The organism is Agrobacterium sp. A3-95, assembly GCF_053521785.1.
Window position 1 is genome coordinate 1 of the sequence record NZ_JBNWDR010000001.1, and the last position, 55,598, is coordinate 55,598.

58 protein-coding genes and 2 tRNA genes (1 of these 60 running past the window's edge) are annotated in these 55,598 nt (G+C 58.4%); 17 read left to right on the top strand and 43 right to left on the bottom strand.

What is annotated here, in order from left to right; genetic code table 11:
* The 3 genes from ACQZ5Y_RS00005 to ACQZ5Y_RS00015 form a co-directional block, all read right to left on the bottom strand.
* Positions 1-1,106 (bottom strand): ABC transporter substrate-binding protein (locus ACQZ5Y_RS00005; protein ID WP_419462419.1); only part of this gene is annotated, 1,106 nt, incomplete at its 3' end.
* A 312-nt stretch (positions 1,107-1,418) separates the two neighbouring features.
* Complete coding sequence (locus tag ACQZ5Y_RS00010; protein WP_003512595.1) at positions 1,419-1,973, bottom strand: dual specificity protein phosphatase family protein; 555 nt, start codon at positions 1,971-1,973, stop codon at positions 1,419-1,421.
* 138 nt (positions 1,974-2,111) lie between these two features.
* Entirely contained in the window at positions 2,112-2,699 is a 588-nt protein-coding gene (locus ACQZ5Y_RS00015) for a YqaA family protein (protein ID WP_174049347.1), read from the bottom strand.
* Positions 2,700-3,214: 515 nt separating this feature from the next.
* Here ACQZ5Y_RS00015 and ACQZ5Y_RS00020 point away from each other — a divergent pair.
* On the top strand, positions 3,215-3,859 hold the full coding sequence (locus tag ACQZ5Y_RS00020) for an exopolysaccharide biosynthesis protein (protein ID WP_003512591.1): 645 nt from the start codon (positions 3,215-3,217) through the stop codon (positions 3,857-3,859).
* Between the two features lie 3 nt (positions 3,860-3,862).
* On the opposite strand, the gene ACQZ5Y_RS00025 is transcribed toward ACQZ5Y_RS00020, so the two are convergent.
* A complete protein-coding gene (locus tag ACQZ5Y_RS00025; protein WP_174049346.1) occupies positions 3,863-4,141 on the bottom strand; it encodes a hypothetical protein in 279 nt (92 codons plus the stop codon).
* A 176-nt stretch (positions 4,142-4,317) separates the two neighbouring features.
* On the opposite strand from ACQZ5Y_RS00025, the gene ACQZ5Y_RS00030 reads away from it, so the two are divergent.
* Positions 4,318-4,392, top strand: a tRNA-Asn gene (locus tag ACQZ5Y_RS00030).
* 91 nt (positions 4,393-4,483) lie between these two features.
* Here ACQZ5Y_RS00030 and ACQZ5Y_RS00035 read toward each other — a convergent pair.
* Positions 4,484-4,876, bottom strand: a complete 393-nt coding sequence (locus tag ACQZ5Y_RS00035; RefSeq protein WP_065688224.1) for a DUF2934 domain-containing protein — start codon at positions 4,874-4,876, stop codon at positions 4,484-4,486.
* Positions 4,877-5,045: 169 nt separating this feature from the next.
* On the opposite strand from ACQZ5Y_RS00035, the gene ACQZ5Y_RS00040 reads away from it, so the two are divergent.
* Entirely contained in the window at positions 5,046-5,285 is a 240-nt protein-coding gene (locus tag ACQZ5Y_RS00040; protein WP_013635919.1) for a hypothetical protein, read from the top strand.
* Between the two features lie 69 nt (positions 5,286-5,354).
* Here the strand turns inward: ACQZ5Y_RS00040 and ACQZ5Y_RS00045 are convergent, their stop codons facing one another.
* From ACQZ5Y_RS00045 to ACQZ5Y_RS00055, 3 genes are all read right to left on the bottom strand, one after another.
* Positions 5,355-5,798, bottom strand: a complete 444-nt coding sequence (locus tag ACQZ5Y_RS00045) for a TIGR02594 family protein (RefSeq protein ID WP_174049345.1) — start codon at positions 5,796-5,798, stop codon at positions 5,355-5,357.
* A 113-nt stretch (positions 5,799-5,911) separates the two neighbouring features.
* A complete protein-coding gene (locus tag ACQZ5Y_RS00050) occupies positions 5,912-6,469 on the bottom strand; it encodes a methylated-DNA--[protein]-cysteine S-methyltransferase (protein WP_111783320.1) in 558 nt (185 codons plus the stop codon).
* A gap of 131 nt (positions 6,470-6,600) precedes the next feature.
* Positions 6,601-6,888, bottom strand: a complete 288-nt coding sequence (locus tag ACQZ5Y_RS00055; protein ID WP_003512562.1) for a DUF982 domain-containing protein — start codon at positions 6,886-6,888, stop codon at positions 6,601-6,603.
* Positions 6,889-7,077: 189 nt separating this feature from the next.
* On the opposite strand from ACQZ5Y_RS00055, the gene ACQZ5Y_RS00060 reads away from it, so the two are divergent.
* From ACQZ5Y_RS00060 to sseA, 4 genes are all read left to right on the top strand, one after another.
* Positions 7,078-8,517 (top strand): cryptochrome/photolyase family protein, encoded by a 1,440-nt coding sequence (locus ACQZ5Y_RS00060; RefSeq protein ID WP_174049344.1) that lies wholly within the window; start codon positions 7,078-7,080, stop codon positions 8,515-8,517.
* 122 nt (positions 8,518-8,639) lie between these two features.
* Complete coding sequence (locus tag ACQZ5Y_RS00065) at positions 8,640-9,677, top strand: cysteine synthase A (protein ID WP_003512558.1); 1,038 nt, start codon at positions 8,640-8,642, stop codon at positions 9,675-9,677.
* Between the two features lie 12 nt (positions 9,678-9,689).
* On the top strand, positions 9,690-10,427 hold the full coding sequence (locus ACQZ5Y_RS00070) for an alanyl-tRNA editing protein (protein ID WP_065658041.1): 738 nt from the start codon (positions 9,690-9,692) through the stop codon (positions 10,425-10,427).
* A gap of 16 nt (positions 10,428-10,443) precedes the next feature.
* A complete protein-coding gene (gene sseA / locus ACQZ5Y_RS00075) occupies positions 10,444-11,865 on the top strand; it encodes a 3-mercaptopyruvate sulfurtransferase (RefSeq protein WP_025593211.1) in 1,422 nt (473 codons plus the stop codon).
* A gap of 138 nt (positions 11,866-12,003) precedes the next feature.
* Here sseA and ACQZ5Y_RS00080 read toward each other — a convergent pair whose 3' ends face one another.
* Both ACQZ5Y_RS00080 and ACQZ5Y_RS00085 read right to left on the bottom strand, forming a co-directional pair.
* Complete coding sequence (locus ACQZ5Y_RS00080) at positions 12,004-12,648, bottom strand: dihydrofolate reductase family protein (RefSeq protein ID WP_174049343.1); 645 nt, start codon at positions 12,646-12,648, stop codon at positions 12,004-12,006.
* 54 nt (positions 12,649-12,702) lie between these two features.
* Entirely contained in the window at positions 12,703-13,587 is an 885-nt protein-coding gene (locus tag ACQZ5Y_RS00085; protein WP_174049342.1) for a DUF4344 domain-containing metallopeptidase, read from the bottom strand.
* A 162-nt stretch (positions 13,588-13,749) separates the two neighbouring features.
* Here ACQZ5Y_RS00085 and ACQZ5Y_RS00090 point away from each other — a divergent pair, with 162 nt between their 5' ends.
* The 3 genes from ACQZ5Y_RS00090 (at position 13,750) to ACQZ5Y_RS00100 (ending at position 16,854) form a co-directional block, all read left to right on the top strand.
* On the top strand, positions 13,750-14,217 hold the full coding sequence (locus tag ACQZ5Y_RS00090) for a DUF1203 domain-containing protein (RefSeq protein ID WP_174049341.1): 468 nt from the start codon (positions 13,750-13,752) through the stop codon (positions 14,215-14,217).
* A gap of 98 nt (positions 14,218-14,315) precedes the next feature.
* On the top strand, positions 14,316-14,651 hold the full coding sequence (locus ACQZ5Y_RS00095; RefSeq protein WP_019565441.1) for a PilZ domain-containing protein: 336 nt from the start codon (positions 14,316-14,318) through the stop codon (positions 14,649-14,651).
* A gap of 214 nt (positions 14,652-14,865) precedes the next feature.
* A complete protein-coding gene (locus ACQZ5Y_RS00100) occupies positions 14,866-16,854 on the top strand; it encodes a bifunctional 2',3'-cyclic-nucleotide 2'-phosphodiesterase/3'-nucleotidase (RefSeq protein ID WP_003512549.1) in 1,989 nt (662 codons plus the stop codon).
* A gap of 45 nt (positions 16,855-16,899) precedes the next feature.
* Here ACQZ5Y_RS00100 and ACQZ5Y_RS00105 read toward each other — a convergent pair whose 3' ends face one another.
* On the bottom strand, positions 16,900-17,451 hold the full coding sequence (locus ACQZ5Y_RS00105; RefSeq protein ID WP_111783152.1) for a DUF2087 domain-containing protein: 552 nt from the start codon (positions 17,449-17,451) through the stop codon (positions 16,900-16,902).
* Between the two features lie 200 nt (positions 17,452-17,651).
* Positions 17,652-18,620: a LysR family transcriptional regulator gene (locus tag ACQZ5Y_RS00110; protein WP_080798799.1), complete on the bottom strand. Its 969-nt coding sequence runs from the start codon at positions 18,618-18,620 to the stop codon at positions 17,652-17,654.
* A 149-nt stretch (positions 18,621-18,769) separates the two neighbouring features.
* Between ACQZ5Y_RS00110 and ACQZ5Y_RS00115 the strand changes: the two genes are divergently transcribed.
* A complete protein-coding gene (locus ACQZ5Y_RS00115) occupies positions 18,770-19,387 on the top strand; it encodes an FMN-dependent NADH-azoreductase (protein WP_003512545.1) in 618 nt (205 codons plus the stop codon).
* Between the two features lie 42 nt (positions 19,388-19,429).
* Here the strand turns inward: ACQZ5Y_RS00115 and ACQZ5Y_RS00120 are convergent, their stop codons facing one another.
* From ACQZ5Y_RS00120 to ilvA, 3 genes are all read right to left on the bottom strand, one after another.
* On the bottom strand, positions 19,430-20,695 hold the full coding sequence (locus ACQZ5Y_RS00120) for a GGDEF domain-containing protein (RefSeq protein ID WP_035251754.1): 1,266 nt from the start codon (positions 20,693-20,695) through the stop codon (positions 19,430-19,432).
* A 117-nt stretch (positions 20,696-20,812) separates the two neighbouring features.
* The gene (locus ACQZ5Y_RS00125) at positions 20,813-21,121 is read right to left on the bottom strand and encodes an HlyU family transcriptional regulator (protein ID WP_013635901.1); all 309 of its coding nucleotides are present in this window, start codon (positions 21,119-21,121) and stop codon (positions 20,813-20,815) included.
* A gap of 76 nt (positions 21,122-21,197) precedes the next feature.
* Positions 21,198-22,472, bottom strand: a complete 1,275-nt coding sequence (ilvA, locus tag ACQZ5Y_RS00130) for a threonine ammonia-lyase (RefSeq protein ID WP_013635900.1) — start codon at positions 22,470-22,472, stop codon at positions 21,198-21,200.
* 79 nt (positions 22,473-22,551) lie between these two features.
* On the opposite strand from ilvA, the gene ACQZ5Y_RS00135 reads away from it, so the two are divergent.
* Together ACQZ5Y_RS00135 and ACQZ5Y_RS00140 are read left to right on the top strand one after the other, a co-directional pair.
* Positions 22,552-24,009, top strand: coding sequence for a TrkH family potassium uptake protein (locus ACQZ5Y_RS00135; protein WP_003512541.1), 1,458 nt, complete (start codon positions 22,552-22,554; stop codon positions 24,007-24,009).
* A 107-nt stretch (positions 24,010-24,116) separates the two neighbouring features.
* Positions 24,117-24,371 carry a heavy-metal-associated domain-containing protein gene (locus ACQZ5Y_RS00140; protein ID WP_003496638.1) on the top strand — a complete coding sequence of 85 codons (255 nt, stop codon included), beginning with the start codon at positions 24,117-24,119 and terminating at the stop codon, positions 24,369-24,371.
* A 281-nt stretch (positions 24,372-24,652) separates the two neighbouring features.
* Here the strand turns inward: ACQZ5Y_RS00140 and ACQZ5Y_RS00145 are convergent, their stop codons facing one another.
* From ACQZ5Y_RS00145 to ACQZ5Y_RS00220, 16 genes are all read right to left on the bottom strand, one after another.
* Complete coding sequence (locus ACQZ5Y_RS00145; protein ID WP_174049340.1) at positions 24,653-26,146, bottom strand: ABC transporter substrate-binding protein; 1,494 nt, start codon at positions 26,144-26,146, stop codon at positions 24,653-24,655.
* A gap of 239 nt (positions 26,147-26,385) precedes the next feature.
* Complete coding sequence (locus ACQZ5Y_RS00150; protein WP_025593203.1) at positions 26,386-27,396, bottom strand: ABC transporter ATP-binding protein; 1,011 nt, start codon at positions 27,394-27,396, stop codon at positions 26,386-26,388.
* 12 nt (positions 27,397-27,408) lie between these two features.
* Positions 27,409-28,473, bottom strand: coding sequence for an ABC transporter ATP-binding protein (locus ACQZ5Y_RS00155; RefSeq protein WP_174049339.1), 1,065 nt, complete (start codon positions 28,471-28,473; stop codon positions 27,409-27,411).
* 141 nt (positions 28,474-28,614) lie between these two features.
* The gene (locus tag ACQZ5Y_RS00160) at positions 28,615-29,520 is read right to left on the bottom strand and encodes an ABC transporter permease (RefSeq protein ID WP_046205511.1); all 906 of its coding nucleotides are present in this window, start codon (positions 29,518-29,520) and stop codon (positions 28,615-28,617) included.
* Complete coding sequence (locus ACQZ5Y_RS00165; RefSeq protein ID WP_003512536.1) at positions 29,510-30,454, bottom strand: ABC transporter permease; 945 nt, start codon at positions 30,452-30,454, stop codon at positions 29,510-29,512. Before ACQZ5Y_RS00165 ends, ACQZ5Y_RS00160 begins: the two co-directional genes overlap by 11 nt.
* Positions 30,455-30,526: 72 nt before the next feature.
* Positions 30,527-31,015, bottom strand: a complete 489-nt coding sequence (gene cueR / locus ACQZ5Y_RS00170) for a Cu(I)-responsive transcriptional regulator (RefSeq protein ID WP_013635893.1) — start codon at positions 31,013-31,015, stop codon at positions 30,527-30,529.
* 11 nt (positions 31,016-31,026) lie between these two features.
* Complete coding sequence (locus tag ACQZ5Y_RS00175; RefSeq protein WP_174049338.1) at positions 31,027-32,049, bottom strand: 2Fe-2S iron-sulfur cluster-binding protein; 1,023 nt, start codon at positions 32,047-32,049, stop codon at positions 31,027-31,029.
* Positions 32,050-32,061: 12 nt separating this feature from the next.
* The gene (locus ACQZ5Y_RS00180; protein WP_174049372.1) at positions 32,062-34,566 is read right to left on the bottom strand and encodes a heavy metal translocating P-type ATPase; all 2,505 of its coding nucleotides are present in this window, start codon (positions 34,564-34,566) and stop codon (positions 32,062-32,064) included.
* Between the two features lie 247 nt (positions 34,567-34,813).
* Positions 34,814-34,899, bottom strand: a tRNA-Leu gene (locus ACQZ5Y_RS00185).
* Between the two features lie 141 nt (positions 34,900-35,040).
* Positions 35,041-35,769: a nuclease gene (locus ACQZ5Y_RS00190; RefSeq protein ID WP_112289809.1), complete on the bottom strand. Its 729-nt coding sequence runs from the start codon at positions 35,767-35,769 to the stop codon at positions 35,041-35,043.
* Between the two features lie 116 nt (positions 35,770-35,885).
* Entirely contained in the window at positions 35,886-36,419 is a 534-nt protein-coding gene (locus tag ACQZ5Y_RS00195) for a MerR family transcriptional regulator (protein ID WP_003512531.1), read from the bottom strand.
* A 275-nt stretch (positions 36,420-36,694) separates the two neighbouring features.
* Entirely contained in the window at positions 36,695-37,033 is a 339-nt protein-coding gene (locus tag ACQZ5Y_RS00200) for an integration host factor subunit alpha (protein ID WP_003512530.1), read from the bottom strand.
* Between the two features lie 243 nt (positions 37,034-37,276).
* Positions 37,277-38,248, bottom strand: coding sequence for a beta-ketoacyl-ACP synthase III (locus ACQZ5Y_RS00205; protein ID WP_003512529.1), 972 nt, complete (start codon positions 38,246-38,248; stop codon positions 37,277-37,279).
* A 4-nt stretch (positions 38,249-38,252) separates the two neighbouring features.
* Positions 38,253-39,314, bottom strand: coding sequence for a phosphate acyltransferase PlsX (gene plsX, locus ACQZ5Y_RS00210; RefSeq protein ID WP_003512528.1), 1,062 nt, complete (start codon positions 39,312-39,314; stop codon positions 38,253-38,255).
* Between the two features lie 99 nt (positions 39,315-39,413).
* Positions 39,414-39,977 (bottom strand): YceD family protein, encoded by a 564-nt coding sequence (locus ACQZ5Y_RS00215; protein ID WP_003512527.1) that lies wholly within the window; start codon positions 39,975-39,977, stop codon positions 39,414-39,416.
* An 8-nt stretch (positions 39,978-39,985) separates the two neighbouring features.
* Positions 39,986-40,525, bottom strand: a complete 540-nt coding sequence (locus tag ACQZ5Y_RS00220; protein WP_174049337.1) for a ubiquinol-cytochrome C chaperone family protein — start codon at positions 40,523-40,525, stop codon at positions 39,986-39,988.
* Between the two features lie 270 nt (positions 40,526-40,795).
* On the opposite strand from ACQZ5Y_RS00220, the gene ACQZ5Y_RS00225 reads away from it, so the two are divergent.
* Complete coding sequence (locus ACQZ5Y_RS00225) at positions 40,796-41,326, top strand: outer membrane protein assembly factor BamE (RefSeq protein ID WP_003512524.1); 531 nt, start codon at positions 40,796-40,798, stop codon at positions 41,324-41,326.
* Positions 41,327-41,400: 74 nt separating this feature from the next.
* Here ACQZ5Y_RS00225 and ACQZ5Y_RS00230 read toward each other — a convergent pair whose 3' ends face one another.
* The 12 genes from ACQZ5Y_RS00230 to ACQZ5Y_RS00285 form a co-directional block, all read right to left on the bottom strand.
* Positions 41,401-43,539, bottom strand: a complete 2,139-nt coding sequence (locus ACQZ5Y_RS00230) for a sodium-translocating pyrophosphatase (protein ID WP_112289806.1) — start codon at positions 43,537-43,539, stop codon at positions 41,401-41,403.
* 219 nt (positions 43,540-43,758) lie between these two features.
* On the bottom strand, positions 43,759-44,982 hold the full coding sequence (locus ACQZ5Y_RS00235) for an MFS transporter (protein WP_174049336.1): 1,224 nt from the start codon (positions 44,980-44,982) through the stop codon (positions 43,759-43,761).
* A gap of 21 nt (positions 44,983-45,003) precedes the next feature.
* Positions 45,004-45,501, bottom strand: a complete 498-nt coding sequence (gene nusB, locus ACQZ5Y_RS00240; RefSeq protein ID WP_013635887.1) for a transcription antitermination factor NusB — start codon at positions 45,499-45,501, stop codon at positions 45,004-45,006.
* A gap of 4 nt (positions 45,502-45,505) precedes the next feature.
* The gene (gene ribH / locus ACQZ5Y_RS00245) at positions 45,506-45,952 is read right to left on the bottom strand and encodes a 6,7-dimethyl-8-ribityllumazine synthase (protein WP_013635886.1); all 447 of its coding nucleotides are present in this window, start codon (positions 45,950-45,952) and stop codon (positions 45,506-45,508) included.
* Between the two features lie 164 nt (positions 45,953-46,116).
* Entirely contained in the window at positions 46,117-46,749 is a 633-nt protein-coding gene (locus tag ACQZ5Y_RS00250) for a LysE family translocator (protein WP_174049335.1), read from the bottom strand.
* A gap of 262 nt (positions 46,750-47,011) precedes the next feature.
* The gene (locus ACQZ5Y_RS00255; protein WP_003512512.1) at positions 47,012-47,623 is read right to left on the bottom strand and encodes a riboflavin synthase; all 612 of its coding nucleotides are present in this window, start codon (positions 47,621-47,623) and stop codon (positions 47,012-47,014) included.
* A complete protein-coding gene (gene ribD, locus ACQZ5Y_RS00260) occupies positions 47,623-48,759 on the bottom strand; it encodes a bifunctional diaminohydroxyphosphoribosylaminopyrimidine deaminase/5-amino-6-(5-phosphoribosylamino)uracil reductase RibD (protein ID WP_174049334.1) in 1,137 nt (378 codons plus the stop codon). The genes ACQZ5Y_RS00255 and ribD overlap by 1 nt, the downstream gene beginning before the upstream one ends.
* 2 nt (positions 48,760-48,761) lie before the next feature.
* Positions 48,762-49,241, bottom strand: coding sequence for a transcriptional regulator NrdR (nrdR, locus tag ACQZ5Y_RS00265; RefSeq protein ID WP_003512508.1), 480 nt, complete (start codon positions 49,239-49,241; stop codon positions 48,762-48,764).
* 12 nt (positions 49,242-49,253) lie between these two features.
* On the bottom strand, positions 49,254-50,543 hold the full coding sequence (gene glyA, locus ACQZ5Y_RS00270) for a serine hydroxymethyltransferase (RefSeq protein ID WP_003512506.1): 1,290 nt from the start codon (positions 50,541-50,543) through the stop codon (positions 49,254-49,256).
* A 210-nt stretch (positions 50,544-50,753) separates the two neighbouring features.
* Positions 50,754-52,085, bottom strand: coding sequence for a L,D-transpeptidase family protein (locus tag ACQZ5Y_RS00275; RefSeq protein ID WP_003512501.1), 1,332 nt, complete (start codon positions 52,083-52,085; stop codon positions 50,754-50,756).
* A 375-nt stretch (positions 52,086-52,460) separates the two neighbouring features.
* A complete protein-coding gene (gene ldtR, locus ACQZ5Y_RS00280; protein ID WP_025593036.1) occupies positions 52,461-52,970 on the bottom strand; it encodes a transcriptional regulator LdtR in 510 nt (169 codons plus the stop codon).
* Between the two features lie 234 nt (positions 52,971-53,204).
* A complete protein-coding gene (locus ACQZ5Y_RS00285) occupies positions 53,205-53,642 on the bottom strand; it encodes a DUF6163 family protein (RefSeq protein ID WP_003512497.1) in 438 nt (145 codons plus the stop codon).
* 181 nt (positions 53,643-53,823) lie between these two features.
* On the opposite strand from ACQZ5Y_RS00285, the gene hemB reads away from it, so the two are divergent.
* From hemB to ACQZ5Y_RS00300, 3 genes are all read left to right on the top strand, one after another.
* Positions 53,824-54,837 (top strand): porphobilinogen synthase, encoded by a 1,014-nt coding sequence (hemB, locus tag ACQZ5Y_RS00290; RefSeq protein ID WP_003512495.1) that lies wholly within the window; start codon positions 53,824-53,826, stop codon positions 54,835-54,837.
* 115 nt (positions 54,838-54,952) lie between these two features.
* Positions 54,953-55,411, top strand: coding sequence for an RDD family protein (locus ACQZ5Y_RS00295; RefSeq protein ID WP_038490628.1), 459 nt, complete (start codon positions 54,953-54,955; stop codon positions 55,409-55,411).
* A gap of 176 nt (positions 55,412-55,587) precedes the next feature.
* A protein-coding gene (locus ACQZ5Y_RS00300) for an arginyltransferase (protein WP_025593035.1) crosses the window boundary here: on the top strand, positions 55,588-55,598 show its start. 751 nt of this gene lie beyond the right edge of the window; the window shows 11 of its 762 coding nt (coding positions 1-11); it begins with the start codon at positions 55,588-55,590; its stop codon lies off the right edge, out of view.

Genomic DNA, 55,598 nt, shown 5'->3' on the forward strand with positions numbered 1-55,598 from the left:
CTGCTGGCGAAGTCGAAGCCGTTAAGATCACGGTAGGCCGGGAAGCGTGCCGTCTTGAGCTGGTAGGCCGTCGATCGCACTTCACGTTCCGCCGTCTCGATGTCCTTGAACTGCTCGGGATATAGCTGCTTTGCGATGTACTGAACCATGGCGAAATCGGAGAGCGTGCGCGACGCACCCTGGTAGACACCGAACAGCTGGCCGTTCTTGATGGCGGGCAATTCGCTCCAGCCCTGACGGGCCTCAAATGCCTTGAGTTTCTCGCCTGCGTCTGCCGCCTTCACCGCCTGTCCCATGGGCAGCGCTGCCGGGTTCTTGTTGTTTTCGCGACCGGAAATGAAGATGGCGTCAGGCTTGGAAGCCAGAACCTGTTCTGGATTGATCGGTCCCCACCATTCGACGAAGGGAGCGGCAATGTTGTCGCCGCCAGCCGCCGTGGACATGGCGCCCCACATGTTCTTGCCGTAGGTGAAAGAATATTCGGCCGGGCCCTTGTTGCCGAACTCGACATAGACCTTCGGTTTCGGCTTTCCGGACTTGGCAACCCGGTCAGCGACCTCTTTCAACGAACCGGCATAGAAGTCGGCAATTTCCTTGCCACGCTTCTCCTGGCCGGTCAGGTCGCCAAAAAGCCGGGTCGAGGCGACGTGCCGCTCGACCGTCTGGGCGTTGTAGTCGACGACGACGACGGGAATGCCTTCTTCTTCCAGACGATCGGCATCGAGACCAAGCGCTTTGTATTGCCAGTCTGCCAGAATCACCAGATCGGGATTGAGGCTCAACACTTTTTCGACCGAGAAAGTCTGCGCTTCCACTTCACCGACATCGGCAATGTCGGCAAGCGAGGCGCGATGCGCGAGGTGCATCTTCCAGTTGGCGGGTACCCAGCCTTCCCAGGCTTCGCGAGAAATGCCGACGACGGAATCATAGGCTTTCTCGCCGCCGACCGCCATGTAGTCCTCGAAGTAGAAACCGAGAACAACGCGCTTTGCTGGAAGGTCAACCTTCACTTCGCGTCCGATGACATCTGTGATGGTCTTTTGTTCAGCCATAACATAAGGGGCGGTAAAGAGAATAGACAAGAGCGATGCGGCAAGGCCGCTCATAAATGATTTTGGGGTCATGATGCGATCCAGAAGTTGAAACAACGTCGCTCTATAAAAGATGATTAAAGGAGTCAACTTAATTGTTGGATCGCATAAGTTACTAATATATAGACAAAAAATGTGATTTCCGACGAACCTCGAGAGGGAGAAAGCGGGTCGCCTGATGAAAGACAGGCTGCGTCGTTGAGAACTCAACAGTTAAGAAACCAAGCGTTTGGGCCCCGTCCGGACCGTTGCGCGATCAGAACAGAACGCAAAATCCCGCTTCAGGAGATCGATCAGCAATTTTGCGGACGTTATGCCCGACCGTTTTCAAAACTCGTTTGAAGCAATTGTGAAGTCGTCGGCGATCGACATGTGTTCGACATTTTCCCAGGTCTGGTCCATGGCATAGGTCTCAGACAGATAGGGGATGCCGATATGGCCGTAGCGGACGGAAAGCTGGCTCTCAGCCGCCTTTTCACCGAGATACGCGACGCGGCCGAGATAAAGCGCGGTCGCAAGGCCTGTCCTGTCCGCACCGGACTTGCAATGGATGAGGATGGGCTTCGGCGCATCACGCATGATCGCGACCAACTGATTCACCTTGGTCATGTCAAGTTCGTGGCGGGCTGACATGCCAAAATCGATATGGGTCAACCCAAGCTCGCGCGAGGTTTTGATCTCATCCTTGTACCAGTCCTCGGATTCATTCTCTCCGCGCAGATTGATGACCGTCTTGATGCCATGGTCCCTGGTATAGCGGACCAGCTGCTCACTGCTTGGCTGGTTGGAGCGGTAAAGCTGCCCTGCCACCACCTCGTGAAAGTTGCCGAGAAGCTGGATGGCGAGGAGATAACCGCCTGCGGCAAGCACAGCAATACCCATGCCCCCCAAGGAGCACTTCCATAATCTTCGCATAATAAATCGGTTCTCTCATTGGACGAGACAACCGATACAGCTGGATTCTGACAGTAGGCTGAAAGTTATGCGACAGTATTGTAAGAGTAGAAAAACTGCGTTTCGTCAGCGCACGAAAACGTAGACCGCATAGATGGCGATGAGCGCTGCGGCCACAGCGGCGGCAATAACACCAAGGCGTTTTTCGATGAAGTGGCGCACCGGTTCACCGTATCTTTGCAGCAACCCGGCGAGGATGAAAAAGCGCGCGCCGCGCGTGACGACAGCCGAGAGAATGAAAAGGCCTAGGCTGATATTGGCCGCACCGGAGAGGATGGTGACAACCTTGATCGGCGGCAGATGCGCAAAGCCAGATGTCACCAGCAGGAGAATGATGGTCTCGTAATTTACCGAATTCTTGAGCTGCTCGAAGCTGTCCAGCTTGCCGTAAAATTCCAGAATTGGCCGCGCGATACTCTCGAAAGCATAGTGGCCGAGAAACCAGCCGGCAATGCCACCGAGAACGGAAGCGACCGTTGCGACGAGCGCATAAAACATCGCCTTTTTTGGCTTTGCCATCACCATGGGCAGGAAAAGCACATCCGCCGGCACAACGAAGACGGAGCTTTCGACGAAGGCCACGATCGCCAGCCACCACACGGCGCTTTTGCGCGCGGCAAGCGCCATCGTCCAGGCATAGATGTTTTTCAGCATTTAATGTCCTCGGGAAGATCGTTTTAGACCGAAGGTAAGGCGGGAGCCAAGGCATCTCAGTGGCGGTTTGTCAGCGGCGGACGGTCTGACTATCGACCGCCGCCAAATCAGGATTAGAGACAACGCAAGAGAATGGCAAATGTTGGAAGATTTATTTTTTGCGTTGCGGCAAACGAGAAAAACAAACAATTCCAGACCGCAGCGGCGGATGGTTGCTGCGATGCGAAATTTCATCCTCAGGTAGATAAACCGGCCTTTTTGCGGTAGAATAAGGTGTGGCGGAAAGAGGAGGAAGTTATCATGGACTATGTAAGCTTCATTACGTCGATCAATCCGGTCATACTGGTCATCCTGCTGATTGTTCTTCTCGCAGGCGCCTACAGCAGCTGGGTTTCCCACTGACAAAGGCGGGCAGCAGCACCGGTCCGAAAAGACGCTGATTTTCCATCGGCGGTAGGCATTCGGCCGGATGGATGTTATCAAACCCGGAGTTAAAGCAACTTCCGGGAAGCCTGATGTCGAACGAATTCGCATTCACTGATACGTCTGAAAAGCTCAGCACCACGCTCGAAAAGCTGATTGGGAAACTGCAAGGTCAGACGATCACATTGCGCGAGCTGATGGAGGCAATCGGCGAACAGGGCCTGCTGCTCATCTGTGCCATAGCTTCCCTGCCCTTCCTCATTCCGGTCTCCATTCCCGGCGTCAGCACCGTGTTTGGCGCAGCGATCATTCTCGTTAGTCTGGCCATCACCCTCAACCGTCTGCCATGGCTGCCGGCCAGGATTCTCGACCGGCAGATGGAAACGGCAAAGCTGGTGCCGGCACTGCAGAAAGGCGTCGCCATCGTCTCCAGGCTCGATCGCTTCATCCGCCCGCGCCTTCCGGCGCTGACGGCGGGCATCGTCGCCAATAGAGTAAACGGACTTGCGCTGATGACCGCTGGCGTGTTGCTGATGATGCCGCTCGGCTTCATTCCCTTCTCCAACACCCTGCCTGGCGTCGCCATCCTGCTTTTTTCGGCGGGTATGATCCAGAGGGACGGTGTGACCGTTCTCGGCGGGTATCTGTTTCTCATCCTGACAGCGATTTATTTTGCAGCACTCGCCTACGCCGCCTTCTGGGCTGGACAGGGCCTCAGCAGCTCGATGGGCGGCTGAGCCTTATTGTCCACCTCTATTGCGGGTGTTGTGACCATTGCGTCGCGATGCCCACCAGACTGCCAGCCGCCGCCGCCTGCGGCGAACCGCCGGCAAATCGTGGGAAAGCACGATAAGACCAAGCGGGACCATCCAGAAACCGAGGATGGGCAAAAACCCGAGCGTTCCGCCCACCACCAGCGCCGAGCCGGTGGCGATCCTGCCGACGCGCGAACGCGGCATTGCGACGCTCCATTTTCCGAGATTGAGACGACCCGTTCTGTGGTCCATTCCAAATTTCATTCCATACTGCCCTTTAACATCTGGCCTGTGGATAATTTTTTCACCGTCGATAAGCCCGGAAAATCGGGACTCCTGCGAGATAAAACAAGATGAATGCGTTTTTTTTGAAAAAAGCGCTTGGCAAATCGGAAAAGCATTTGTATTACCCCGCTCACACCGCGCCAAGCAGCGCACGTTCCCTGGTAGCTCAGCGGTAGAGCATTCGACTGTTAATCGACAGGTCGCCGGTTCGAATCCGGCCCGGGGAGCCATTTTTTCCAAAATATGGCATGACGAGCGAGATGCCGCAGCATTCGCTCTATATCGATCTTGGCATAGGCGCGTAGCTGGGCGCTATTGACCTCAGGTCTTCTTCGCCACACGCTTCGTCGCAGTAGACGCGTTGGTGAGTGCCGGCGGATCGCTTGCCGGGAAACTTTCCTCCAGGCTTTCGGTCAGGTCGTCGTCTCTTCGGCTGGTCTCCGCTTTTTGCTCTTTCTGAAGAGATTTTACCGCTGGTGATTTGGCATTTTTTGCCGAAGCCTTATCCGCAGTCACCTTCTTCTGGACCAAGGGCTTGGCGGCAGCGGGTTTCTTCGCGCCATTTTTGCCATTAGTCTTTCCGGTTTCCGTGCTTGCCGAGACCTCCCGTTCCGCCTCCATCCAGTGGCGTTCGTGATGTCCCTCCGGCCTGCCTTCCCTCTCCCATATTGCGCGGGCTTTTTCGCGGATTGCTGCTTCGCGATCATGGTTCATAACGTCCTCCTCTTTGCGTCGCATCGGCTTTGACTGTGCCAATTGAAAAACAGAAATGGCCGGAAATTGTTCCGCGTCCGGAGATTGCGCATGCGCATTTCCCTGAAAAAAGGGAACCCTACTCACTGCAGGATCGTTTGTCCGGCAGGAACCCGCAGGAGGACCATCCATGAGCGATCCGAAACAGAAGAAAAACGAACCTCTCGATATCAAAGACGAAGATTTGCCGCGTTTTGAAACCGACAGCGAACTCAAATCGAAAGAAAGTGAGATTTACCCCGATGAATCGATAAGCCTGCGCGCACGCCGGCAGGCCGCTCGGCAACATGAGGATGCCTTCATCGTCGCCACAGACCTTGAGGATGACGACCAGCGCGATGCGGCACCCGGCACAAGGGAACAGCCATAGGGGCCTTAAAACGCATAAGGCGGGCCACAGCCCGCCTTTATAAGGATCGTAGTAAAGTTGGTCCGGTCTTCAGCGACGCACGGAAACGATGGCCTTGCGGTTGAAGTTCGACACCTGCACACGACCGGACTGATTGCCGCCGAGAATTTGCGCTGTCTTGCCGCTCATGCTCTTCAATATTCCGGCGTGATAACCGCGGCCGTTGCGAATGACGACAACATCGCCCGGTTTGGCGGCGGCGACGGGAACGGCATAACCGAATGACGTCCAGGATTTTGCAAATCCGTAGGATTTGGGCGATGCGCGCCCGGCCTTGCTGGCAACGGCATGCAGGAACAGGCCACACCACGGTGTGCTGCGGGGATTTGCCCCAAGAATATCCTTCAGGCTCTTGTTGTTTTTGGATTCATGCAGTCCGGTGTATTTTTCAGCCTGGTTCAGCATGCCAGCCGACGCGGGTGCCACGACTGTAAAAGCCAAGGCAGCGGATAGAATTAACGCGGATACTCTCAAACGTCTCGCCCTTATGTTAGAGGGCGTCCGTGTATTGTGACAATTTAGCGACAATTTGACGAGAAAAGGGCAGAAATCAGACGGCTATTCATGTGGACTGATCTGTCATTGCTTTAAAACAGGCTGCCCTGTGCATCGTCAGCACGGCTGCGGCCGGCATTTTCGAGATCGAGCATACGTAATTTGGTGTTCGTTCCACCCGGCGCGGAAAAGCCACCCAGCCGGCCGCCAGCCGCCAGAACACGGTGGCAGGGAATGATCAGCGGCACGGGATTTTTCGCCATGGCCTGCCCGACGTCGCGGGCCTTTTCCATGGAGAGGCCCAGCGTTTTTACGATACCGCCATAGGTCGTCGTGCGGCCCCAGCCGATATGCCGTGCCACCTGATAGACATCTAGAAAGAACCGCTCCTGCCCGGCAAGATCGAGTTCCACGGGCGTAAAATCAATCTCTTCACCATCGAAATAGCGGGTAACCATCGCAATCGCCTCACGGGCGCGTGTGTCGGGTACAGCAATGGAAGATGACGGCAGGCGTTTCTGGATAAGTTTCTCGGTTTCACCGGCATCTGCGCTGGGCAATTGCAGACGGGCGATACCGCGCTCTGCCCATGCGAGGCCGCAATGGCCGAGAGCTGTCGGGAAAACAATATAGCCGTAGTGGTTGGTCATTGCCGTATTCATCCGCTTTGCACGCGCACGATGCCATATCCTGCGTTCGACACAACCCGTTTCTGGCGGCGGATAAAACAAGGCCACCCGGCTTTACGGGTGGCCTTTCACATCCCAATCCGGCAACGCTGTCAGGATGCAAGTTTACCCTGATCTTCCACCTTGTTTCCGGCCTCCAGGAGGCATTGCGCCTGCCGGCTTGCGGTAACGAAGGCGGCGCGCGCAATCTCTCCAGCCACGTCCCCCATCAGCGAGGCGCGGCACAGACGCAGGGCCTGCTCATGCGCCTTGTCACCGCGTTGTGGCCATTCGTGCTGCAGAAAATCGAAGGCCTCGTAAACGCCGTTGAAAATCCGGGGAGCACCGTTTTCCAAGGATATGGTAACAGGCTTTTCCCACTTAACGTCTTTCAGCAACATTGATTGTACTTCCATGCTCTATTAACCAGCGAAAAACGCTGGCTCCTCCAGTTGGTTCCCTTCACTTTCGGTTTCAAGGTCGAAAAAATAGCCCTCGAAAAACCATGTGCCTCCAGCTTTCCATTCTATGCGATTTGAGGAACAAAGCGTTTCAACACTCGTTCAAGCGGAAGTGAACCGGATCCCTTCATGCCAACAAAATCCTCTCCTGTTATCGTCTGGTTCCGCAAGGACTTGCGCCTTGCGGACAATCTCGCCCTTCTCGCAGCGGTGGAGCATGGCGGCCCCGTCATACCGCTCTATATTCGTGAGACATCCAGCGGCCCGCTGGGCGGCGCGCAGGAATGGTGGCTTCACCATTCGCTTGCCTCTCTTTCCGCGGCGCTGGAAAAATGCGGCAGCCGTCTACTGCTCAGAAGCGGCAACGCAGAGGAGACGCTGCGCCGGCTGATAGCCGAAACCGGCGCGAATGCAGTCCTCTGGAACCGTCGCTATGAGCCGACCGGCATGGCAACGGACAAGGCACTAAAAGAGGCGCTTGGGGACGACGGCCTGACAGTTCGCAGCTTTGCCGGACACCTGCTGCATGAACCATCCCGGGTTCAGACCAAATCCGGCGGTCCCTACCGGGTCTACACGCCCTTCTGGCGGGCTCTGGAGGGCGGCGAGGAGCCACATACGCCGGCGGATGCACCGCAGAGCCTGAAAGCACCTGAGACATGGCCAAAATCGGAGAAACTCGATGATTGGAAGCTTCTGCCGGTCAAACCGGACTGGGCGAGGGATTTCAGCGAGATATGGACACCCGGCGAAAATGCCGCGCGGGAAAAACTCGATGATTTCATCAATGGTGCCTTGAAGGGTTATGAGGAAGGCCGCGATTTTCCGGCGAAGGACGCCACGTCGCTTCTTGCGCCGCATCTGGCGCTCGGCGAAATATCGCCCGCCGCCGTGTGGCATGCGACGAAGGGGCTCTCACGCCATATCGCGTCCAACGATATCAGCCGTTTCCGCAAAGAACTCGTCTGGCGGGAATTCTGCTACCATCTGCTGTTCCACTTTCCCGAGCTGGACGAGAAAAACTGGAACGACAGCTTCGACGCCTTCGGCTGGCGGGACGATGACACATCCTTCAACGCCTGGACGCGTGGCATGACGGGTTATCCGATCGTGGATGCCGGCATGCGGCAATTGTGGAAACATGGCACCATGCACAACCGGGTGCGCATGATAGTGGCATCCTTCCTCATCAAACATCTACTTATCGACTGGCGCAAAGGCGAGAAGTGGTTTCGCGATACGCTTGTTGATGCCGATCCGGCCTCCAACGCTGCCAACTGGCAGTGGGTGGCGGGTTCGGGCGCGGACGCCTCGCCGTTCTTCCGCATTTTCAACCCCATATTGCAGGGGGAGAAATTCGATGCCGAGGGAGACTACGTGCGCCGCTTCGTGCCGGAGCTTGAAAAGCTTGAGCGAAAATACATCCACAAGCCGTTTGAAGCACCGAAAGAGGTGCTTAAAAAGGCGGGTATCGAGCTCGGCAAAACCTATCCTCTGCCGATCGTCGACCATGGGAAGGCACGGGAAAGAGCACTTGCGGCCTATGCCGAAGTGAAGAACAACGCATAAAATTGGGTATCGGCAAAATTTTGCGTGGCGAAGCCTAAGGCGGGAAGATAATTTCTTGCCTTGAGGCGGTTGTAACGGGACATAACGGCACCTAATTTCCGCTCAGACAAGAAGGCTCAATCATGACCATTCATCCCTCTGCGCTCAGTGCTATCGGCAACACGCCGCTTATCCGTCTGAAAGCTGCCTCTGAAGCGACGGGGTGTGAAATCCTCGGCAAGGCGGAGTTTCTCAATCCCGGCCAATCGGTGAAGGATCGCGCCGCGCTTTACATCATCCGCGATGCGGAACGGCGCGGACAGCTGCGGCCGGGCGGCACCATCGTGGAAGGCACGGCAGGCAATACCGGCATCGGCCTGTCGCTGGTGGCCAATGCGCTCGGCTACAAGACTGTCATCGTCATTCCCGAGACGCAAAGCCAGGAAAAGAAGGATGCGCTGAAGCTTCTCGGCGCAAAGCTGGTCGAGGTTCCGGCGGCACCCTATTCCAACCCGAACAATTACGTGAAGGTTTCCGGCCGCCTGGCAAAACAGCTGGCCGCGACGGATGAAAACGGCGCGATCTGGGCCAACCAGTTCGACAATATCGCCAACCGTCAGGCCCATATTGAGACAACGGCACCGGAAATATGGGACCAGACGGACGGCAAGGTCGATGGTTTCATTTGCTCCGTCGGTTCCGGCGGAACGCTTGCGGGCGTGGCTGACGGCCTGCGCGATTTCAATCCCGACATCAAGATCGGCCTTGCCGACCCTGAGGGCGCCGCCCTCTACGAATTTTACAAGCATGGCGTCCTGAAGTCGGAAGGCTCCTCTATCACCGAGGGCATCGGACAGGGGCGCATCACCGCCAATCTGGAAGGCTTCGCGCCGGATTTCTCCTATCGTATTTCGGATGCGGAAGCCCTGCCGGTGCTGTTCGATCTGGTCACGAAAGAGGGTCTTTGCCTCGGTGGCTCCTCCGGCATCAACATTGCCGGCGCAATCCGCCTTGCCCGCGAGCTTGGTCCAGGGCATACAATCGTGACGATACTTTGCGACTACGGTAATCGTTATCAGTCGAAGCTGTTCAATCCGGATTTCCTGCGCTCCAAGGGGCTTCCGGTTCCCCAGTGGCTGGCAACGAAAAGCGAGATTGCGGTTCCGTACGAAACCGTTTGAGGACATGCCGAAATGCCTGTGAATGCCCTGTTCCGTGACGATTTTTATCTTTCCACCGCAGAAGCGATCGTCACGGCGGTGCATGAGGATGGCGGCCTCGAGCTCGACCAGACCTGCTTTTACGCCACGTCCGGCGGCCAGCCGGGCGACAGCGGCTTTCTCGAGCGGGCCGATGGTTCGCGCATCGAACTCGGCATTACCAAAAATGGCGCCGACAAGAGCGTTATCATCCATGTGCCGCTGGAAGGTCAGCCTTCCCCCGAGGTCGGTGAAAAACTGACCCTGCATGTAGACTGGCCGCGCCGTTACAAGCTGATGCGCATGCACACGGCCTGCCATCTGCTATCCGTCGTCTGCCAGTGGCCAATCACCGGTGCTGCCGTCGGCGAAGACGAATCGCGCGTCGATTTCGACATGTCGGAAACCATCGACAAAGATGAAGTGACGGCAAAGCTGATGGAACTGGTGAAAGCCAACCATCCCGTTTTCCTGCAATGGATTACCGACGAAGAACTTCAGGCCAATCCGGGCATCGTCAAATCCAAGAATGTGCGCCCGCCAATCGGCCTTGGCCGGGTCAGCCTTGTCTGCATCGGCGAAAATTCCACCATCGACAGCCAGCCCTGCGGCGGCACCCATGTTTCCGAAACGCAGGAAGTGGGCGATATTCACATTGCCAAGATAGAAAAGAAGGGCAAGGAGAACAGGCGGTTCCGCATTCGTTTCGGCACGCCTGAAGCTGCTGCCTGAAATCAGGAGAGACATCGTGAGCACGGATAAGAGCCGTTTCGTCGTTTCGGCGGACTGGGTAGAAAAGCAGCTCGGCACGGCCGGGTTTCGTCTCGTTGATGCCTCGTGGTATCTGCCGGCGCATAAACGCAACGGTGCGGAAGAATTTGCGGCGGGTCACCTGCCCGGTGCCGTGTTTTTCGATCAGGACAAGATCGCCGATCATGCAACCGGATTGCCGCATTCCCTGCCCTCGCCAGAGTTCTTTGCGGAACAGGCGGGAGAGCTTGGCCTCAGCGACACCGATACCATCGTGGTCTATGATGGCCCCGGTTTCTTTTCCGCACCGCGCGTGTGGTGGATGCTGCGGGTGATGGGCGTGCGCAAGGCCTACGTGCTGGATGGCGGTCTTGACGGCTGGAAGCGCGAAGGCCGGCCGCTAGAAACCGGCACGCCGGAGATCGAACCCGCCACCTTCACACCCGATTTCAACGAAAAGCGCGTGACCTCGCTATCGACCATGCGCGGCATCGTTGACAGTGGTGAAAAGCAGATTGCCGATGCCCGCGGCGCGGGACGTTTCACCGGCGACGAGGCCGAGCCGCGTGCCGGCATGCGTTCAGGCCATATGCCTGGTGCTCGCAGCCTGCCCGCCACCGCATTTTCCGAGAACGGCCACTTCAAGGACCTCACCGCCATCCGCAAGATGGTGGCGGATGCCGGTATCGATCTTGGCAAGCCAGTGGTGACGAGCTGCGGCTCGGGTGTTACCGCCGCCGTCATTACGCTGGCGCTGGAATCGCTCGGCCACCAGGATAATTCGCTATATGACGGTTCGTGGTCGGAATGGGGTGGACTGGAAGACACGCCTGTTGTCACCGGCCCTGCCGAACCTCTTCCCGTGGTGTCACATGGGCCGTTGAAGGCGCATGTCACGCAGCTTGAAATGACGGCGCCGCCGAAGGTCAGCCTTGCTATCCCCGTCAACATCCAGACGGCACTGATGCGGGTCACCGATATTCCCTTGCACTTCTACCGCTACATGTACTGGCGGGTGGGAAAACGTTGGCACTGGCAGAAACGCATGCGCATGAGCGATGCGGAACTGTCCGCCGTCCTCAAGGACCCGAAGAACAGCGTCACCGTCCTTTATATGAATGGTGCACCCGCCGGTTTCTTCGAGCTGAACAAGGCAAGCGACGAGGTAACCGAGCTTTCCTATTTCGGGCTTCTCGAAGAGGCAATCGGTGCTGGCGTCGGCAAGTGGTTCCTGTTGCAGGCGCTTTACGCCGCCTGGCAGGACAATCCGAAGCGCGTGACGGTGACCACCAACACGCTTGACCATCCCCGCGCGCTGCAACTCTACCAGATGATGGGATTTTCGCCTGTTGGTACCTATGAGGCCTGGGTAGAGCCGCTGTCCGATACGGAGCTTCTGGAAATCTCGCTGCGCAACTGAGTTCGTCACGTCGGGGATGGTCCGCGCTATTCCCCGGCTGTAGAGCAGATCCGACTACTCCTCCCTCATTCCTGTGCTTGTCACAGGAATGAGGGAGTGGGAGGCAACCGCGTATGATACCATTGTGCAGTTTGCGACTCAGGCTTTATCGATAATCAAATGGGTAGCGCCCTCGCCGGCCACTGTTGCGGTGCAGCGATAACCAAGCGCAGGCAAATCCAGCCCGTCGAAGAGGTTTTCGCCCTTGCCGAGAAACACCGGGGCCAGCGCCAGATGCAGTTCGTCGATCATGCTTCCGGCCATATATTGCCGAATGGTCGAAACGCCGCCGCCGATCCGGACGTCCCTGCCGTTTGCCGCCTCCAACGCCATGTCGAGGGCGGCCTTGATGCCCGTGTTGACGAAATGAAACACGGTGCCGCCCTTCATCGCAAAGGAGGCGCGCGCATGGTGCGTCAGCACGAAAACCGGCACGTGATAGGGCGGCTCTTCCCCCCACCAGCCCTTCCAGTGTTCATCCGGCCAGGCACCGCGGATAGGGCCGAACATGTTGCGGCCCAAGATCCAGGCGCCGATATTTTCGAAACTCTTCTCGGAAAACTGCTCGTCCGTGCCGGTCGAGCCGCCTTGCTTGCCGAACATGCGGTGAAAGGTGCGGGTCTTGAACGCCCATTGATGCAGCATTTCGCCATTCACACCCAGCGGGTTCTGAAGACTTTGATCCGGCCCGGCACCGTATCCGTCAATCGAAATGGCGAAATTTCGAACGACAACCTTCGGCATGGCAATATCCTCCCGTTTCAAGAGGACAGGTTGCCGTGCATCCGGTAACTGGCCTCAGATTTCTCTTTCCAGAGTGACGGCCGTCGGGGTATGCCCGCCGGCGGAACCTTTGTCTTCGGTAACGCTGTTGAGGAGATGATCGGCAATCAGCTCCGCCTGGAATTTACCCAGCTCGTAGCAATAGGTGATCTCACGTTTTTCGGCCGACCAGGAGACATCGGGACGCCCGCAGGACTTCGCCGTCAACTTGACCTCGCCTTTCAAGCCGTAAACGCCGAAACTGCGGCTGATAAGATCGAGAACCTTCGATTCCTTGACCATGATGGCGTAAGGTTCCAGCTCAGGATCGCGCGGCGGCACGTAGCTAACGGTAAATCTGGATGGTGTCTGCGCGCGGTGGGGCGTCAGAAAATCTTCCCACGCCGATGCGATACGCGGATAGGCGGCGCCACATTTGGCAAATTCGTCATTGGCGAGCCCCATCATGGCGGCAAGATCGCCATAGCCGTCCTTGTCGCGGCCGACCATCAGGCAGGCCATGTTGCGATCGCGGCTCCTGTCGGGAACAAGTGCCGAAAACACCGGTGCTTCGTGCTCGGGCAAAGCCTCCGTCTCGCGCGCCAGATACCAGCTGTCGGTAGCATTGACGAGTGCGGTATCAAGCCATTCCTCGTTGGCCTGAAGGATGAGCGTGCCCGCCAGCTGATCGGCAGGTGCTTGCGCGCTGCCGGTCTCCGGCGCGCCGAAATCCGAGATCAGCATGCGTGCACCCTCGTGATAAAGCGAGAAGATCGCATTGCCGATGACGAAATTGACCGCTTGCTGGAGCTGATCGTCGGACAGGCCATCGAGACCGGAGGCGACCTGCGCCTGCGCGTCGATCGGAACCGTCAAAGAAACGAAAGCCAGCGGAACAGCGGCCAGAAAACGACGGAACATAAAATCAGACCTTCCGGGATCGAGGAGCGCCACTGATTCCCGATGCTAACGAGTCACGCAATGGGCTGGTTGCATCACCCGTCAAGAATCGGGTGGATAGAGGTCTGTTTCGGGATCATAGCTGCAAAGAAGCAACGCCGATCCCAACAGAAGGACCTCGCCATGACCGATCTCGTCTTTACAGCAATGCCGGCTAAGGAAGCTGAGGCTTTCCGGGCGGGAGCCGCCGACGCCTATGGCAACCCGCCGGAAAAGGCCGTTTCTCCAGGTGGCATGCCGTGCCGCCATTGCCTTTCCCAGATTAATGAAGGCGAAGGAATGCTGATCCTCGCCTACCGGCCCTTCCCTTCGCTCCAGCCCTATGCGGAAACGGGGCCAGTCTTTCTTCACGCTGAGGCCTGTGAGCACTATCCGCAGACAGATGCCCTTCCCCCGATGCTTAACGGCCCCGATTATATCGTTCGCGGCTATGGCACTGACGACCGCATCGTCTACGGCACCGGAGCGGTGACGGCGACGGACGAAATCCTTTCACGCGCAGCGCATCTTCTGGAGCGGGCAGACGTCGCTTATGTGCATGTGCGCTCCGCCCGCAACAATTGCTATCAGTGCCGTATCGACACAGCATAATCGCGCGATTACTTGCAATTTTAAGCAAACGGCTAAACGGCTCTCAAACTTTCTACGTCATGATGCAAGCATCGGAAACAATTGATTTGAGTAGCGAAATGGCAAACAACCTCAATATGGCGACTCGCACTGCGACCCGTAGCAAGACCCGGATCTACGCGACCGTGCACTATTTCAGCCAGTCGACCCGAGGCCGCGTGGTGGACCTGTCCGCCACCGGCATGGCGCTCGAACTGGACGGACCTTTCGCTGCCGCCAAAGGAAGCCGGGTGAAGGTGCAGAGTGAAGATCTGGGTTTCATTGAGGGTGTCGTGCAATGGCAGCACATGAACCGGCTCGGCCTGCAACTCAAACTTTCCACCAACACGCTGGCACAGCTGTCGTCTTATTTCCGCTTCTTCCACGAAGAAGTAAAACCGACTCTCGCCCGCTAAGCAGACGTTTCCGACAAGGGGAATGCGCAGACCGGACATAGCGCATTCCCGAAGCGCGCCATGCGCGCGCGGCCACCTTGTGGCAAAAAATTTATCAAACGGTTGAAAACTGGCCCGTCCGTCACGGGCTTGTCATTTTGATGATGGACTCCTCGGGGATTGCTTCTACCTTGTCGTTTTCCTGACAGAGCAAGCTTCATACGAAGGAGTTCCCATGTCGTCGCTTCTCGCTCTCCACCCCATCACTCGCCGTTCGCTTCTGGGTGGCATCGCCGCCTCTTCGGCTCTGGTGCTGTTGCATCCGTTCGCCGCGCGCGCCGCAGCCAACCAGGCGCATCTGCGCATCATGGAAACGACTGACATCCACGTTCACGTCTTTCCCTATGATTATTACGCCGACAAACCGAACGACACGATGGGTCTGGCGCGCACCGCTTCGATCATCGGCGCCATCCGTGCCGAGGCCGGAAACTCGATGCTGGTGGATAATGGCGACTTCCTGCAGGGCAACCCGCTCGGCGACTACATAGCCTATGAGCGCGGCATGAAGGCCGGCGACAAGCATCCCGTCATCAACGCCATGAATGTCCTTGGCTATGATTGCGGCACGCTTGGCAACCACGAATTCAATTACGGCCTCGACTATATGTCCAATACGCTGGCGGGCGCCGGTTTCCCTTATGTCTGCGCCAACCTCACCAAGGGTCAGCTGGCTTCCGATCCCAAGCAGGATGAGCTGTTCTTCAAGCCTTACGTCATCCTCGAGAAACAGATCCGCGATGGTGCAGGCGTAACCAGTCCGGTCAAGGTCGGTATCATCGGTTTCGTGCCGCCGCAGATCATGATGTGGGATTCCAAGAATCTGGAGGGCAAGGCCCAGACGCGCGATATCGTCGAGGCGGCCAAAGCCTGGGTTCCGGTCATGAAGGAAGAAGGTGCCGATATCGTCATCGCCCTTTCCCATTCCGGCATCGATGGCAAGGGCCAGACCGATCGCATGGAAAACGCCTCGCTTTATCTGGCGGGCGTGGAAGGCATTGACGCCATCTTCACTGGTCACCAGCATCTGGTCTTCCCCGGTCCGAAGACATGGGACGGCATCGAGGGTGCGGATGCGGTCAAGGGTACGCTGATGGGCAAGCCGGCCGTGATGGCCGGTTTCTGGGGCTCGCATATGGGCCTCATTGACCTTCTGCTCGAAAAGGACGGCAAAAGCTGGAAGATCGTCGATTTCACCTCCGAGGCCCGGCCGATCTACCACCGCGACGACAATCGCAAGGTCGTTGCAGATGTCACGGACAAACCGGAGGTCATAGCCGCCGCCAAGGCAGATCACGAAGCGGCGCTCGCCTATGTGCGTCGCCCGGTCGGCAAGACGTCGGCGCCACTCTATTCCTACTTCGCGCTGGTGGCCGACGACCCGTCCGTGCAGATCGTCTCCAATGCCCAGACGTGGTACATCAAGGACATGCTGAAGGAAGGGCAATATAAGGATCTGCCCGTGCTTTCGGCAGCAGCGCCCTTCAAGTCTGGCGGTCGCGGTGGTGCGGATTATTACACCGATGTCCCTGCCGGTGACATCGCCATCAAGAACGTCGCCGATCTCTACCTCTACCCCAACACGGTGCAGGCGGTGCTGATCAACGGTGCGCAGGTGAAGAACTGGCTGGAAATGTCCGCCGGCATGTTCAACACGGTCGAGGCCGGCGCAAAGGATGCGCCGCTCCTAAACGCGGATTTCCCGTCCTATAATTTCGACGTCATCGACGGTGTCACCTACCAGATCGACATTTCCAAACCGGCAAAGTTCGACAAGGACGGCAAGGCCGTCAATCCCGACAGCAACCGCATCGTCAACCTGCAATTCGACGGCAAGCCGATCGACCCCGAGCAGAAATTCGTGGTGGCGACCAACAATTACCGTGCAAGCGGCGGCGGAAAATTCCCCGATATCGCCGCCGACAAGGTGATTTTCGTGGCGCCCGACACCAACCGCGACGTGATCGTGCGCTATATCATCGATCAGGGCACCATTAACCCGTCGGCGGATGCCAACTGGTCCTTCGCACCAGTTGCCAATACGACCGCCATCTTCGAGACTGGTCCGAAGGGTCGCAATTACGCGGCTGACATCAAGGGTGCAAAAATCGAGGATGCCGGCGACGGCGCCGAAGGTTTCGCAAAGTTCCGCCTCGTTCTCTAGAGCTTGCAGCCCTCCCGGCGTTTCATCGGCCGGGAGGGCATTTACTCAATTGCGGTCACTGACGATACGCAACAACAGTGGCAGTTCCGGCGGTGGCTTCTGCTCGATGCGTTGATAGTCGCTGCCATCGCGGTTACGGCGGATGAGCCGGAGACCCGCCATGTCACGCCGCAGCATCGCGGCATCTCCAAACAGGTGCAGACCATCGAGAAAGCTGCTGAATTCGCGCTCTGAGAAACTGCGACCGGCCGGTATTCTTGCCCACAGATACCAGAGGCACAGTTCCTGCTGCGAGCGGCGGGCCGGCCATTGCACCAATCTACCGGCAGCATCGACAGTCCGCGCGGTCTTCAGCACCCTGCCCTCATTGGCAGGCATTGTCTCCGGTCGTGTCTGCGGTGGCGGCAAGCCACTTGCTACGGGTGGCGTGCGCGCGGCGCGCAGATGCTGAAAGTTGCGAAACCCGGCAGCCCGGCTCAGAAGATTGAGCATCTCCACATGGCTTGGCTGGCGGTCCAGCCTGCCGATTTGTTCGCGTAGCGATTTGGCAAAGGTGGAGAGGTCGGCGATATCGATGGAAAAGATCGAACGTGGCATGACTTACCCTCGAGTGCCATTCCGAAGAAGTGTCGCTGATCGCCGGCTTCCGACTAGGCACGGGATAAGTGCTGTCAATCTTTCAAAATTCAGGTTTAGCTTCCCTTGCGGGACGGCGATGCCTCGGTGAACTGCTGACCGTGTTTCCTGTATAAGGCAGGCCATTCACCTTCGTCAATTGGTCACTCAATCAACCCATGTCACTCGGCGGCGACAGAAATAGTCCGCTGTTTGCCTCCGGCAATTATCCTGTTGAAATCCTTCTGGTTCGGGCATGCCGACAGACGCTGCTGAAAGGCCGTGGCAAGCCACTGGCCAGCGGGACCGGCGGGTGAATCCACCCGGCGCAGCGCAAAGATCGGATATTCGCCCTGCTCATAAGCTTCAAGATCAAGTGCCTTCAGGCTGCCATTGGTCAGGTCGTTGCGCACGATCGATGCGGGCAGACCGCCCCAGCCGAGACCGCCCTTGATGAGCTGGTATTTCGTGGCGATGTCGCTGACCCGCCATGTCTTGTAGGACAGCACGTTGAAATCGCGCCCCTTGGTCAGCCCCGACGCATCGGTGACGACGAGCTGGACCTCCTCGCGGACATCGCCCAGAACCAGCGGCCTCTCGATCTGTGCCAGTGGATGATCGGCGGCGACGACCGGCAGCATGAAGGAATGGCCGACCTTTTCGACGACGAGTTCGTCATCCTGGCGCAACAGCGCCCCGCCGATGCCAATCCCAGCCTTGCGGGAGAGCACCATATCCATAACCATGCCCAACTCACCCACATTGAGGCTGAGGGTAACGGTGGGGAATTCCTTGCGAAAATCGCGAAGCACCGCAACGACGGCTTCCGCCGGTACCATGGTGCTGATGGCGACAGAAAGCTCGGCCTCCAGCCCCTGCTTCAAACCCTTGGCACGCGCACGCATTTCCTGCAGACCGGCCACGATGCGCCTTGCATCTTCCAACATGGCGCGACCCTCGTCCGTCAATCGAGGCTGGCGTACGCCATTGCGCTCGAACAGGGTGACTTCAAGCTGCGCCTCGAGATTGGCGATGGTGTAGCTGACAACAGACTGGGCGCGATTGAGCGCCCGTGACGCGGCAGAGAAACTTCCGGTTTCGGCAACCGTCAAAAACACCTGCAATTGGTCGAGCGTCGGGTTCGCGTCCATGTTCCATCCATTTCATCGATAGTTCGCTTCCACATTATCACAGTTTTCTTGATAGCATCAATTGGTCATATAGGGGGCAAAGGAAGGGCATCGTGCTCTCCCGCCCTCCCAAGGCGCCCGTCAATTCATCGCTTATGCAAGGAAAGACCATGTCCAACATTCTGCTCATCACCTCCAGCCCGCGTGGCGACGAATCGGTTTCCAACAAGTTTTCCGGCGAACTCGCAAACAAGCTGAAGGCCAAGTCGGCTTCCAACACCCTTGTCCACCGCGATCTTGCTGCCGACCCCATTCCGCATCTCGACACCGTCAAGACCGCTGCGATCCGCAAGGCTCCAGACCAGCGCACGGCTGAAGAAGCGGTTGCAGCCGATTATTCCGACAAGCTGGTTGCAGAGCTTATGGCCGCCGACACTGTCGTCATCGGCACCGGCCTCATCAACTTCAATATCTATTCCGGCCTGAAGTCGTGGATCGACAACGTCGCCCGCGCTGGCCAGACCTTCAAGTACACAGAAACCGGCCCGGTTGGTCTTGCCACCGGCAAGAAGGTCTACATCGTGCTGGCCGCCGCCGGCGTTTATTCCGAAGGCCCGGCTGTGTCGATGAACCACGCCGTTCCCTACCTCAAGACCGTTCTTGGCTTCATGGGCATGACGGATGTTGAAGTGATCTATGTCGAAGGTCTGGCATTTGGCCCGGAAGCCGTTGAAAAGGCCGTTGCGGCAGCCGAAGCAAAGGTTGCCGAACTGGCGCAGGCCGCCTGAGGCGCCAATTGACACGTGGTGATGCCGGCTCGATTGCCGGTATCAGCCGACCCACATTCCGTAACGGCCGTGCACCTGATCGCGGCCGTTATTTTTTGCCGCATAGAGCCGCGCATCGGCTTCCGATAGCAGCGCGCGGAAAAGCTGCCCGTCCTCGAAAGCCGTGGCGACGCCGATGCTGACAGTCAGCGGCGAACCGTCTGGCCGTTGCAGATCCTTCAATATCGCCGTCCGCAGACCTGCTGAAAAGGCAAGTGCCCCCTCATGGGTCATCGTAGGCAACAGGGCCACGAACTCCTCGCCGCCGAACCGGTAGAGATGGCCGTGCGGTTGCACGATGCGTTTCAGAACGGCGGCGAATTCCCGCAACATCTCATCGCCCTGCAAATGCCCAAAGGTATCGTTGACGGTCTTGAAGTGATCGATATCGACGATCAGCACGCTGACGGGACGTTTCTTTTCCAGACATTCCACGACGACGGACGGCGCATCGAGTTCCATGCGGGCGCGGTCAGACACACCGGTCAGCATGTCGCGGCCGGAACGGGACAAAAGCTCCTCGTAGCGTTCCCTGAAGGTGAGGTCGTTGAAGACATCGGCAACGCTGCGGCGCGTCAGGAAGCGGCCTTTCGCCGCCGTCAGCTTCAGATAAATGGCAAAGAGCAGAGCATAGATGGCAACGGCCACCATCTTCGCTTTCCAGCCATCGTAAAAGACATCGACCGGCGCGTTCAGCATATATCGCAACGCCGCGTAAAAGCCTGCCTGATCCAGGCTCAAAATCACCACGCCACAGATTGCAAAGCGCAGGACAATATGGCGCTGCAAATAGCGTCCCAGCTTTTCGTAAAACAGGATGATGGCGATGGCGTCGATATAAAGCAGGCTGGTTCCCCAAACCATCAGCACGCCCATCTCATCCAGAAATCCGGTATCTACCGACTGTCCGGGGACAATTGCCACCGTCGGATGGAAGCGGATGATCTGCACCATGATGATGGTGAGTATATTGCCGAGAAACAGGCCGTAGATCGGCTGGCGGACGACTGCCGCATCCTCGCGCATATAGAGCATGAGGATCATCATCAGTTTGCCGGCAAAAAGGATCGAGGAGCCGGGTGATACCACGCCAAATGGCAGCTCGACGTAAAAGACCGCCGCCAGGTAGGTTTCCAGGAAATGCATGACGCCCAGCGCGGTGAGAAAAACACCGATGCCGAGAATATGCCGGTAATGAAGGAATGCCGTCATTACCGAAAAATAGACGATGGCTTCCGCCACAAAGAGGGCCAGATTTGCCCATTGCATCGGCATACGCCCTATCGATCCACATCGCGCCGGTTCATCGGCGCGACTTCATGCCCTCTGAAGACGATAGGCCGAAGCAACCAACGGAATCTTAATGTCCAGCAGAAGAAACCGCCATCATTTTCCTGGGAAGAGCGATGCACCGTTCTGGTCGATGATCAGCTTTGCCTTGCGGATGGTGAACTCAACCGCATCGTCCATGCTGGTGAAGACATCGGCGCGCACGAATTCATGCACGAGCGTTTCCTCGCCGTCCTTTTTCTCGATGCGGCCCGCCAAACGGAACTGGCCGCCTTCCTTTAGCGGCGTCGCATAGATCAGATAGTCTCCATGCACATGCGGTTCCGACTGCGCTGCCTTCTGCGGCGCATCCGCGGACTGGCCGGAGCCGAAGGCCGAAAGGATTTTGGAAAAAAACGATGCCATGGCTTTCACTCCCTTAATCTGTCTCGCATTTCGAGGGGCGGATATGCTCCGCCCTTCCCCGTCGCTCTTATCCCGATCAGATGATCAGGTTCGACAGGATCTCGTTTTCGGTAATATCCTCATAGCCGAGGCCCGCAGCCTCGAAACGCTCTAGAAGCCCTGCAAAGTTTTCCTGCGCGTTGGTTTCGATGCCGATCAGGATCGAACCGAAATTGCGGGCCGATTTCTTCAGATACTCGAAACGGGCGATATCGTCGTCCGGGCCAAGCAGATTGAGGAAATCGCGCAGCGCGCCGGGGCGTTGCGGCAGGCGCAGAATGAAGTATTTCTTCACGCCGGTGTAACGCATGGCGCGTTCCTTGACGTCAGGCAGGCGCTCGAAATCGAAATTGCCGCCGGAGACGACGACGATAACCGTCTTGCCTTCCAGTTTCTCGCGGCCGAGCTTCTCCAGCGCGGCAATGGACAGCGCACCCGCTGGCTCCAGCACCACGCCTTCGAGGTTCAGCATCTCGATGATGGTCACGCAGATGGCGTTTTCGGGGATGAGCAAAACCTGCTCGGCCGGAAAATCCTTCAGCGCCTGGAAGTTGAGATCGCCGATGCGGGCAACGGCGGCGCCGTCGACGAAATTGTCGACCTTGGGGAGCGTTACCGCTTCGCCGCGCTCGAGGCTCCTTTTCAGGCTCGGCGCGCCTTCCGGCTCGCAGAACACAAAGTTGCCCTTTTCAACGGTGCCCGCCAGAAAGCCGCTAAGGCCTGCCGAAAGCCCGCCGCCGCCAACCGGCATGACAACCATATCCGGTTTGGTGCCTTCGGGAAGCTGGTCCATGATTTCGGCAGCAACCGTCGCCTGGCCTTCGATGATATCCTGATGGTCGAAGGGCGGCACCATGTAGGCGTCATTGTCTTCGACGTATTTGCGCGCGGCGGCGTAACATTGGTCGAAAATATCGCCTACCAGACGGATGCTGATGAATTCACCACCGAAGATACGGGTCTTGTCGATCTTCTGCTGCGGCGTGGTCACCGGCATGAAAACTACACCGTGAACGCCGAAATGGCGGCAGGCGAAAGCAAAGCCCTGCGCATGGTTGCCGGCCGAAGCACAGACGAAAACCTTGTCCTTGCCGGCCTTCGCAACAGCCTTGCGGAGAAAGTTGAATGCGCCTCTAATCTTGTAGGAACGAACCGGAGACAGATCCTCACGCTTCAGCCAAATCGACGCGCCATACCGACGGCTGAGATGTTCATTCAACTGCAACGGCGTTTCCGGGAATATCTCCCGCACTTCCCGCCGCGCTGCCTCCACAAGCTGCTTGTCCACGATTGTCAATCCATTGAAATTCATAATGGCACCCGCTATGCCATAGGAAGGCGTCAGAGACAAAGACTCATTTCACGCTGCCACGAACCCTGGGTTTCATTTCTTGAACAGCAATCTTCTGCGCTCGGTCATATATGTGGCGTCCATCTTCGGGCTCTATCTCGCGACGGCCATGTTCCTGCCCGCGCTGACGGACCTTTATTACGGCAATGACGACTGGACGGTGTTTGCGCTTTCAGGCTTCATGTGCGGCGGCTTTGCACTTGCCTGTGCGCTGGCCACGCGCGCACCGATCGCGTCCTTCAACAAACGTTTCGGCTTCCTGCTCGTCAACGTGCTCTGGCTTGTATTTTCCATTGTCGGAGCGGTTCCGCTCTATCTGTCCGAGCTTGACCTGACGCCCGGTCAGGCCCTTTTCGAATCGGTCTCGGCCATCACGACGACGGGATCGACCGCCATATCCGGCCTCGATAATGCGCCGCAGGGCATTCTTCTGTGGCGGTCGTTGCTCTGTTGGCTCGGCGGCATCGGTATTGTCGCGCTTGGCCTCTTCATTCTGCCGCTCTTGCGCGTTGGCGGCATGACCTTCTTCCGCATGGAATCGTCCGACACCGGCAATGACCGGCCCTTCGCGCGGCTGGCAAGCTTCACCCGCGCTTTCGTGGCGATCTACATCATCATGACCATCGCCTGCACGGTGGCTTTCGATTTTGCCGGCATGTCGCATTTCGATGCCCTCAACCATGCCATGTCGACGGTTGCGACCGGCGGTTTTTCCACCCACGACGCCTCGTTTGCCTATTTCAACAACACGGCGCTGCTTTGGATTGCCACCATCTTCCTGATCTTCGGCAGCCTGCCCTTCTCGGTGATGATCCTGCTTGCGGTGCGCCGCAGGCTGGAGACGCTGCGCGACCCGCAGATAGCCGTCTTCCTTGGCTATCTCTGCGCGATTTCCATCGCAGTCGGCGTTTATCACCACCTTAGAAACGGCGTGCCGCTGGATACTGCGCTCAGCCATTCCTTCTTCAACATGACATCAATCCTCTCGACCGGTGGCTTTGCGAGCGACGACTACACGCTGTGGGGTCCGTTCGTTGTCGTCGTTGCATTTTTCGCAACCTTCATGGGCGGCTGCTCCGGCTCGACGGCGGGTGGTATCAAGGCCTATCGTTTTCTGATCATGTTCAATGTCGTTCGGGCGGGCCTCAAAAAGCTGATCTATCCGAACGCCGTTTATTCGGTCCGTTACGGGCAGCAGGTGGTCGATCCCGACACGATCCGGACGATCTTCCTTTTCGTCAGCTGTTTCATCGCGCTCTGGATCGCCGGCAGCCTCGCCATGAGCCTGATGGGTTACGATTTCCTGACTGCGACCTCGGGCGTTGCGACCGCACTTGCCAATGTCGGCCCCGGCATCGGCCCGATCATCGGGCCTGTCGGCAATTTCTCCACGATCAGCGATCCAGCGCTCTATCTCCTGTCTGTCCTGATGCTGCTTGGACGTCTGGAAATCCTCACCGTTCTCGTGCTGCTGATGCCGATTTTCTGGCGCAACTAAAATGCCGGTGCGCTTATTTTGGCTGCCTTAATAAAGCGCTTGACCTTCCCACGTTGGAATAGTCCAGGCTCCTGCTGTTACGAGTTCCAACCCAAGGAGAACCGCCTATGTGCACCGCCCACCAGCATCACCCCGAAACCGCTGCCGCACCTGTTGATGCCGACCTTTCTTTCCACGTTGAAGACATGACCTGCGGTCACTGCGCCGGTGTGATCAAGGGCGCAATCGAAAAGACCGTTCCCGGTGCCGCCGTTCATGCTGATCCGGCAAGCCGCACGGTTGTGGTTGGCGGCGTCTCCGACGCGGCACGTATTGCTGAAATCATCACCGCTGCAGGCTATACGCCGGAAGCGCGCGCCTGATTTGACGAGATGCCGGCGGCGGCCTTCATCCCTGCCGCCGGATCGACCTGCCTGCCCCCGCTTCACGCCGAGCTTGCGTGACAGCCGCTGGACGATACCAACGTCCGCCCCTTCTTACCTCCCCCAGGCTGCATATGCCCTCTCCCTTCCCAGGGATAACAGCGGAGGTTTTCCGGATTTCAAACCCGTATTCGTCAAACGCCGGCATCAATCATCTCTATGCACACGAAAAACCCGGCTCTTGCGAGCCGGGCTGGGCTTCATCGGCAATGTCGCACGCCTTACTTCGTTGCCAGATCCTTGGTCATGACGAAGTAGTTGATGGGATGGGGCTTGTAGTTTGCAAGCTTCTCCGAATAGGCGTCGAATACGGTCTCATGGATCAGGAAGACGGTGACGGCCTCCTCATACAGCTTCTTTGCCGCCTCGCCGTAAATTGCATACCGCTTGGCAGGTTCGGCCGTCGCATAGGCCGATTTGATCAGCTTGTCGGTGTCTTCGTTGCAATAATGCGAGATATTGTAGCTGCCGCCGCAGGTATAGTCGGCATTGAGGAAGCCGGCCGGTTCGGCAACATCTGTGGCATAACCGCGGGACAGGAGCGCCATGTCGAAATTACCGGACAGCAGATCTGGCTCGATTGCACTGTAATCGGCGACGCGAACATCAACCTTGATGCCGATTTCCTGCAACTGGGCCTGGATAATGGCCGCGACATCCTTCAGTTCCGTTTTTGCCGTATAGGCGAGGAGCGCGATCTTCAGACTGCCTGGCGCTACGCCTGCCTCTTTCAGCAGAGCCTTGGCTTTCTCGACATTATAGGCGGGCTCGACTTCCTTCGCGGCCCATGGCTCTCCCGCTGCGAAAGGCAGGGTAGCACCCTTTACAGCGCCTTCGTAAATGCTGTCGGCGATACCGGTGGTGTCGATGGCCGCCTGGATCGCCTGACGCACTTTCACATTATTGAAAGGCGCCTTAGCGTTGTTCAGCAGAAGTTCCGTAATGCGCGGCGAAGGAATTGGCGCGACCTTGACGCCGTCGGTGGATTCGATGGTCTTGACCGTCCATGGTGGCACGAGGCGCGAAATCTGCGCTTCGCCGGTTCGGACCTGGGTGGCGCGGGTGTCGGCATCGGGAACGAAGTTGACGCGGCCTCCGGAAAGCTTCGGCATGCCGCCCCAATAATCGTGGTTGGAGGAAAGAAGCATATACTGGCTGGGGTCGACCTCCGTGATCTTGAAAGGTCCGGTGCAGGTCCCGACCGGATCGACTTTCCCGTCCTTATAAGCGGCGGGGGCAAGGATTGACGTGGCAGGGCTCGCCATTTGCGCCGGTAGCATCACCGATGGTTCGATGGTGGTTATCTTCACGCTGTCGTCGCCGCTCGCTTCGACAGAAGCAATCAACTTCGGCGAGAAGGCGCGGGCTGGAACCGGCGCCTTCAGAAGATTGGTCAGCGCATTGACTGCGGTTGCGGCATTGAGCGGCTCGCCATTCTGGAACTTCACACCCTTGCGCAGCTTGAATTCCCAGACCTTAGGGTCCGTCTGCTTCCAGCTTTCGGCAAGACTGGGCTCCAGTTTCATGTCGTAGCCGACCCGCACGAAGCTTTCGAAACAACCCGCGCGTGAGCCGAGATAGGCGTCGTCCGACGCCATTTGCCAACCGGTCTTGACACCGAAATTGTCGTCATAGGTAATCGTATCGGCCTTGGCCGTTTGAACTGAAAACGAAAACACAATGGCGCTTGTCGCCAAAAGTACGTGCTTTATCATTGAATATTCCCCTTTTATTTTTGATGACAACGCTCAAAAGTCAGTCGCCTCACGAGATTTAAGATCTTCATAAAATAGATCTCGTAAGACATAAGAATATCCTTCGGACGCTCCACGAACATCCGCTTGAATATAATTTATTTTATGTTTTTATACTCGGAATTTAATTCCGATATTAATTCACAAACGCACGATTCATCTGTTTTTACAGAACCAGAAGACTGTAACTGCGCTGCTTCTCAACCCCATTCGCGCCAGTGATGGCAACGAGCGAAATGCTCCCCGGCGACGTCTTCCAGAACCGGTTCCTGTTCGCTGCAAATCTGCGTCGCATATTTGCAGCGGGTGTGAAACTTGCAGCCACTTGGAGGATTGAGCGGGCTTGGCAAATCACCATCCAGAAGCATTTCCGGTGCATATAATCCGGTTTCATCCAGCATGGACGAGGCAATCAGAGCCTTCGTATAGGGATGCTTAGGCGCCCGGAAAAGCTCATCCCGGTCGGCGATTTCAACGATCCGCCCGAGATACATCACCGCGATACGGTCGCAGAGGTAACGCACCACGCGCAGGTCATGGGAAATCATCAGCACCGTCAAACCATGACGACGCTTCATGTCCATCAGCAGGTTCAGGATCTGCGTGCGCATGGAGGCGTCGAGCGCCGATGTCGGTTCGTCGCACACAAGGAAGCTTGGATTGAGAAGAAGCGCGCGTCCTATGACCACGCGTTGCAACTGCCCGCCGGAGCACTGGCTCGGATAACGGTCATAATAGGAGGCATCGAGACCGACCTCCTCCAGCATCTTGAACACGCGCGCTATGCGTTCTTCGCGCGTGCCGATGCCGTGCTGGGCAAGCGGCGCTTCCATGCTTTGCCCTATGCGCATGCGCGGGTCGAGCGCGGAATAGGGATCCTGGAACACCAGTTGCACGACACGGCGCATGCGCCGCAGCGTCTCGCCCTGCATGTGCAGAATATCGTGGTCTCCGATGCTGACCTCGCCTTTCGTCGCGTTGGTCAACCGCGTTATCAGCCCGGCGACAGTGCTTTTGCCGCAGCCGGATTCGCCAACGAGACCAAGAACCTCGCCCTCGCCGATCGTGAGGGAAACATCGTCCACGGATTTGACCACGCGATTGCCGAAACCCGATATCGGATAATATTTGCACAGGTTGTTTGCGACCACATAGGGCTTGATCTTGCCATCCGCCTGAGGCCGGTTCGGTGTTTTCACTGTCGATAGCATCGCAACCCTCCTTCAGCAGACTGTGTGACTGGCATGGCTGCCGGCATGGTCGTCGTCGACCGCCCAGCACCGCGCCTTGCGACCTTCCGGCAAGGCATTCAAATCCGGCTCCGTTGCCATGCAACGGCCGCCCATGCCGGCAGACTGTGCAAGCGCGCAGCGGGGATGGAAACGGCAACCGCAGGACATGTCATGGGCCTGCGAGCTGGAACCGGGGATCGTCAGCAGCTGCCCCTCGCTGTCGGTCGTCAAAAGCGAGCAGCTGATGAGCGCCTTGGTATAGGGATGTTGCGGCGCCTTGAGGATTGCCTGCGTCGGCCCTTCCTCGACAATGCGACCAGCATACATCACCGCAATCCGGTCCGCGAAAGCGGCAACGACTGAGAGGTCATGGGTGATGAGCAGCGTGGCAAGCCGCCGCTTCCGACGCTCATCGTCGAGCAGGCGCAATATTTGTGCCTGGACGGTGACATCGAGTGCCGTCGTCGGTTCATCGGCGATCAGCAGTTGCGGATTGCCGGAGAGTGCCGCAGCAATCATGACGCGCTGCGCCATGCCGCCGGAGAGTTCATGTGCGAAGCATTGCGCCCGCGCCGACGGATCGGGAATTCCAACATCCGAGAGCATGCCGACAACCCGGCCCAGTGCCGCATGCCGGCTCATCTTGCGGTGGACCCACAGTGGCTCGGCGACCTGCGTCCTGACCCGGCTGGTCGGATCGAGCATTGCCTGCGGTTGCTGAAAAAGCATTCCGATATCGGCGCCGCGCAACGCATCAAGCTCGGAGGGCGAGAGAGCAAGAATGTCGCGCCCGGCAAAGGAAATGCGGCCGGAGTTGATTTCAGCGCCGTGCGGCAACAGCCGCATCAGCGACAGAGCCGTCATGCTCTTGCCAGATCCGGATTCGCCGACCAGTGCAACGACCTCTCCGGCATCGACGGAGAGCGTCAGACCGGAGATAACAAACTTGCGGCCATTTGCAGACGGCACCGAAACGTGCAGATCCTCGATTTCCAGAAGCGATGTCCGCTCCGGGGCGATGGCCGTATTGGCATGCGTGTGTCCTTCGATATTCATAAGAGTTCCCCTTATTATTATTGCATCGGAGGCATGGGCGTATTTTCAAGCGGCTTCAGACGATAATACTCTCCTCGGGGCTATCGTGCCCTGTGTATGTTTGATCGGCGCGGGCGCCGGTCATTGCTCTAACCGCAGGCGTCAATGGCCGTTCGGTTTCCTGGTATCCATGTTCAGGCCGTGGCCGATCCATGTCACGCTCAACGCCGACAGGAAAATCGCCAGACCCGGTGCGATCACGAGAATAGGCATACGTTCCGCATAGGCCTGCGCATCGGCTAGCATCAGCGCCCAGTCTGCGGCAGGCGGCTGCACGCCGAGGCCGAGAAACGACAGTCCGCCCACCGTGATCAGCTTGTGGCCGAAGCGCAGGAAGGCAACGGCTGCGATCGGCCAGATCGTGTTGGGAATGACATGCCGGAAAATAATGAAGCGGCGTGTGCATCCAAGCACCTCGGCGGCGCGCATATATTCTCGGGAATTGATCGAAAGCGTCAGCCCGCGTGCCAGTCGTGCAAAAGGTGTCCAGCCGACGATCGTCAGCGACGCGATCAATGTTCCATATCCCGGGCCGAAGATGGCGACGAGGAAAATGGCGATCACCACGTCAGGGATGGCGATGAGCAGATCCACCACCCGCATCAGGACTTCATCGAGAACGCCGCGGCTGCGACCGCTGATGATGCCGATGAATGTTCCAATGGCGACCGACAGAATGACGGTGATGGCGGCAATCGTGACCGTGAAGCGTCCGCCGATAAGCAACCGGCTCAAGACATCACGCCCAAGATGGTCAGTGCCCAGCCAGTAGGCGGCGCTTGGCGCATTCAACCGCAGGCGAAGGCTTTGCTGCGCGGGATTATAGGGCGAAATCCACGGCGCGATGACGAGCAGCACGATGATGACGAGAAAAATCGCCGAACCCGCGTAGAACGTCCAGTGCCGCCGGCGGATGAAATCCGTGAACCGGAAAAGTGTCGACGGGCGCTTGGGCAAGGTCATTGGCATGGCGGCTACCGGCGCGCTCGGGAAGTGACTAATGGTCATGTTGACCTCGCATTGCTGGATTGATCAGGACATAGAGGCCATCGGCCAGGGTATTGATCAGGATGGAAAGGGCGACGATGCAGATGAAACCGCCCTGCAGCATGGGGATGTCCCGATTGACCACGGCGTCGTAAAGAAGCCGGCCCATTCCGGGGATGGCGAATATCACCTCCACGACCACCGATCCGCCAAGCAGGCCCGCAAGCCATAGGGCAAAGAAGGTGACGATCGGAAGCGAACCGTTGCGAATGCCGTGGCGCATGACCGTGCCATGCATGCCGAGACCGCGGCTGCGGGCCGCCGTGATGTAAGGCGCGCGCAGAACCTCAGCCATGGCGGCGCGCGTCACCTGTGTGAAATAGGCCAGTGGGCGCAGCGTCAACGTCAAAGCGGGAAGCACCAGCGAGCGCCAGCTATCCCAGCCCGCGGACGGCAACCAGCCGAGATAGAGCGCAAAGACGAGCGCCGACATCGGCGCAAACCAGTATTCCGGCGTGGCAACGAAGGTCTGGATCATCAGCGTTGCGAAATTGTCCAGCCGACCACCCGGGCGCATCGCCGCCAACGTGCCGAGCGGCAGGGCGACGGCGACCGCAATCGCCAGCGCCGTCAGTGCCAATGTCACGGACACGCCGAGAGAGCGCAAAAGCTCACCCGCCACGGGCTGGCTGCTGGTGAAGGAAAAGCCCAGATCACCGCGCAGCGCGCCCGACAGCCATGCGAAATATTGGACGTAAAGCGGCCGGTCGAGCCCGAGGCTTAACCGAAGGGCCTCGACTGCATGCGGATCGAGCGCCGTATCGCGCATGCGCGAAAACAGAATGGTGCGGGCAGGATCGCCACCGGCCATGTAGGGCAAAAGAAACGCGATGACGGAGACGATCATCAGCATAAGGCACAGAATAAGGAAGCGTTGTATTATCTGTATCCACATTGCCTGTTCTCCTTCGCCGAAAATGGCCATTGCACTGCAATTGATGATCGGTCCCCGCCGGGGAAATGCGGTTTATTTCATGAGGCGCGGCAAATCCGTCACCACACCGGACGTGCCCTTCAGCATGCCGGAACGCTTGGGCAGGATCGCCACCGGCGTAAAATCGGGGTCTTCAGATTGGGCAAGATCCTGAATGATCGGGCAATCCGGTTCACCATTGTCAGGGCAATAGGTCGCGATATTTCGCAGCGTGTCGGCCATCTCCCGAAGAGCATGCATCTTGGCCTCGAGATCTACGACATGTTCCATGACGATGCGCTTGACGTCGCAGGATGCACCGCCGGGATCGCGCCACAGGGTCATGAGCTGCCTGATCTTTTCGATCGAGAAACCGAGGTCGCGGCCGCGGCGGATGAAACGCAGCGTCTCCAGATCGTTGGTCGTATAGACCCGATAACCGGATTCCGTGCGGTTTGCGGATTTGATCAGCCCGATCGTCTCGTAGTGGCGGATCATCTTTGCGGAAACACCGGATGCGGTGGCGGCTGTACCAATGTTCATCGATCCTGCTCCTATCTTTCCGGGGTGAAAAACACGTCTGCATGAATGTCGGCGGTGCGGATGCCCCTTGCCAGGAGCTGCGGCACCGTTGCCTCGATCATCGCCGGCGGTCCGGCCAGATAGGCTTTCCAGCCATCGAGATCGTCGAAGTCGTCCGCCACGGCGGAACCGACATAACCGCGCCGCATCTGCGCATGGTCTTCATTCGAGAGAACTGGAACAAAGCTCAGATTGCCGTGGCTTACGGCAAGTTCTTCGAAACGGTCGACCATATAGAGGTCACGCTCGGCGCGGGCGCCGAAATAGACATGGATCGGGCGTTGCCGGCCCGTGGTCCGATCAGTGGCAAGCGCTGCCTCTACCACCGCCTTCACCGGCGCCAGCCCCGAACCGCCGGCAATGCCGAGGATCGGTCCGCAATGCTTTTCCCGCAGATACGAAGACCCGAAGGGACCGACCAGTACGACAGGGTCACCCGCCTTGGCGTTCGCGAAAATATGGCCACTCGTGACGCCGCCGGGGACATGCCGGATATGGAATTCGATCAGGTCCTCATCGATGCGGCTGGCAATGGAATAGTCACGCGGCGAACAGTCCGGATAAAGCAGGCGCACATATTGGCCGGCCTTGAAGGTAAACAGTTCGCGATCGTCGAGCCTGATGCGGATGAGCTTGATATCATGCGTCGCATCCACCGCTTCCGCGATGACGCCATCAAAGCGGCCGGCCGGAATATCGGCAAACTCATCCTCACCGTCGAGCCAGCCGATCGTCACGTCGCTCAACGGCACGGCGCGGCAGGCGAGTGTCAGTCCTTCCGCCTTTTCCTCTTCTGTCAACGAAAAGGGCGTATGCTTGAGAAGGTCGATCTCGCCTGAGACGAGGTGCGATTTGCACGCCCCGCACCGGCCCATGCGACAGCCGTGCGGATAGGAAATTCCGGCGGCAAGGGCGGCCTGAAGGACGGTCTCGCCCTGCGCTGCGACAATGCTGCGTCCGATACGTGGCAAATAGACTGTGTTTCCAGGCGTCATCACATCCGCCCCCTATTCTGCCGCTGCGAGTTGCATGCCGGACGATCTGTCCAGCAGCGGCGGACGGAAGCTTTTGAGACGCAGCGCGTTGGTCAAGACAAACACGCTGGAAAGCGCCATGGCTCCGGCTGCAAGGACAGGCGACAGCAGAACACCGTTGGCAGGATACAATATTCCGGCCGCCACGGGAACGAGTGCGGCATTATAGGCAAAGGCCCAGAACAGGTTCTGGCGGATGTTGCGGATCGTCGCCTTGGACAACGCAATGGCATTCGCGACACCGCGCAAATCGCCAGACATCAACACCACATCGGCGCTTTCTATGGCGACATCCGTACCCGTGCCGATTGCCAGACCGACATCGGCCGCCGCAAGGGCCGGCGCATCGTTGATGCCATCACCGACGAAGGCCACCCGCCGGCCATCGGCCGCAAGTCTTTTAACGGCCTCGACCTTGCCGTCAGGCAGTACTTCCGCCACCACTTCGTCGATACCAAGACGGCGGGCAATGGCTTCGGCCGTGCGGCGGTTATCGCCTGTTATCATCGTGACCTTGAGACCAAGCGCATGCAGCGCTGCGATCGCCTCCGGGGTCGTCGACTTGATCGGATCGGCAACAGCGATGATGGCGGCCAGCCGGCCATCGACAGCGGCATAAAGCGGCGACTGCCCTTCCCTGCCCAGCCGGTCGGCATCGTCGGCGAACTTCGCAATGTCGTAACCGAGCTTCACCATGAAGCGGTCGGCGCCCGCCTCGACCTTGCGGCCGTCAACCGTTGCCGCAACGCCGAAACCGGGGGTCGCCTCAAAGCCGGCCGCGTCGGCAAGCGTCAGGCCACCATCTTTTGCCGCCTCGACGATCGCTTCGGCTATGGGATGTTCGGAACGGCTTTCAAGCGAGGCGACAAGGCGCAACACCTCATCCTGATCGAAGCCTTCGGTCGTGGTGAAATGCACCAGTGTCGGCTTGCCGAGCGTCAGCGTGCCGGTCTTGTCGACGGCGATGACATCGGCATCACGCAAAGTCTGGAGAGCATCGCCGCGCCGGAACAGCACCCCCATTTCGGCGGCGCGTCCGGTACCGACCATGATCGAGGTCGGGGTGGCAAGACCCATGGCGCAGGGGCAAGCGATGATGAGGACAGCGACGGCGTTAACCAGCGCAAAGGTCAAGGCCGGGTCCGGTCCGAGAATGAACCAGACGATGAAGGTGACGAGTGCAGCGAGCATGACTGCAGGCACGAACCAGTTGGTCACCTTGTCCACCAGCGCCTGTATCGGCAGTTTGTCGGCCTGCGCTTCCTCGACCATGCGGATGATCTGCGCGATCAGCGTGTCGGCACCGACCTTCGTGGCGCGGAACGTGAAGGAGCCGTTTCTGTTGACCGTACCGCCCACGACTTCGGACCCAGCCGTCTTGGTCACCGGCACCGGCTCGCCTGTAATCATCGATTCGTCGACATAGGAAGAACCATCAAGCACCAGACCATCGACTGGCACTTTCTCGCCGGGACGGACGACGATGACATCGCCAGTCGCAACATCCTGAAGCGGCACATCGATGGTTTCACCATTGCGCATCACACGGGCCGACTTGGCCTGCAGGCCGACGAGCCGCTTTATCGCCTCGCTGGTGCGGCCCTTGGCGCGCGCCTCGAGGAAACGGCCGAGCAGGATAAGCGTGACGATCACCGCTGCGGCCTCATAATAGACATTGGCCGTGCCTCTCGGCAGGATTTCGGGCACGAAGGTGGCGACGACCGAGAACCCCCAGGCGGCGGCGGTGCCCAGCACCACCAGCGAATTCATATCCGGCGCCAGCCGCAGAAGTGCGGGGATGCCTTTTTTGAAGAACCGCAGGCCCGGCCCGAAGAGGACAAGCGTGGTCAGCGCGAATTGCAGATACCAGCTTTCCCGCATGCCGACGGTTTCCATCACGAAATCATGGATGGCGGGCACCAGATGCGAGCCCATCTCCAGAATGAAGACCGGCAGCGTCAGGGCAACAGCGGTGGCCAGGCTGATTTTCAAACCGCGCAATTCGGCTTCGCGCCGGTCCGGCTCGTCACCCTTGGCCTTGTCAGCGACGATCTCGTTTGCCTTGTAACCGGCTTGGCTGATTGCTTCGGCCAGCCTGGCGCCAGAGACGGCATTGCCGGCGACGCGCACGGTGGCCCGCTCCGTTGCGAGATTGACACTCGCGTCTGAGACACCGGAAACGGCCTTCAGCGCCTTTTCGACACGGCCGACGCAGGACGCGCAAGTCATGCCTTCGATATCGAGTTCGATGGTTTTCTCGTCGACGCTATAGCCTGCATTTCGCACGGCATCGACAACGGCCGAAACGTTGGGCGCTCCTGAAAAAGCAATATCGGCGCGCTCCGTCGCAAGATTGACCGAAGCCTTGACGACCCCCGGGACCTTGGCAATAGCCTTCTCGACACGACCGACGCAGGAGGCACATGTCATTCCCTCGATGGCTATCGAATGGTTCGCCTGTATCTGGATTTGTGACATGCGCATGACCTCTTTTTCTCTTTACAAAAAAAAGATAGGGCTTCCCATCGTGGCAAGGTCAATAGGCTCTTTTGGATGATTTTCACGGAGAAATGCCGCGAGCGTGAACAAGCCCATTTTTTAGGCTGACTCATCCGTCATGATGCAATCGATTGCCCGGATATCGACTATCCTGGCGCAGAATCCATCCCGAATGCCCGCATGTCGTAGGAAAACGGCAGAGAAATCTTTTAATTGGAGATGGAAATGGTGCGGACGGCGGGACTTGAACCCGCAAGACCAATGGTCGGCAGATTTTAAGTCTGCTGCGTCTACCGATTTCGCCACGTCCGCATTGTCGCACCGCGTGCCAACAGGCCCCGGCGCTACAAAATTGCCTTGTCATTCCTCAGGCGCAGGATCGAACGAGACCCTGACCCCAAGCACCGACAGCGCCACATCTACACAGGCCGCACCGTTTCGGTCAACCGGGCCTTAGCCACACCAGGACTGATTTTTTGCCGAGACCGGATGAGCCAGGCCTTCCCGCACGAGTTGATCGGCAAAGGATACGCCCGAACGTGAAATCCGTTTGCGTTCCATGGCTTGCCCGCCGGCTGTTGCCGACGACGCCACATCGAATGCGCCGGCATTCAACATATCCCGCAACCGCACCTTGGCAATGAAACCGCGCTGACGCTCTTCCATGCATCGCGCCCGGTCGATCTGCGGGACCTCGATGCCGGCGAGCTGCATTTTCACGCCCTTCATCCAGAAGGTATTCCCATCGGCCACGCAATTGGTGAGACCTGAGCGACCACAAAAGGCAAAGGCGCCGCTTTTTTCTCCCAGCGAGACTTTTTCGACCGAAGGGCGTGTTTCCGGCAGGATAGCGGCAACCTGGCTCTGCTGTGCCGCAGGCGGCATGGCAATCGAGCGTGGCGGCACCGGACCATTGATCGGTGAAACCGGCGATGCGGGGCGGATGGCCGCCACCTTCTCCGGTACGGCCGTCTCGCGTTTGGCGGCTACGGCGATCTTGGGGGAATTTGTCGTGGCGGATGTTGCCTTCGCGACATGCCGCTGCGGCATAAGACTGTCGCGATGTTCGTAAGCCTGAATGCCGCCGGCCACGACGCCCAGCATCAGCACCCAGGGCCAAACGCTGCCGCCGGCCGATTTCTTCGCCGTACGGCGTCGCGTTGTCGGTTTTCGATTGCTCACGATCAGACTCCTTTTTACGGAGCCGCATTATCGGTCAAGAGAGTTTCTGAAAGGTTGGCATTCCAGAGCGCCTTCGCTTTTCCTGAAAATGCTCAAACAGAGTTGTGGATAAACGATCAGCGAACCTGATCAAGCAGCCGCTTGCATTCGAGAAGATCGAACAGCGCCTCCTGCAACAGCGCTTGGTCATCCTTGCCGATGCCAGATTTGCCGACCGATATCTCGGTATCGCTGTTACCGCCGCCGAAGCCGAAAAATCGGCCGCTCGGCTTGGCTTTCGGGCGGCCGACGACCTCGTCCCCGTCCGGATCCAGCACGCGCGGTTCGGCAACTTCCTTTTCGCCGCTCGCTGCCATGATGGCTTCCATGGTAGCAAGATCGCCCGACGCGATTGCCGCCACGAAACGGTTTCCGTTGGTTTTCAGAAGTTTCTGCACGCCTTTGATGGTGTAGCCGTGGTCATAAAGAAGATGACGAATGCCCTTGAGGAGATCGATATCATCAGGGCGGTAATAACGGCGGCCCCCGCCCCGTTTCATCGGCTTGATCTGCGGAAAGCGCGTTTCCCAGAAACGCAGCACGTGCTGCGGCAGGTTCAGCTCATCCGCCACTTCACTGATCGTCCGAAACGCGTCGGGGCTTTTGTCCAAACTTCCACTCCCATCCGGACCTTGAGCGCCATGCACCCAGCCGGACACTGAACAAGAACGCTTTTCACCAGCCGATACCGTGCATCATGTCTTGCGAAAAATCGAACCCGATCCTCGCACCGATGCCCGTGGCGGCAAGATACCATTTATCTAAAATTGATTATGATGTGAGTCGACCAGATTTCAACGGCTTGCACGTCGAAATTCAAGCATGTTCACAAGAAGAATGGGGATAAAGGCTTGCCATGCGGCAAAAAACCCGTGTTACAGCCGGCTTACGCCCCGGCTTTCTGACCCTTTTGCTTGGTCTTGCGAGCCGTATGCGCCTTCAGGATTCGCTGTTTCAGCACGTTTGACGCCTTGAAGGTCATGACGCGGCGTGGCGAAATCGGAACTTCCTCACCCGTTTTCGGGTTGCGGCCGATACGCTCGTTCTTTTCCCTGATCTGAAATGTCGCGAAGGACGAGAGCTTGACGACCTCGCCGCGCGTGATCGCATTACAAATCTCGTCGATGATCGTTTCGACCAGTTCGGCGGATTCGGTGCGGGACAGCCCGACTTTACGAAACACAGATTCTGCAAGATCTGCGCGTGTCACTGTCTTCCCGGCCATTTTTCCCCACAAACCGTGTCTGAATTTTTCTCTAGGAGCCGCCGAGATTATTTCCCTTGTGGCGACCGGTCAAGGGATTGTTCCAGATTCATTTGAGGCTTTCGGCAATCAGTGCAATGGCTTAGAGCGACTGACGCGGTTTTGCCGCACGCGGGGGTCGCTTCAGCGCGTTTGAACGGGGTACTGCCGCAAAAATCACAACCGATTTTGTGCCAGCGCCCCGGCAAACGCTAAAATTTGCCGTTACCAGCGCAGCAGCACTGCGCCCCAGGTGAAACCGCCGCCCATGGCTTCCAGCATGACCAGATCGCCTTTCTTGATGCGTCCGTCACTGGCCGCAACGGCAAGCGCCAGCGGAATGGATGCGGCCGACGTATTGCCGTGTTTATCGACGGTGATGACGACTTTTTCCGGATCGATATTGAGCTTTTTTGCCGATCCGTCGATGATGCGCTTGTTGGCCTGATGCGGAACGAGCCAGTCGAGATCATCAGCCGTCGTGCCTGTCGCCTCGAAAGCCTGTTCGATGACGTCGGTGATCATGCCGACAGCGTGCTTGAACACTTCCCGGCCTTCCATACGCAGATGGCCGACCGTGCCGGTCGTGGAAGGTCCACCATCGACGTAAAGCTTGTCCTTGTGCGAACCGTCGGAGCGCAGCTGCGAGGTGAGGATGCCACGATCGCTGGAAGTACCTTCGCCTTCGCCTGCCTCGATCACGAGCGCGCCTGCACCATCACCGAACAGAACGCAGGTGGTGCGGTCCTTCCAGTCGAGAATGCGCGAGAATGTTTCGGCGCCGATCACCAGCACGCGCTTGGCCATGCCGCCGCGAATGTAAAGATCGGCGGTGGCCACGGCATAGACGAAGCCGGAGCAGACGGCCTGCATGTCGAAGGCGAAACCGTGGGTCATGCCGAGACGGTTCTGGATGTTTACCGCCGTTGCCGGAAATGTATTGTCCGGTGTCGAGGTTGCCAGAATGATGAGGTCGATGTCATCGGGCGTCAGGCCGGCATTGTCGAGCGCCGCACGCGCCGCAGCCTCGCCGAGCGAAGCGGTGGTCTCACCTTCTCCCGCTATATAGCGCTGACGAATGCCCGTGCGCTGCACGATCCATTCATCGGAAGTCTCTACGACCCCTTCGATTTCACTATTGGTCATGACACGCTTCGGAAGCGCTGCCCCGAAACCACGTACGATAGAGCGGATCATTCCCTTATTCCTCGTCAGCCACGAGAGCTTCGGGCGCCGGGGGCGGAAGCCGTCTTGCGTGGTAAATCTTCAGATCGTTTTCAATTTTTGCCGTAAGACCGTTATGGACCATGTCGTAGCCGACATCGACCGCGGAGGCAAAACCGATGGCGTCCGTGCCGCCATGGCTTTTGATGACAATGCCGTTCAGGCCGAGAAACACGCCGCCATTGACCTTGCGCGGGTCCATTTTTTCTCGCAGCACATCGAAAGCGCTTTTCGCGAGAATATAACCGATCTTGGCAAAGAAGCTGCGGGAGATCGCCTCACGCAGAAGCGTGGTGATCTGGCGCGCCGTGCCTTCGGCGGCTTTGAGCGCAATGTTGCCGGTGAAACCTTCGGTCACCACCACATCCACCGTGCCCTTGCCAATGTCGTCACCCTCGACGAAACCGCGGTAATCGATGGTGCCTAGATCGGCCTCGCGGATCAGCCGTCCGGCTTCACGGACCTCTTCCTGACCCTTCACCTCCTCGACGCCGACATTCAGCAAACCGACGGTCGGACGGTCGATATCGAAAAGCGCACGCGCCATGGCGCCGCCCATCAGGGCAAAATCGAGCAATTGCTGGGAATCGGCGCCAATCGTCGCGCCAACATCGAGTACGATGCTTTCGCCTTTCAGCGTCGGCCATATGCCGGCGATGGCCGGGCGTTCCACCCGCGCCATGGTGCGCAAACAGAATTTGGCCATGGCCATCAGCGCGCCGGTATTGCCGGCGGATACGACGACGTCCGCTTCACCGAGCTTCACGGCCTCGATGGCGCGCCACATGCTGGAGACATAGCGGCCGCGACGAAGCGCCTGACTTGGCTTTTCGTCCATGGCGACCGAGATTTCACAATCGTGAAAGACCGACTTTTCCCGAAGTGCGGGATATTGTGCCAGAATGGGGTCGCACTTGCTTTTCTGCCCGTAGAGCAGAAAAGTCACATCGTTGTGCCGTTCAAGCGCCTTGGCGGCACCGGGTATGGCAACATCAGGGCCGAAATCGCCACCCATGACGTCAATCGCTATTCTGATCACTCGTCCCTTATCCTTTTTGCCGCCACTCAAGCGGATTTTGCGCGAAAATACCTGTTCCGGCCTGTGTTACAATAAAATTATTTCAGCCCGGCGGCACATTCAGTCTTTTTTCCAGTCTTTCAGCACGGCGAAAGGCGACGGACGCTTTTCTTCTTCAGGCTCATTTTCGGTCGTATCGGTAAATTCAATATCCGATTTGCGCGGATAGGGATCGATCGCAAGGGCTGCGAATTCCGCAACAGTCGCGCCAACATCAATGCTGTCGCCGGTGAACTGGTCGGGAATGTCAGGGCCATTGGGATCGAGTACGATCTCCCCTTCCTCATTGGTGACCATCCGCGCCAGCTTCGATCCTTCCGGCACGAAAATATGCTCGACGCTCTCGTCGATCTTGCTGGAAACCGGCTCCAGCGTCACGACGCAGGACTGGGTCACGGCCGCATGCACCTCGCCCTTGATCTTCACGCCATCCCTCTTCCAGCGGGTAACCTGCAGTTCCGCCTTCAGATATTCGACGGAAACCACATCCCAGAATTTCGCCAGCGCCTTCAGTTCCTCGGCATTGGCTTCAAGACCAATCCTCACCGGATTGGCGGAAATATGGCCTACCTTTACGGGGTAGGAAAAAGGCAGATCGTCATTTGCGGCGTGTCGCGCGTTCATCGTAAACCTCATAGTCCAGGCAAAGGCAGCTTCAGGCTTCCGGTTGCTATCGTTTCTTCGGAGCCAGCGGAAAGGGTGGAAGACGCCTCCATCATCCAGCCCGCTAGCCCCTCCAGTTCCGGTGCCTTCTCATCTGTCTGGGGGTATATATTGCGCCGGAGCGCTGCGGCAAGGGCAACAGGGTCGGATGCATCCAGCGCCGCCGCATAGGATTCGAGCCGCCCGTAGAACATGCCGGCAAATTTCTTCATGCGCTTCGGCACGCCCTGGTCGCCAATGCCGAGCTCACGGATGGAATGGTCGATATCCTGAAAAAAGGCGTCGACGATCTCCTGCGCGATTTCCTGCCCGCTCACACCGGAGGATTTGGTGCGGCGGAAATAGAGAATCATGACGATCGACAGCATCTCGAAGCGGCCCATCACCGTGTCTGGAACGCCGAGATCAAGATAAAAAGCGGGCGTGCGGGCCGCAGCCGTCAAGATCGCATATTGCCGGTCTACTATGGCGCGGTTGTTGTTTTTCTGTCTGAACAGCCCGAATATCATCGTTTTTTTCCGAACGGGGCTGGTGAATTCGCTCACCCGCCTATCGCACTTGTTGCATGATCGCCAAAGCTGGTTTACCGAAGCATCCACGAATTGCAATGCTGTCGCGGTCACGTTCGTCTTTCGGCTGAAACAGTCTAAGAGACCGGAAGAGTTTCCAAAGGCCGTGAAAGCGTTGAATTTGGGGGGTGATCGGGATTTTCCGTCCCCGGATTGACACAATCATGTGCACAGACACTGTGCACCACGCAATGCCGGAAGGTGCCATTCATGATCGCAGTCGGGGAAAAGCAGTTGAGCAAGCAGAAATCCGCAAGTCACGGCAAAATTCTGGGCAAGACCGCCATCGCAATCGTCGTCGCGTCCACCCTGCTTTCCGCCTGCACCAGCACCACCGATGTGTTCCACAACGGCTACGTCATGGACGAGCAGTCGCTTCAGCTGATCCCGGAAGGTTCCAGCCGCGAGCAGGTTCTGCTGACCATGGGCACGCCCTCCACCACGGCGACGTTCGGCAACGAGGTTTTCTATTACATCTCGCAGAAGCGTGTGCGCCGCGCCGCTTTCATGAAGCCGACGTTGGTCGAACAGAACATTCTCGCGATCTATTTCAACAAGGACGGCGTAATCGAGCGTAAGGCCAATTACGCGCTGCAGGACGGCAAGGTCTTCGACACGATTTCGCGTACCACCCCGACAGGCGGCAAGGATCTCACCTTCCTGCAGCAGCTGCTGTCCGGCGGCACCTCGGGCGCCAACATCGCCAAGAGCATTCTTGGCCAGGGCGGCAACACCCCCTGATCTTAGAAGAACGGCAAAATCAAAGGCCCGGGGATCGCTCCCCGGGCCTTTTTCATTCGTCGGAACCTCAGCCTTCAGTGGGCAAGAACCGCCAATAGCAGCAGCGCCACGATATTGGTGATCTTGATAGCCGGGTTGACCGCCGGACCGGCGGTATCCTTGTAGGGATCGCCCACCGTATCGCCCGTAACCGACGCCTTGTGGGCGTCCGAACCCTTGACGTGGCGCACGCCGTCCTTGTCGATGAAGCCATCCTCGAAGCTTTTCTTGGCGTTATCCCACGCACCACCACCGGAGGTCATGGAAATCGCCACGAACAGGCCGTTGATGATGACGCCAAGCAGCGATGCACCGAGTGCGGCAAAGGCAGAGGCCTTGGAACCTGAGATAAGCAGCACGCCGAAATAAACGACGAGTGGCGCCAGAACCGGCAGCAGCGACGGAATGATCATTTCTTTGATCGCCGCCTTGGTCAAAAGATCGACCGCCTTGCCGTAGTCCGGTTTTTCCGTTCCTGCCATGATGCCAGGCTTTTCGCGGAACTGGCGGCGGACTTCCTCGACGATCGAGCTTGCCGCCTTGCCCACCGCCGTCATGGCGATACCGCCAAAGAGATACGGAATGAGGCCGCCGAACAGCAGACCGGCAACGACGTAAGGATTGGCAAGGCTGAAGGATATGTCGCCGATATCCTTGAAGTAAGGATAGGTATCGCCATTGGCAGCGAAATAGGACAGGTCGTTGGAATAGGCGGCAAACAGCACCAGCGCGCCGAGACCGGCAGAGCCGATGGCGTAACCCTTGGTCACCGCCTTGGTGGTGTTGCCGACGGCATCCAGCGCGTCGGTCGCCTTACGTACATCCGGGTCGAGACCGGCCATTTCGGCAATGCCGCCGGCATTGTCAGTCACCGGACCGAAGGCGTCGAGCGCCACGATCATGCCCGCCAGACCAAGCATGGCGGTGACCGCGATGCCCGTGCCGAACAGGCCACCGAGCTGGTAGGTGCCGATGATGCCGCCAACGATGACAAGCGCCGGCAGCGCCGTCGATTCCAGCGAGACTGCAAGACCCTGGATGACGTTGGTGCCGTGGCCCGTGACCGAAGCCTGTGCGATGGAATTGACCGGGCGTTTGTTGGTGCCGGTATAATATTCGGTGATGACGACGATCAGCGCCGTCACCACAAGGCCGACCAGCCCGCACAGGAAGAGGTTCGTGCCGGTAATCTCCATTCCGGCAACCGTGCCGATGGTACCCCAGCCCACGGTCGCGTAAGTTGCCACCGCAAGCCCCGCAATCGAGAAGACGCCGGTGGCAATCAGCCCTTTATAGAGAGCGCCCATGATGGAGTTGTTGGTGCCGAGCTTGACGAAGAAGGTGCCGGCAATCGAGGTCAGGATGCAGGCGCCGCAAATGGCCAGCGGATAGACCATCGCGCTTTCCAGTATCGGCGTTCCGGCAAAGAAGATCGCCGCAAGCACCATGGTTGCGACCACCGAGACGGCATAGGTCTCGAAAAGGTCGGCCGCCATGCCGGCGCAATCGCCGACATTGTCGCCGACATTATCTGCGATGGTTGCAGGGTTGCGGGGGTCGTCCTCGGGAATGCCTGCTTCGACCTTGCCGACGAGATCGCCGCCGACATCTGCCCCCTTGGTGAAGATGCCACCGCCGAGACGGGCGAAGATGGAAATAAGCGAAGCGCCGAAACCGAGCGACACCAGAGCGTCAATCACCTCACGCGATCCGGGCGCATGGCCGAGCACCGAGGTGAGGATGAAATAATAGATGGACACGCCAAGCAGCGCGAGGCCAGCCACCAGCATGCCGGTGATGGCGCCCGACTTGAACGCGATGTCGAGACCGGCGGCAAGGCTGTGGGATGCGGCTTGTGCGGTGCGCAGATTGGCACGGACGGAGACATGCATGCCGATGAAACCGGCAGCACCCGAAAGCACGGCGCCGATGATGAACCCGATGGCCGCGAGAGCCGACAGCAGATACCAGGCGAGAACGGCGACGATCAATCCGACGATGGCGATGGTGAGATATTGACGGGTGAGATAAGCCTGCGCACCTTCACGGATAAAACCTGCTATTTCACGCATACGCTCGTTGCCCTGATCGGCAGCGAGAACGCTCCTGGTCGTCCATGCCGCGTAAACCACGGACAGGACCCCACATAAAATCACTATGGGTATTACGGTCATGCGCACTTACCTCCCAAAAGGCCGGGTCTCACTCCCTCCCCGGCGTGGCGAACCATGTGCAAGGACAGGAGCGATCAAATGCGCGGCCTGTCCTGTCGTGGCCATTCTTCCCCTCCCAAGGAAAAATGACCTGCGCGGCAAGATTGCGTTGGCGAAAGGCGTGGCGTCAAGCCCACAAATTTGCCTGAAACATGAAAGGGGTAGAGATCGAAGGCGATCTTACGCGGCGTTTCTGCGCGGGGTCAGCAACAGCGACGCCACCAGCACGAGGCATAGCCCCGCAACCGGCCAGATAACGAGGTTCATGACCGACCAGCCCAAGGCCGTAAACACCTTGCCGGAAGAGAAGGACGACAGCGCTACCGTGCCAAACAGCACGATATCGTGAAAGCCCTGTACCTTGTCTGCCTCATGCGGGCGGTAGCTGGAGGTGATGATGGCGGTAGCGCCGATGAAGCCGAAGTTCCAGCCGAGACCGAGGAGAATGAGCGCCGCCCAGAAGTTCCACAATTCGATGCCCATATGGGCGACGACGGCGCAGGCCATCAGCACGACGAGACCGGCTGCAACGATTTTTTCCGCGCCGAATCGCGCAATCAACATACCGGTGAAGAAACTTGGGCCGAACATGGCGAGAACGTGCCACTGGATGCCGAGCGTCGCAAGTTCGGTGGGAAACCCGCAGCCGACTACCATGGCGAGCGGCGCGCCGGTCATCATGAAGGTCATCAACGCATAGGAACCGATGCCGCAGACCATGCCGGTGACAAACCGGTGCGTGCGCACGATTTCCGACAAGGGCCGTGCAGCCTGCGCGTGGATAGAGGCGGCCTTCGGGTCCGGCAATTTCAGGAATGCCAGAATGGCAATCGCGATGATGCCGAGCGGCACCAGCGCGATGAAAGCACCGGCGAAGGTGACCGGTGCGAAGACATCCTTGCCGAAAATGGCGAGCTGCGGCCCGATGATCGCCGAGACGATGCCACCCGCCAATATCCAGGAAATGGCTTTCGGCTTGTAGAAAGAGGGGGATGCGTCGGCAGCAGCGAAGCGGATTTTCTGCGTGAAGCCGCCGGAAATGCCGATCAGCAGCAGGCCGATCGCAAATAGCCAGAAGTCGGAGCGGAAGAGTGCCACGGCAGCAATGCCGCCGCCGATGGAGCACATCAGCGCGCCGACCATGAAGCCCGCCTTGCGGCCGAGAAAACGCGATGCTGCGGCAACGCAGATGGCGCCCAGCGCCACGCCGATGTTGAAACCGGTAAGCGGCGCCGTTGCCAGCGACTTGTCAGCCCCGAGCAACTGGTAACCGGCAAGCGCGCCGACCGAGAAGCTCATAGGCGCTGCCGAGCCCATGATCGCCTGTGCGGCGGTCAGGAGGAAGACGTTGCGCTTCGCCTCGTCCAGTTGAACTTCAAGTCCGGGGACGGAAACGGCGCTCATATCTTCCTCACCTAACGTATTTTAGCGTTTTGCCTCGCCGCGTACCTGCTTGGCAATGCGGTCCAGAACCGCGTTCACCAGCTTCGGCTCGTCGTGCTCGAAGAAAGCACGGGCGATTTCGACATATTCCGTAACGATGACGGCGACCGGCACGTCCTTGCGCTCCAGAATCTCGAAAGCGCCGGCACGCAGGATAGCGCGAACGGTGGCATCAAGACGCGACAGCGGCCAGTCTTCCAGAAGTGCGGAGCGCACCAGTGGGTCGATCTTCGTCTGATCGCGGACGACGCCGGACACGATGGAACGGAACCAGGAAGGATCGGCCTTCAGATAGGTATCGCCATCGACTTCCTGACCGAGACGATGTGCCTCGTATTCCGCCACGACTTCCATCACGCCGGTGCCGCCGACATCCATCTGATAAAGTGCCTGCACGGCCGCGAGGCGCGCAGCGCCACGCTGGTTGGCGGGCTTTACCGAAGGCTGGCGCGGTTCGCCGCCATTTTCAACATCCGACATGCGTTCAGCCACCCAGTTTTTTCTTGAGCTCGATCATCGTCAGCGCCGCGCGGGCCGCAAAACCGCCCTTATCCTTGTCAGAACGGCGAACACGTGCCCATGCCTGATCGTCGTTTTCGACTGTGAGGATGCCGTTGCCGATGGCCAGCGATTCGCTGACGGCGAGATCCATCAGGGCGCGGGAGGATTCGTTGGAAACGATGTCGAAGTGGTAGGTCTCGCCACGAATGACCATGCCGAGCGCTACGAAACCATCATATTCAGTGCCTTCGTTGTCGCCGCCATCCAGCGCCATGGCAATGGCAGCGGGGATTTCGAGCGCGCCGGGAACGGTGATGATGTCATAGGTTGCGCCAGCCTCGTCCAGCGCGAACTTCGCGCCTTCGAGAAGAGCGTCTGCCATATCGTCGTAAAAGCGTGCTTCCACGATAAGAAGATGGGGTTTGGACATGGGATTTTCCTGAAAAGGTTCGGGCCGGATCATACCGGCTTTTGCGGCGGTCAAACCACGGCTGGCCGTTTTTGGCAAGTAATTTCATGTGTCACCCGCGCAAGAGGCCCCGTTTACCAGACAATTGCGCAGGTTTTCGCCTTATCCGGCGCGGCTTACGAAAATCAGGTTTTCTGGAAAGCCAGATGCACGCCAAGCCCCATCAGCACCGTTCCCGCAGTGCGACGGGCAAGCACCTGCACCCTGCTGGAGCGCTTGAGCCGCCCGACCATCGCGCCCGCCAGAAGCATGCCAACCAGATCGGCGGAGGAAAAAATGAAATTGACGGCAATACCGAGGATCAGCAATTGCAGCCAGATCGGAAAGGCCGCCGCCGGATCAACGAATTGCGGCAGAAACGCCAGAAAGAACAGCGCCGTCTTCGGATTGAGCACGTCGACAATGATGCTGTCGATGAAGGCGCGCCTTGCCGATTTCGGTTCGATGGTCAGATTGACGGCCTCACCTTCAAGCTTGCTGCGCAGCATCGAGAAGCCGAGCCAGATGAGATACAGCGCGCCACACAGCTTCACAGCCAGATAAAGCCACGGCACCGCCTGGAACAGCACCGAAAGCCCCGCCGCAGAGGCGACGATATGGAAATAGCAGCCGACATGGATGCCAAGCACCGCCATCAGCCCGGCAAACCGGCCGCGCGCCATTGTCTGCGCCGCTGCATAAAGCATGGCCGGGCCGGGAATATAGGCAAACAGGGCGGTGGTGATGAAAAAGGCTGTCAGCAGTTCGAAAGACGGCATGTCGTAATCCCCCTACCCCGTTTGGGCCTAAAGACGTCTTTATAGTGTTTGCGCGTCAATCGAAAGCGGAGTGCGGGACAACAACTGATCTGTCGCGATGGCGGAGGACTGTAAAGTCTATCCGGCATTCTGGCCTTGAGAGGTACTCCAGTCAACGCGCGTCTGCGCGACGGCAAGAGTCTTTTCAGCCCAAGGATTTGGGCCAGTCGCATACCGGCTCAAGGCCGAGAGTGTATTTCAACACAATAGATGCCGAACGGTGTTACGCCGAGGGAAACTCCGCAAGCCTTGCGGCATATCGCGCCATGGTGTCGACTTCGAAATTGACGAAATCACCCGGTTGGCGCTCACCCCATGTGGTGACTGTGAGCGTATGGCGGATCAGGAGCACGTCGAAATCCGTTCCGTCGACCGCATTGACGGTCAGAGAAGTGCCATCGAGTGCAATGGAACCCTTGGGCGCCACGAATTTCGCCAGATGGTCGGGCGCGCGCAGGCGGATACGGACCGCCTCACCTTCCGGCTCGACCGACAGAATCTCCGCCTTGCCATCGACATGGCCAGAAACGATGTGACCGCCAAGCTCGTCGCCAATCTTCAGGGCGCGCTCCAGATTGACATGCGTGCCCTTCTGCCAGCCCGCAATCGTCGTCAGGCGCAATGCCTCTTCCCAGGCCTCGACCTCGTACCAGCGCTCGTTGCTGCCGTCTTCGGGCAGTTTGGTCACCGTCAGGCAGACGCCGCCATGGGAGATCGATGCGCCCATATCGATGGTCTTGGGATCGTAATTGGTCGCCACCCGCAGACGAATGCCTTCCGCCAGAGCTTCCAGCTCGGACACGGTTCCAACATCGGTAACAATTCCGGTAAACATCAAAGCGGCCTTTCATAATCGAAGCAGCGATCCGGCCCGTAGGCGGTTTCGCTGACCAAAACATAATCGCCCGGAATATCGGCACGGCTGAGCGGCGTTTCAATCCCGCCTTCACCAACCACGACCGGGCTTTCAAACAGCATGATACGGTCCACGAGATCGGCTTCAAGGAACGATTTTGCGGCAAAAGCGCCGCCTTCGACCAGAAGTTCCGACATGCCGCGTTCAGCGAGAATGTGAAGGAGGTTCTCGAGAGTTGGTGCTTCAAGGATTTCGACGCCTGCGTCGGTCAGTTGTTGGCGACGGTGGTCGGGTCTAACCCCCTCTGACCTACCGGGCATCTCCCCCCTTGAGGGCAAGATACCCGGCGGTGCAGAGGGGGATAACGCCGCGACGATTACCGGCACCTCGCGTGCACTCCCCATCAGCTTAGACGTCAACGGTAGTTCAAACTTGCGATCAAGCACGATTCGGACCGGAGAACGATCTTCGAGACCTGCAATTCGAACGGTCAGTTCCGGATCATCCGCTATCGCGGTACGGATGCCCACGAGGATGCAATCGCAGCGCGCTCTCAGTTCATGCACGGCGTGCCTGGCCTGCGGACCGGTGATCGCTACCTGCCCCTCCCCTTGTCTGCCGATCATGCCATCGGCAGAAATGGCAAGCTTCAGAATCACATGCGGGCGTTTTTTAACCTGGCGTGTGAGGTAACCCGCAAGCGCTCTCTTGCCTTGTTCGCGCAGCAGGCCTGTTTCCACGACAATGCCCGCCTCCCGCAGGATGGAGTAACCGCGACCGGAAACACGCTCGTCCGGGTCGTCAACCGCCACAACGACACGGGCGACGCCGTATTCGACCAGCGCATTGGCGCAGGGCGGCGTCTTGCCCCAGTGCGAGCAGGGTTCAAGGGTGACATAGGCTGTTGCGCCGCGCGCTGCTTCGCCGGCGATTTCCAGCGCCTGGCGTTCGGCATGGGGGCGGCCGCCAATGGCGGTCACCGCTTCGGCGATGATTTTTCCGTCCTTTACGAGAACGCAACCGACGGATGGATTGGTCTGGGTTTGACCCTGATGGCGCAGGGAAACCTCGATTGCCCGGGCCATGAATTTTTCGTCATCGGCGCGGCTCGTCACGTCTATGCTCCGGCGTCTGTATCTCGGGCGATCTTGGCGTTGATTTCGGCAATCACGTTCTCGAAATCCTCGGCATGGCTGAAATCGCGATAGACCGAGGCGTAGCGTACGAAGGCCACGTCATCGAGACTCTTCAGCGCTTCAAGCACCTGGAGGCCGATTTCTTCCGAGGGGATTTCCGTCTCGCCGGAACTTTCCAAACGGCGAGCAATGCCGGAGACGGCCCGCTCGATCCGGTCCCGGTCAACCGGGCGTTTGCGTAGCGCGATCTCGAAGGATCGCACCAGCTTTTCCCGGTCGAAGGGCAGCTTGCGGCCGCTTTTCTTGATGACCATCAGCTCGCGCAGTTGCACGCGCTCATAGGTCGTGAAGCGGCCGCCGCAATCGGGGCAGATGCGCCGCCGGCGGATGGAGGTGTTATCCTCCGCCGGACGCGAGTCCTTGACCTGTGTGTCTTCGGAACCGCAAAATGGGCAGCGCATCTCTTTACGTCCTTACATGTACGGATACATCGGGAAACGGTCAGTCAGGCCGACGACCTTTTCGCGCACCGCAGCTTCAACAGCAGCGTTGCCCTCATCCGAATTGGCGACCTTCAGACCATCGAGAACCTCGACGATCAGCTTGCCGATTTCGCGGAATTCCGCTTCCTTGAAACCGCGCGTCGTGCCAGCCGGCGTGCCGAGACGCACACCCGAGGTGACGAAGGGCTTTTCCGGATCGAAAGGAATGCCGTTCTTGTTGCAGGTGACGTAGGCGCGACCGAGAGCTGCTTCAGCACGCTTGCCGGTGGCGTTCTTCTTGCGAAGGTCAACCAGCATCAGGTGGTTGTCGGTGCCGCCGGAGACGACATCAAGACCACCTTCGATCAGCGTTTCGGCAAGCGCCTTGGCGTTCTTGACGACCTGTGCGGCGTAATCCTTGAATTCCGGCTGCAAAGCTTCACCGAAGGCAACTGCCTTTGCGGCGATGACGTGCATCAGCGGACCGCCCTGCAGGCCGGGGAAAACGGCGGAGTTGAACTTCTTGGCCAGATCCTCGTCATTGGTGAGGATCATGCCGCCACGCGGGCCGCGCAGCGACTTGTGCGTCGTCGTGGTGGCAACGTGGCAATGCGGGAACGGCGACGGATGCTGGCCACCGGCAACGAGACCAGCGATGTGGGCCATATCGACCATCAGATAGGCGCCGACTTCATCGGCGATCTCGCGGAAGCGCTTCCAGTCCCAGATACGTGAATAGGCGGTGCCGCCGGCAAGGATAAGCTTCGGCCGGGTTTCCTTGGCCTTGCGCTCCACCTCGTCCATGTCGAGCAGGTTGTCGCCTTCGCGCACGCCGTAAGACACGACGTTGAACCACTTGCCGGACATGTTGACCGGCGAACCGTGCGTCAGATGGCCTCCGGAGTTCAAGTCGAGACCCATGAAGGTGTCGCCCGGCTGGAGCAGCGCGAGGAACACGGCCTGGTTCATCTGCGAACCGGAATTTGGCTGGACGTTGGCGAAGTTGACGCCGAACAGCTTCTTGGCGCGCTCGATGGCAAGCTCTTCAGCAATGTCTACGAACTGGCAGCCGCCGTAATAACGCTTGCCCGGATAACCTTCGGCATATTTGTTGGTCATGATCGAACCCTGCGCTTCAAGCACAGCGCGGGAAACGATGTTTTCCGAGGCGATCAGTTCGATCTCGTGGCGCTGGCGACCCAGTTCCTTCTCGATCGCGCCGAAAATATCCGGATCGACTTCGGCAAGCGGACGGGAGAAGAAAGCATCTGTGTTCGACATGGTGAAGGCTCCTGAAACAGTAATGCGATGGCGTCTTAGCGCCCTGCCCGAACAAGAGCAATACGGGCAGCGAGATTTGCCCGTCAAACTGCGACGTTGCGACAAAAAACGGCAGCTGTTTTTTCAAAACCAGCAGCGAAAATGAAAAAAGCCGCACCCGACGGGGTGCGGCCTTTCACTTAAATATAAAAACCTGATGGCAGCGCCGGATCAGTTGCGCGGCAACAGGTCGTCGTCGACAGGTCCAGCCGGCTGTTCGATGCCGGTGGTGGTGTTGAGCGCCAGTTCGGCGTTGCCGTCCTTTTCATAGATGTCGTCGCGGAACTGCACCACGCCGTCCTTCGCCGACCATGCGGTGATATAGACGAAATAGACAGGCACTTCCTGCGCCAGCTTGATCGGTGTGTTGACGCGGGTGGCGATGACGCGTTCCATTTCCTGACGCGACCAGCCGGGCGTGTCGCGCAGCAGCCAGCTTGTGAGGTCGCGCACGTTCTGTACGCGCACGCAGCCGGACGATTCGAACCGCATCAGCTTGTTGAACAGACCCTGCTGCGGCGTGTCGTGCATATATTCGTTGTTCGGATTGTGGAAGTTGATTTTCGTCGAGGACATGGCGTTGATCTTGCCGGGGTCTTGGCGGAACATCAGGTTCGGTGCCTTTGGCGCAAACCAGTCGACCGCCGTCGGCGAAACTTCCTGTCCCTTGCCGTCGATGAGGCGGATGTTGTTCCGCTCCAGATAGGTCGGGTCCTTCTGCATCAGCGGCACGATGTCCTTTTCGACGATCGAGCGCGGCGCTGTCCAGTAAGGGTTGAGGATGACTTCGTAAATCTTGGAATTGATGACGTGCGTCGGGCGGCTGGCGCGACCGACGACGGCGGTGTTGCGCAGGACGACGCGCTCATTCTCAACCGCTTCGATGGCAGCGGCCGGAATGTTCACCATCAGGTGACGCTGGCCGAGATCGCCGGACATGGACTGAATGCGCACGAGGTTGGTCTGCAACTGCGCCAGACGGATCTGGGCCGAAACATTGAGCGCCTTGGTCGTGTATTCGCCGCTGACACCATCGGCGGGAAGGCCGTGGCGGGCCTGGAAGCGCTTCAACGCACCATCGACGTAAGAGTCGAAGGCGCTGGAAATGCCAGCTTCGCGCGGCAAGTCGCCGGAAACCATCAATCGCTGGCGAAGCGCCTGAACGGAAGGATCGGAAACGCCGATCTGGAGACGCTGCTGGGTGACGGGCACGTCCGGCCAGCCGCCATTCTGCACGATCTGCTGATATTGCATGATCGCCTGCTGCATGTAGACAGGCGCTTCCCGTCCGAGAACCGGGTTGTTGGAAACGACGCCAACGGCGGAACGCGACGAATTCGCGTCGAACTGGTCATCCCAGTTGCCGCGGCGCGACGATCCCATGAGATCGTTGAGCGCATTCTGCGCCAGGGCCGGCGCGGCAAGCGCGGCAACACCAACGGAAACAGCCGAGCGCAGAAGCGCACGGCGCGATACGGATTCGGAAACGGATTTTTTTGTCATTCTACCTACCAGCCACTCTCTTCGGCATTCTCAACAATGCCTAAATCAATATGATTAACAAACACGTACAACGTGTCTGCCGGCCGGTAATGCTCAATACCCATGGTCTGGGCGCTATTGTCTGGCAGAACAGTCGGGACTTGCCACGACAGCAGGAGAAACCGCCGGCTCCTTCACCTTTGCGGGTCCCATATCAATATGGCCAATTCGTGTCACGGACCTTTTCTCACGAAGCTGTGTATGCCTGCAAAACAGGGCGAAAACGCACCTGAGAGACCGGGCTTGACACGCACAGGTGAACGGCGCCTCCAACACGAATCCGCAAGCCGGAGGCAAACCGATGCCCCCGGCGCTAACAGTGAAACCGCCGCGGAATTAGAGACGATAAGCGATCGAGTCGTTCCAGAAGCGATCGAGGCGCTGCAGCAGCTTGTTCATTTCGGAGAACTCGCCGGTGCCGATGCCGCCGACCTTTTCAATCGAGCCGACGTGGCGCTCGTAGAGGTGAGCAACCGTTTCTGCGATTTCTTGGCCTTTTTCAGTCAGGCTGATGCGGACCGAGCGGCGGTCGACACGCGAGCGCTGGTGGTTGATGAGACCGAGGTCTACCAGCTTCTTGACGTTGTAGGAGACGTTCGATCCGAGGTAATAACCACGCGAACGAAGCTCGCCGGCCGTCAGTTCGGAATTGCCGATGTTGAACAGCAGGAGCGCCTGAACGGCGTTGACGTCATCGCGACCCTGACGATCGAACTCGTCCTTGATGACATCGAGGAGGCGGCGGTGGAGACGTTCCACCAGGTGCAGCGACTCCATGTAGAGCGAACGGATGGTATCTTCATGTGCGTCGGCAACAACGGCCTGCGGCTTTGCTTTGCTATTGATCATGACTGCCTCACTGTTTTGTTTGGCGGTGTGTTTGTTTGTCTCCCGCCTTGAGTGAGAACCTAATCAATGCGCATAAAATTCTACTTAAAAGCTACGATTAACAAATGCTTACCTGCATTTTCCCAAGTGGGTCAAACTTGTGGCGAAGCGGGACTGGCTTATTGCCATACATTAAAAATCAAAGACTTAGCAATAAAATTCGACCGAAAACCAGGCTGAATTGCTTTATTCTTATGGTAAATCAATTCTTGCGCGCTCTTCATTCTGGCGCTGATCGAGCCAAAAAGCGACCAGGAATAGTATATAAATGGTTGCCACGAGACCGTGCATGACGGGTACAAGCGTGTTGGCGCCGAAGATATATGGCCACACCTTATACATGGCGATCTGGGTGCCGGCACCCAAGACCCACATGACCGCCCCCCAGGAGGCGCCGAGCCAGAGACCGAGCGCCGCGACCGGGAAAATCACCGCAAGCGCACTACCCGCCACCCGCCATGGCAGGTTAAGCATATCGAACCGCCCATGCCCGCCGAGAGAATATCCCGTCAGCATCGCCCAATATTGCAGGCCGAACCAGAAACAGGAAACCGCGACCAGCCTCATGAAGACCAGAAAGAGGATTTCCGTCAGCGGACGTTTCGGCAGAGGTTGAGAATCAGGTTCCATGGCCGGAAGATACGGTTTCGACGGGCGGGCGACCAGCCCATATTGAATTCGGCGGCTTGCCTTGTCAAAGCACCCTCGCCCACCGGGGAAGTCCAGGGGGAAACATTGTCGCATTCGCACGGCGCTTGCTTCGTGTTATGCAGCTTTCCTGACTTGGGTGGGATACGAAGGACATTCTTACATGCAGGACAAAACGCATCTGGTCGACGCGATCACCGGCCATCGCCGCATGCGCCGCAATCGCAAGGCCGACTGGACTCGCCGTCTGGTTCAGGAAAGCCGCCTGACCGTCGATGATCTCATCTGGCCGGTCTTCATCGTACCGGGCAGCAATATCCTCGATCCCATACCGGCGATGCCCGGCGTAAACCGCATGAGCGTCGACAAGCTGGTCGAAGCGGCGAAGGAAGCCGCCGATCTCGGCATTCCGGCGATTGCGACCTTCCCGAATATCGAGATGGACTTGCGCGACGAGACCGGCTCGAATGCGCTCGAGGCCAACAACCTCATCAATCAGGCGACCATCGCGGTCAAAAAAGCGGTTCCGAATATCGGCATGATCACCGATGTTGCGCTCGATCCCTTCACCAGCCATGGGCATGACGGCATTCTGCGCGGCGATGAAATCGTCAATGACGAGACCGTGGACCAGGTCGTTCGTGCTGCAATCCTTCAGGCCGATGCCGGTTCGGACATTATTTCTCCGTCCGAGATGATGGATGGCCGCATTGGCGCCATCCGCCGCGGCCTGGATGCGGCCGGGCACCAGAACGTCGGCATCATGGCCTATGCCACGAAATTCTCCTCCGGCTATTACGGTCCGTATCGCGAGGCCATTTCGACGGCCGGACTGCTGAAGGGGGACAAGAACAGCTATTACATCAGCCCCGCCAACGGCATGGAGGCAATCCGCGACGCAGCGCTCGACGTGGAAGAAGGTGCTGACATGCTGATGGTCAAACCTGGCTTGCCCTATCTCGACATCTGTTGGCGGCTGAAAGAGAATTTCGGGCTGCCCACATTCGCCTATCAGGTGTCCGGTGAATATACCCAGATCAAGGCAGCGGCCATGCATGGCTGGATCGACGGCGAGCGCGTGATGATGGAAACGCTTCTCTGTTTCAAGCGTGCGGGCTGCGATGGCATTCTGAGCTATTTCGCAGTGGAAGCCGCACGCAAACTCGCGAAGGGCTGACAGCCGACGCTTATTGTATTCGGTCGTTTTCTTCCCATATTGTTTGCTGACACGGAATGCTGCCTGACGAAAAGCGCGTTTCGAGCTGTCATGTCTTCTCAGGAGAAAACGACCGATGAACCTCGACCAGAACCCTACCTATGTCGCACCGGACGACTGGCGCGCCTATAGCGGCGTCCTGAGCCGACGGGTCTTCGCGTTCCTGATCGATTACGCGATCGTTCTCCTGCTGTGCATTCCAGCCGCCGTGATCGTCTTCTTTCTCGGCGTGATTACGCTGGGTCTCGGCTTCTTCCTCTATCCGGCCTTGTTCGTCATCGTCGCGGTCCTTTATTTCGGCGTGACGCTCAGCGGCCCGTCGCAGGCCTCACCCGGCATGCGGGCGATGGGCATCGCAATGGCGCGCATGGACGGACGGCGAATCGATTTCCTTTTGGCCACCGTGCACATTGCGCTTTTCTGGATCATCAACTCGGTTTTGACGCCGCTTATCCTGCTTGCAGGCCTGTTTACGGAGCGCTCTCGCCTCGTTCACGACTTCCTGCTCGGCACCGTCATGGTCAGAACCTACTGATATAAGGGAAAGCCACGAAAACGTGGCTTGCATATCAGGCAAATAGCGCATGGTGCAGTTGACGTTTTCCGTCATTTTGCCATTCTGTGACATTATGCATGTCGCTTGAAGCGTCGCCGCACCCCGTGAAATCGCGGCGCGCTTTCACAACAGACGCAGGAGGCGATCACGGTTCGATGAACACGCA

Excerpts from the sequence above, each read along its gene's own strand:
- ACQZ5Y_RS00010 (WP_003512595.1), bottom strand. The coding sequence starts at position 1,973 with ATGGGTATTGCTGTGCTTGCCGCAGGCGGTTATCTCCTCGCCATCCAG.
- ACQZ5Y_RS00015 (WP_174049347.1), bottom strand. The coding sequence starts at position 2,699 with ATGCTGAAAAACATCTATGCCTGGACGATGGCGCTTGCCGCGCGCAAA.
- ACQZ5Y_RS00020 (WP_003512591.1), top strand. The coding sequence starts at position 3,215 with ATGTCGAACGAATTCGCATTCACTGATACGTCTGAAAAGCTCAGCACC.
- ACQZ5Y_RS00025 (WP_174049346.1), bottom strand. The coding sequence starts at position 4,141 with ATGAAATTTGGAATGGACCACAGAACGGGTCGTCTCAATCTCGGAAAA.
- ACQZ5Y_RS00035 (WP_065688224.1), bottom strand. The coding sequence starts at position 4,876 with ATGAACCATGATCGCGAAGCAGCAATCCGCGAAAAAGCCCGCGCAATA.
- ACQZ5Y_RS00040 (WP_013635919.1), top strand. The coding sequence starts at position 5,046 with ATGAGCGATCCGAAACAGAAGAAAAACGAACCTCTCGATATCAAAGAC.
- ACQZ5Y_RS00050 (WP_111783320.1), bottom strand. The coding sequence starts at position 6,469 with ATGACCAACCACTACGGCTATATTGTTTTCCCGACAGCTCTCGGCCAT.
- ACQZ5Y_RS00055 (WP_003512562.1), bottom strand. The coding sequence starts at position 6,888 with ATGTTGCTGAAAGACGTTAAGTGGGAAAAGCCTGTTACCATATCCTTG.
- ACQZ5Y_RS00060 (WP_174049344.1), top strand. The coding sequence starts at position 7,078 with ATGCCAACAAAATCCTCTCCTGTTATCGTCTGGTTCCGCAAGGACTTG.
- ACQZ5Y_RS00065 (WP_003512558.1), top strand. The coding sequence starts at position 8,640 with ATGACCATTCATCCCTCTGCGCTCAGTGCTATCGGCAACACGCCGCTT.
- ACQZ5Y_RS00070 (WP_065658041.1), top strand. The coding sequence starts at position 9,690 with ATGCCTGTGAATGCCCTGTTCCGTGACGATTTTTATCTTTCCACCGCA.
- ACQZ5Y_RS00080 (WP_174049343.1), bottom strand. The coding sequence starts at position 12,648 with ATGCCGAAGGTTGTCGTTCGAAATTTCGCCATTTCGATTGACGGATAC.
- ACQZ5Y_RS00085 (WP_174049342.1), bottom strand. The coding sequence starts at position 13,587 with ATGTTCCGTCGTTTTCTGGCCGCTGTTCCGCTGGCTTTCGTTTCTTTG.
- ACQZ5Y_RS00090 (WP_174049341.1), top strand. The coding sequence starts at position 13,750 with ATGACCGATCTCGTCTTTACAGCAATGCCGGCTAAGGAAGCTGAGGCT.
- ACQZ5Y_RS00095 (WP_019565441.1), top strand. The coding sequence starts at position 14,316 with ATGGCAAACAACCTCAATATGGCGACTCGCACTGCGACCCGTAGCAAG.
- ACQZ5Y_RS00100 (WP_003512549.1), top strand. The coding sequence starts at position 14,866 with ATGTCGTCGCTTCTCGCTCTCCACCCCATCACTCGCCGTTCGCTTCTG.
- ACQZ5Y_RS00105 (WP_111783152.1), bottom strand. The coding sequence starts at position 17,451 with ATGCCACGTTCGATCTTTTCCATCGATATCGCCGACCTCTCCACCTTT.
- ACQZ5Y_RS00110 (WP_080798799.1), bottom strand. The coding sequence starts at position 18,620 with ATGGACGCGAACCCGACGCTCGACCAATTGCAGGTGTTTTTGACGGTT.
- ACQZ5Y_RS00115 (WP_003512545.1), top strand. The coding sequence starts at position 18,770 with ATGTCCAACATTCTGCTCATCACCTCCAGCCCGCGTGGCGACGAATCG.
- ACQZ5Y_RS00120 (WP_035251754.1), bottom strand. The coding sequence starts at position 20,695 with ATGCAATGGGCAAATCTGGCCCTCTTTGTGGCGGAAGCCATCGTCTAT.
- ACQZ5Y_RS00125 (WP_013635901.1), bottom strand. The coding sequence starts at position 21,121 with ATGGCATCGTTTTTTTCCAAAATCCTTTCGGCCTTCGGCTCCGGCCAG.
- ilvA (WP_013635900.1), bottom strand. The coding sequence starts at position 22,472 with ATGAATTTCAATGGATTGACAATCGTGGACAAGCAGCTTGTGGAGGCA.
- ACQZ5Y_RS00140 (WP_003496638.1), top strand. The coding sequence starts at position 24,117 with ATGTGCACCGCCCACCAGCATCACCCCGAAACCGCTGCCGCACCTGTT.
- ACQZ5Y_RS00145 (WP_174049340.1), bottom strand. The coding sequence starts at position 26,146 with ATGATAAAGCACGTACTTTTGGCGACAAGCGCCATTGTGTTTTCGTTT.
- ACQZ5Y_RS00150 (WP_025593203.1), bottom strand. The coding sequence starts at position 27,396 with ATGCTATCGACAGTGAAAACACCGAACCGGCCTCAGGCGGATGGCAAG.
- ACQZ5Y_RS00155 (WP_174049339.1), bottom strand. The coding sequence starts at position 28,473 with ATGAATATCGAAGGACACACGCATGCCAATACGGCCATCGCCCCGGAG.
- ACQZ5Y_RS00160 (WP_046205511.1), bottom strand. The coding sequence starts at position 29,520 with ATGACCATTAGTCACTTCCCGAGCGCGCCGGTAGCCGCCATGCCAATG.
- ACQZ5Y_RS00165 (WP_003512536.1), bottom strand. The coding sequence starts at position 30,454 with ATGTGGATACAGATAATACAACGCTTCCTTATTCTGTGCCTTATGCTG.
- cueR (WP_013635893.1), bottom strand. The coding sequence starts at position 31,015 with ATGAACATTGGTACAGCCGCCACCGCATCCGGTGTTTCCGCAAAGATG.
- ACQZ5Y_RS00175 (WP_174049338.1), bottom strand. The coding sequence starts at position 32,049 with ATGACGCCTGGAAACACAGTCTATTTGCCACGTATCGGACGCAGCATT.
- ACQZ5Y_RS00180 (WP_174049372.1), bottom strand. The coding sequence starts at position 34,566 with ATGTCACAAATCCAGATACAGGCGAACCATTCGATAGCCATCGAGGGA.
- ACQZ5Y_RS00200 (WP_003512530.1), bottom strand. The coding sequence starts at position 37,033 with ATGGCCGGGAAGACAGTGACACGCGCAGATCTTGCAGAATCTGTGTTT.
- ACQZ5Y_RS00205 (WP_003512529.1), bottom strand. The coding sequence starts at position 38,248 with ATGATCCGCTCTATCGTACGTGGTTTCGGGGCAGCGCTTCCGAAGCGT.
- ACQZ5Y_RS00215 (WP_003512527.1), bottom strand. The coding sequence starts at position 39,977 with ATGAACGCGCGACACGCCGCAAATGACGATCTGCCTTTTTCCTACCCC.
- ACQZ5Y_RS00220 (WP_174049337.1), bottom strand. The coding sequence starts at position 40,525 with ATGATATTCGGGCTGTTCAGACAGAAAAACAACAACCGCGCCATAGTA.
- ACQZ5Y_RS00225 (WP_003512524.1), top strand. The coding sequence starts at position 40,796 with ATGATCGCAGTCGGGGAAAAGCAGTTGAGCAAGCAGAAATCCGCAAGT.
- ACQZ5Y_RS00230 (WP_112289806.1), bottom strand. The coding sequence starts at position 43,539 with ATGACCGTAATACCCATAGTGATTTTATGTGGGGTCCTGTCCGTGGTT.
- ACQZ5Y_RS00235 (WP_174049336.1), bottom strand. The coding sequence starts at position 44,982 with ATGAGCGCCGTTTCCGTCCCCGGACTTGAAGTTCAACTGGACGAGGCG.
- nusB (WP_013635887.1), bottom strand. The coding sequence starts at position 45,501 with ATGTCGGATGTTGAAAATGGCGGCGAACCGCGCCAGCCTTCGGTAAAG.
- ribH (WP_013635886.1), bottom strand. The coding sequence starts at position 45,952 with ATGTCCAAACCCCATCTTCTTATCGTGGAAGCACGCTTTTACGACGAT.
- ACQZ5Y_RS00250 (WP_174049335.1), bottom strand. The coding sequence starts at position 46,749 with ATGCCGTCTTTCGAACTGCTGACAGCCTTTTTCATCACCACCGCCCTG.
- ACQZ5Y_RS00255 (WP_003512512.1), bottom strand. The coding sequence starts at position 47,623 with ATGTTTACCGGAATTGTTACCGATGTTGGAACCGTGTCCGAGCTGGAA.
- nrdR (WP_003512508.1), bottom strand. The coding sequence starts at position 49,241 with ATGCGCTGCCCATTTTGCGGTTCCGAAGACACACAGGTCAAGGACTCG.
- glyA (WP_003512506.1), bottom strand. The coding sequence starts at position 50,543 with ATGTCGAACACAGATGCTTTCTTCTCCCGTCCGCTTGCCGAAGTCGAT.
- ACQZ5Y_RS00275 (WP_003512501.1), bottom strand. The coding sequence starts at position 52,085 with ATGACAAAAAAATCCGTTTCCGAATCCGTATCGCGCCGTGCGCTTCTG.
- ACQZ5Y_RS00285 (WP_003512497.1), bottom strand. The coding sequence starts at position 53,642 with ATGGAACCTGATTCTCAACCTCTGCCGAAACGTCCGCTGACGGAAATC.
- hemB (WP_003512495.1), top strand. The coding sequence starts at position 53,824 with ATGCAGGACAAAACGCATCTGGTCGACGCGATCACCGGCCATCGCCGC.
- ACQZ5Y_RS00295 (WP_038490628.1), top strand. The coding sequence starts at position 54,953 with ATGAACCTCGACCAGAACCCTACCTATGTCGCACCGGACGACTGGCGC.